Here is a 55,904-nt window from a genome sequence, read left to right on the forward strand (position 1 = left end):
GAATTCGGTTACGCCGAGGTGCGGGCCCATGGCCACACCGCGCTGCTCAAGGACATCGCCGACTTCACCACGGACCAGGGCCACGGCATGCTCAAGGTCTGGATGAGCCACGGCGACAAGGTCACGGCCTTCCCGCCCGGTTTCAAGCTCATGGCTTCCACGCCCAGCTGCCCCATCGCCGGTATGGCCGACGAGCAGCGCCGCTTCTATGCGGTGCAGTTTCATCCCGAGGTCACGCACACCGTGCAGGGCAGGGCGATCCTGGAGCGTTTCGTGCTTGAGATCTGCGGCACCCGGGCCGACTGGGTCATGCGCGACCACGTCAAGGAGGCCGTGGAGGCCATCCGCCGGCAGGTGGGCGACGAGGAGGTCATCCTGGGCCTGTCCGGCGGTGTCGATTCTTCCGTGGCGGCGGCGCTGATCCATCGCGCCATCGGCGACCAGTTGACCTGCGTCTTCGTCGACCACGGCCTGCTGCGCCTGAACGAGGGCGACATGGTCATGGACATGTTCGCCGGCAAGCTGCACGCCAAGGTCATCCGGGTGGACGCCAGCGAGCTGTTCCTGGGCAGGCTGGCGGGCGTCAGCGAACCCGAGCAGAAGCGCAAGATCATCGGCGGCCTCTTCGTCGATGTCTTCAAGGCCGAAGCGGCCAAGCTCAAGGGTGAGGGCGCCAAGGGCGCCAAGTGGCTGGCCCAGGGCACCATCTATCCCGACGTCATCGAGTCGGGCGGCGCCAAGAGCAAGAAGGCCGTCACCATCAAGAGCCATCACAACGTGGGCGGCCTGCCGGAACAGCTGGGCCTGAAGCTGCTGGAACCCCTGCGCGATCTGTTCAAGGACGAAGTGCGAGAACTCGGCGTGGCCCTGGGCCTGCCGCACGACATGGTCTACCGCCATCCCTTCCCCGGCCCGGGCCTGGGCGTGCGCATCCTGGGCGAGGTGAAGAAGGAATACGCCGACTTGCTGCGCCGCGCCGACGCCATCTTCATCGAGGAACTGCGCAACTTCAAGGACGAGGCCAGCGGCAAGACCTGGTACGACCTGACCAGCCAGGCCTTCACGGTCTTCCTGCCGGTCAAGAGCGTGGGCGTGATGGGCGACGGCCGCACCTACGACTACGTCGTGGCCCTGCGTGCCGTGCAGACCAGCGACTTCATGACAGCCGACTGGGCCGAGCTGCCCTATGCGCTGCTCAAGAGGGTTTCAAGCCGCATCATCAACGAGGTGCGCGGCATCAACCGCGTGACCTACGACGTGAGCTCCAAGCCGCCGGCCACCATCGAGTGGGAGTAAGCGACGAGGGCGGGCTTAGCCCGTCCAGTGCTCCTGCCGGTGGATGAGGTAGGTCGGGGGCGCATAGCTGCCGGCTTCCGGCCCTTCCTGCGGGGGCAGAAGATGGGCCCGCAACTGCGCCGCCTCTGAATAGGCCTGCGCCACCTGGTCGGCCGCATCGAGCATGGCCGGGTCCTGGATCACCGTGTTGGCCTTGCCCCGGATCTGGACCATGCGCCAGGAACCGTCGTGGTTGCGCTGCAGCTCGATCGTCGCCGTGCGCCTGCCGTTGCGGCGCAGGGAAAAGACACGCGTGGCGCCACTGGCGCAGGCATTGACGTAGGTGCCTATGCAGTGCCGCTGCTCCAGCCCCTCCTCAGCCAGCAGAGAGCCGGTGTCCAGCTCCACTGCGAGAAAGAGGCCGGCCGTGTAGCGGGGGAGCAGGGCGGCCCAGTGCACGTCCTTCTCGGGATCGACGGTGATCAGCAGCGCACGGTGCCAGGCGCCGGAGCGACGGCACAGGGAGCGCCAGGTCGCCCCCTTGAGCACGGCCGTGTGCGAATAGACAAAATCGGATACGTCCTGTGCATCGTGCGGCAGATTGGCTTCGTCCTCCGGCGACAGGCGGGCGCGCATGACGGCGCGCAGGAAGATGCGCGCGTTTTCCTCGCGCAGAGGGCCCGGACGGCCCCGTGTGCGGTCGAGGATGCGTTCCATGCCGCGCAGGGCCGGCTGGCAGCGTTCAAGCCGCAGGGCTTCGTTCTGCAGCGCGCTGGCCAGCAGATTGATGAAGTGGGCGAAAGCGCGCAGGATGCGGGCCGAAGGCGGGAAAAACTGCAGCAGCGCTCGCAGCACCGCATGGTCCTGCCTGATCAGGAAACGCCAGCCCTGTGCGCTCATGCCGGCGTCCAGAAAGCGCGCCCGCACCGCGTCGAAAAACCCCGGCCCCAGAGGCAGTTGCAGGCCGGAACCCGGGCTCAGGCCCAGGTCCAGCAGCGGCAAACCACCCTCTCCGGGGCTGAAAGGCAGTTGTGACCGCCGCAGTGCCACATGGGCCACCTGGCCGAGGTTGGCGCCCGGGCCATAGATGGCCAGCGACAGCGTCAACACGGGCGGATCGAGCGCCTCGCGCAGCAGGGCTCCGCAATGGGCATCGTCGAGTTTCAGTTCGCCCACCTGCCGGATCCGGGCCTTGATCGGCCCGCGCTCGAGCAGCAGGCGCACGCGGCCATGGGCCAGCTGGAGCCGCGCCCGCCAGTCGCCGGGACCAGGGAAGGGGGCGGAAACCCCGTCGCGCATGGGCAGGTGCGGGTCAATGCCATCGGAGTAGGAGTGCTGGTGCAACAGGCCGTGCAGAGCCGAGAGGTCCTGCGCCGTCAGCAGGCGCGCCTGTTCCAGGCGCAGGGCGCAGTAGGCGGACTGCGTGTCGGCCATGTCACGCCAGCGGAAGCGCGCATTGCGGTTGACGAAGATCTGGAGTTCGTTGGCGTCAAGCTCGATCAGAAAGCCCCAGCACACGTCGCCACAGTGGTCGATGCTGGCGGCCGGCAGATAGGGCAGGCCGGCATGCCAGCCTTCCAGCCCGGGGAAGGCCGCGAAGGTTTCGGTCCAACTGCCGTGCACACGGCAGGTTTCCCCGAAGTGATCCTCGAAGCAGGCCTGGATGGCGGCGCTGGCGGCTTCGGCGGGGAAGGGTCCCTGCGCCGGGGTGATCATCTGCAGCGCGCGTGCATAGCTGCGCAGACGGGCATCGCCGACCTTTTGCAGATAGCGCAGCAGTTCGTTCAGCACGCCTTCGCAGCTGCGTTCGCCATGCAGCCGCAGCAGCTTCTTCTTGCCGTCGATCCGGAATCCCACCAGCGCGCCGCTCATGCCTGTTCCCGTCGTGCCCTGAACTTGTCTCTGTTGCGGCTAAAGATAGCAGAAAGTGTGTTTCATGGGGCGGCCCCGGATCGGCGTGACTGGCAGACCGGAACATGCCATCATAGGCAGGTGAGCAAGTCGGCCCGCGCTGTAGAAGTGCTGCCCCTGATCGACGGGGCGCCGGAAGCCTTTCGCTCGGTGGCGCCCCGGCAGCTCTGGCGTCTGGCCCCGCGTCGCACCCGCACCTTGATCTTTGGCGGCTGGCTGCTGAGCATGGTCTGCAGCATCGGCCTCGGCCTGATGACCGTGATCCAGCGGTGGTCCGGCCTGCCCCTGTCCTTCGGTGGCGTCGACATCTACATCACCGTCTACCCTCCCTTGCTGATCTGTCTTTGGTGGACCCTGAATTTCGGCTGGTGGTGGGGCGCCATCCCGGCCTATCTGGCCACGTTGTCGCTGGCACTTTATGCGGGCATGCCCTGGGCCTGGGCACTGCTGTTCGCCTGCGCCAACCCCCTGGGTTTTGCCGTGCTGGTGCTGGGTTACCGGGGCATTGCGGTCTCGCGCAGCCTGCGCACCCTGGAATCCCTGCTGGTCTACGCCCAACTGGCTTTCGTGGCCAGTGTCTTCGGTTCTGCGGGGGCGCTGGTCTGGTGCTACACCAACCGCATCGACACCACGGCCGTGCTCGCGATCTGGCAGGGCTGGTGGCTGGGCTCTTTCCTCCAGAGTGTCTTGCTGGCGGGGCCCCTGCTGTATGCCAGTGGGCCGGCCATCATGCGCTGGCAACTGCGCCATCCGGCCTATCTGAGCCAGGATGCCACGCAGGCGCGTCGGCGGGTCTTGCGGCTGATTGCCGTCATGCTGCTGGGGGTGCTGGCTTATGGTTTCGTGACCATCGGTCTGGGGAGTGGCCGGGTGGGGCGGGCCATAGCGCTCGGCGACGGGGCCGCGATCTTCCAGGCCGCCGAAATCATGCGCGCGACCAGCTGGGTGTTTTTCTGGATCTTCGCGATCATCATCCTGTTCCTGGTCTTTTTCGGCTACCGTCTTTTCATGCGCTGGCAGAGCCTGTCCAGTGAACTCATCCGCAAGCTGGAACAGGCCAATGCCGAGCTGGCCGTCATGGCGCGCACCGATGCCCTGAGCGGCTTGAACAACCGGCGCGTCAGTGAACAGTACATGACTGAGCAGTGGAAGCGGGCCCTGCGCGGCGAACCCTCGGGCCTGCTGATGATCGACATCGACCATTTCAAATCCATCAACGACCAGTACGGGCACGATGCCGGCGATGCTGTCATACGGGCCCTGGCCGGACAATTGCGTGCGCAGTTGCGTGGCATCGACATCGCCGGCCGCTGGGGTGGTGAAGAGTTTGTCGTGGTCCTGCCCAATACCGACCTGGAGGGCTTGCGCACGCTGGCCGAACGCCTGCGGGAACAGGTGGGACGAACCCCGGTTCCTTACGGCAAGCTCGAAATAAGCTACAGCATCAGCGTCGGGGCCGGCCTCATCGCGGCCGATGACCACTCGGCGGAGGCCGCCCTGAAACGGGTGGATCAGGCTCTGTATGCCGCCAAGCAGCAGGGGCGCAACCGTGTCGTCGTGGCCGAAGGGCCCTGAAGCCAGGGTCGCGCGGCCGCGATAGACTTCGGACTAGGGCCTGTTCACACTCATTTCACAAGATGCGTTGCGGATCAAAAAAGTCATGCCCCGGAGGGAACATGGTTAAAACCGCGCCACTCGCTGTTGCATTCCTAGCCCAGGCGGCCAGCCTGGGCGTCGTCGCGCGCCTAGATTGGTGCGGTTTTAACCCTGTTCGCACTTGCGAAATGAGTGTGAACAGGCCCTAGCACCATGTACCTGCCTCCCCAATTCAAATCCGAAGAACGCGCGCACGCCCTGGCCCTGATGCACGGGTATCCCTTTGCCAGCCTCATCAGCCTGGATGACGACAGCCTGCCCTATGTCACCCACCTTCCCCTGCATGTGCAGGAGGCGGGCGAGCAACTGGTGCTGCTCGGGCATGTGGCCAAGCCCAACCCGCATTGGCGCCACCTGCAGGCCCGGCCCCAGGCCGTAGTGACCTTCATGGGGCCGCACGCCTATATGTCGCCCGGTGTCTACCCGGATCTGGCACGGGTCCCCACCTGGAACTATCTGGCCGTGCATTGCACCGTGTCGGCTGCACTGGTCGAGGATGCCCAAGCCAAGGATGGTTTGCTGAAGAAACTCATCGGCGACCACGAACCTGCTTACGCCGCGCAATGGCGCAGCCTGGGGGAGGACTATGCGCACAAGATGCTCGCCGGCATCGTGGCCTTCGAGCTGCGCATCACGGCCCTGCAGTGCAAACTCAAGATCAACCAGCACCGGCCGGAAGCCCATGCTGCCATGAAGACGGCCTATGCTGCCGGCAGCGAGAACGAACGCGAACTGGCCACCTGGATGGAGCGACTGGGCCTGCATGGCAACCACTGACGAGCATTTCATGCAGTCGGCCCTGGCACAGGCCCGCCTGGCTGGGACGACCGGCGAGGTGCCGGTGGGGGCCGTGCTGGTGCATCGCGGTGAGGTGCTTGCGGTCGGGCACAACACCCCCATAGGTGGCCGCGACCCCACGGCGCATGCAGAGATCTGCGCCCTGCGTGATGCCGCCGCCCGGCTGGGCAACTACCGGCTGGAGGATTGCGAGATTTTTGTCACACTGGAGCCCTGTCCCATGTGTGCCGGGGCCCTGCTGCATGCCCGCCTGAAACGGGTGGTGTTCGGGGCGCCTGACCCCAAGACCGGTGCGGCCGGCTCCGTGCTGAACCTGTTTTCCCATCCGCAGTTGAACCACCAGACGGTGGTGCAGGGTGGCGTGCTGGCGGGAGAGTGCGGGACACTGCTGCAGGATTTTTTCCAGGCAAAGCGCGAGAGCCAGCGCCGTCTGAGCCAGCCGGTGCGCGAGGATGCATTGCGCACGCCGGAGGATCGTTTCATGGATCTGCCCGGCTACCCGTGGACGCCGCACTACCTCAGTGACCTGCCCGCCCTGGCGGGCCTGCGCCTGCACTATCTGGACGAAGGGCCACGGGAGGCGCCGCTGACCTGGTTGTGCCTGCACGGCAACCCGAGCTGGAGCTATCTCTACCGCAAGATGATCCCCGTGTTTCTTGCGGCAGGACATCGCGTGGTGGCGCCGGACCTGATCGGTTTCGGCCGCAGCGACAAGCCCAAGAAGGAGGGCATGCACAGCTTCAGCTGGCACCGCCAGGTGCTGCTGGAGTTCGTCGAGCAACTCGATCTGAAAAATATCGCACTCGTGGTCCAGGACTGGGGTGGTTTGCTCGGCCTGACCCTGCCCATGGTTGCGCCGCAGCGCTACGAGGGCTTGTTGCTGATGAACACCCTGCTGGCCACTGGTGACCGCCCTCTCACGCCGGGTTTTCTGGCCTGGCGCGAGATGTGTGCCAAAAAACCGGACTTCGACGTGGGCCGCCTGCTGGCGCGCGGCAACCCGCAGATGAACGAGGCGGAATGCGCAGCCTACAACGCGCCTTTCCCTGATCGCGGCCACCGTGCGGCTTTGCGCGCCTTTCCACCCATGGCGCCCGGGACGCCAGAGGCCGATGGCGCCGCCATCTCGTGCCAGGCGCGCGCATTCTGGCAGAACGATTGGCGGGGCCGCAGCCTCATGGCCGTGGGCATGCAGGATCCGGTGCTGGGCTGGCCTGTGATGCAGCTGTTGCAGCAAACGATACGCGGTTGTCCCGAACCCATGCGTGTCGAGGAGGGCGGGCATTTCGTCCAGGAGCAGGGCGAGACCATCGCACAGGCGGCACTTCGTCATTTCGCGCCCCGATAATCAGCAGCTTCATGAAAAAGCACATTTACATCTATTCCCCCTCGGGTGCCGTGCGCGACAAGGCGGCCTTTCGTCGCGGGGTCAAGCGCCTGCAGGCCCTGGGCCACGAGGTCGAGGTCGACGAAGCGGCGCTGGCCAGCCACCAGCGTTTTGCCGGTGATGACGCCACCCGCCTGGCCGCCATCGACCGGGCGACCGCCAGTGGCGCCGACGTGGCCATGATTTCCCGGGGTGGGTATGGTTTGACCCGCATCCTCCCCGGCATTTCGTACAAACGCGTGGCCAAGGCCGTGGACAAGGGCACGCAGTTTGTCGGCCTCAGTGATTTCACGGCCTTCCAGCTGGCCGTGCTGGCCCAGGCTGGGGCGGTGACCTGGGCCGGGCCCTCCCTGTGCGAGGGCTTCGGTGTGAGTGACCGGTCCGACGTGGCCGATGGCCATGGGGCCGGCGGACAGGGCGGCCCGGACGAGATCATGGAAGCCTGTTTCGACGACCTGATCCAGGGGCAGGGGGAAGGTGCGGGCTGGCGTCAGCACAAGGAGCGCGAAGCCGATATCGCCGCGGCCGGCGCATTCCATGCCCGGCGCCTGGGCGATGCCGCCGACTTCAAGGTGGACGACGGTGTGCTATGGGGGGGCAATCTGGCCGTGCTGTGCGCCCTGCTCGGGACGCCGTATTTCCCGGCCGTGAAAGAAGGCATCCTGTTTCTGGAAGATGTGACCGAGCACCCCTACCGGATCGAGCGCATGCTGACGCAGTTGTTGCATGCAGGTGTATTGGCCCGGCAGAAGGCCATCGTGCTGGGGCAATTCACCGGCTACAAGCTGGTGCCGCACGACCAGGGCTTCAAACTGCAATCCGTGATCAACTGGCTGCGCAGCCAGCTCAAGGTGCCTGTCCTGACCAACCTGCCTTTTGGACATGTACCCACCAAAGTCTTGCTGCCGGTGGGGCAGGCTTGCGATCTGGTGGTGCAGGGGCGTGATGTACTGCTGTTGTGGGGCGAACACGCCCACATGCATTAAAACGCGATCCGTGGCCTGAGGCTGTGCTGAACCAGTCCGTTCGCGTTGAGCCCTTCGACCCGGTTCAGGACAGGCCAGGCTCAGTCCGGACGGAGGGACTTGGTCGGCATTCCCTTAGCGGCTGAGTGCGCCGGGACGCGTGATCATGCCCTTGGGCAGCAGGCCCTCGAACATGCGGGTGATCAGGCGGATCTTCTGATTGGCCACTCCCTCGCCTTGCAGAGAGGAGATGGCCACCATGATGTCGGCACGCAGATACCAAAGACCTTGCAGGTCCGGCGCAAAAAGCACGCGCCGTTCAATGTGCGGGTAGCTGGTGCAGCCCTCGTCACCGAGGGAGTCGAGCATGGCTTGGCGGATGTCCTCGATGCGGACCGTGGCGCGAGTGTCCTCCACCATGGGACGTCCCAACAGCCCCTGCATGCTGCTGATGAATTGGCCGGCCAGTTTATGCATAGATGTTCTTGTATGTAGGGATCAACAGACTCAACGACTTCCGCAGGGTAATTTCGCTGCGGATTTCCCACAACAGATTTTTGCTCTGAATGTCATCCGAAAACAACATATAAATCAATAATTTACCCAAGATACATCAGGCAACACCGCAGGGCTGTATGCTTGTCCAGCCAGACTGGACCTGGGGTGAACCTCGGTATCCAAGCGTACGGCGATGCCCTAAACTGTCCACAGAAGAAATCAATCAAGTCCGCGCATGGGTGTCAACACCACCGTCGTTTTCACTGATCTCACTGGCAGTACCTCCGTTTTCGAGTCACTAGGTAACACCAGGGCCACACGAGCCGTGACCCAGCTGACGCGCTGGATCTGCGAGATGCTGCAAGCCCGCGGAGGGCAGGTCATCAAGACCTTGGGCGATGGCGTCCTGACGGTTTTTTCGGATGCCACGGTGGCCGTGAACGCCGTCGTCGAACTGCAGCGCCAGCACCAGATGAACCTCTTGCAGCAGCCTCTGGCCGAGCACCTGCCGATACGCGTGGGTGTGGCCAGCGGTGAGGTGGAAATCGTCAACGGGGATTGCTATGGTGATGCCGTCAATATCGCCTCCCGACTCAGCGATCTGGCGGGCCCCCATGAAATATGGGCTGAAAGCCCCGATCTGGACTATTCCAGCCGCGCCAATGGCATCCGTTACCGGTCGTTGGGCCCCATCAGTGTGCGTGGCCGGGTCGAACCCTGCAATGTGTACCAGGTCGAGTGGCATGAAGACCAGTCCACCGACTTCATCACCATGCAGGGCGACCTGGATCCCGTAAGCAAGGCGGCCAAGGCCGATGCCTTGGGCCAGGAAGTCCATCTCAGCTGGGGTGACCAGAAACGCGTCTTCCGGTCCTTCGAGTTGCCCGTGCATCTGGGTCGTATCCGGCATTGCGAGTTCGTCGTGGCCGATCCTCGTGTGTCGCGCACGCATGCCCGTCTTGAATGGCGCCACGGCCGGATCATGCTGATCGACATGAGCAGCTACGGCACCTGGATTCGTTTTGTCGGAGCGCGTTCAGAGCTGTTGCTGCGTCGCGAGGAGTGTGTTCTTCATGGCAAGGGCTTGATTGCCCTGGGGGCGTCCTTCACGGATGCCAGTGCGCCGACCGTGAGTTTTGAGGTCAATTGAGATGATTTTTTTCTTGAATTTATTATTTAACATAATATACATCGTATGAAGTAAAGTCACAGTTCCCAACATCGCAGAACCTGCAAACAGCTTAAATAAAGCTTCGAATATTTCTGAAGTAATGTTTCGAACAAATCAAGAAATATTCTTATAAATCAATGTGCTACGTGAATCTTTTAATGCTCAAACTTTGAGTATTCAGGAGGTAAAAGTCACCGCTGTTGGGCTGCATGGCAGCGCCAAGAAGATTGCGGTTTCCATGTCCAACAGCCACTGCAAAGCCACCGCCCAGGATCATTCTGTGGCGTCGTAGGCTGGGCGGCACTGGCCTTGGCCTACGGCGGCCTCGCCGCCATCCCGGCCGGTGTCCTGTTTGGATGGATCTGGAAAATCGGCGGACCGGCGCTGGCTTTCGGTGTCGCCGCGATAATTGCAGCAGCCAGTGCGCTCATCCTGGCCGGGTATTTGCAACGGGAGGAACAGCAATGAGAATTCTGGTGGTCGAAGACGAGCCGAAGACCGCGGCTTTCGTCCAGCGGGGTTTCACCGAGGAAGGTTTCGTCGTCGATGTCGCCACCGACGGCATGGATGGCCTGCATCTGGCCACCACCGGCGACTACGATGCCATCGTGCTCGACGTGATGCTGCCCGGGCGCGACGGCTGGTGGGTGATGCAGGAAATCCGCAAACAGCGCCCGGACCAGCCGGTGCTCCTGCTCACGGCGCTCGATGCCGTCTCACACCGGGTGAGAGGGCTGACGTCGGGAGCCGACGACTATCTGGTCAAACCCTTCGCCTTTTCGGAGCTGCAGGCCCGGGTGCGCAACCTGTTGCGGCGGGGGCCGGTGCGGCGGACGGAAGTGCTGAGCTACGGCGACCTCGACATGGATCTGGTGCGGCACCGGGCGGCGCGGGCCGGACAGCCGCTCGACCTCGCGCCCCAGGAGTACCGGCTGCTGGAATATCTCCTGCGCCATCCGGGTCAGGTGCTGACCCGCACCCGGCTCGCCGAACAGGTGTGGGACATGAATTTCGATGGAGACAGCAACGTCGTCGATGTCGCGTTCCGCCGCTTGCGGCGAAAGGTGGACGATCCCTTCGAGCGGAAATTGATCCATACCCTCCGCGGCGTGGGCTATGTCCTCGAAGCCCGGGACTGAGGCCGTGGCAGCTCTCGCGGGTCCGGCCGGGAACCAATCGAGATCCATCGCAGCCCGCCTCACGCTCTGGTATGCGTTGCTGAGCATCACCCTGATCGCGACGTCCGGCGGCGCTCTGTATTGGGTGCTGGCCGAGCGCCTGCGCCAGGAAGATGACCAGATGCTCGCCGGCCGCATCGCCGAGCTGCGGGCGATCCTGCTGCTCCACCCGCCCGGCTCCGCCATGCTCCGAGAGGAGGTTCAACGCGAAGCGACCATGCTCCCAGGCATTCAGATCCGCGTCCTGGATACCCGTGGTGAGGTCGTCATCGAGGCGCCCGCTGGCCATACGACGGTCTTTCACGGCTGGCCGCCGCAGTCGCTGGAGTCGGAAGCAGCGCACGGCTCGGACTGGCAGTCGGCCGAGGGCGGCATCTACCGTCTCATGTCGGCCCGGGCTGCAGTAGGCGCTGGGTTTACCGTGCAGGCGGCAATGAGCCGCTCAAAGGAAGAGGAACTACTGGCCGCCTACCGGCGGATACTATGGCTGGTCATATCCGCCGCCTTGGGGGTGGCCGTGGCGGCGGGCTACCTCATTGCCCACCGCGGCATGCGGCCCGTCTCGAAACTCGCGGCGCTGGTCGCCGAATTAAGCGCCGCCGACCTGCACCGCCGTGTCGGCGATGGCGCTTGGCCAAGGGAGTTGCAACCGCTCGCCACCAATTTCGACCAACTCCTGGCCCGGCTCGAAGACTCCTTTGCCCGGATGTCGCAGTTCTCCGCCGACATCGCGCATGAGTTACGCACCCCGCTGCATATCCTGCAGGGCGAAGCGGAACTGGCGCTGACCAGAGGTGGCTCGGACAATGCCTACCGCGCCTGCATCGAGTCGGCGGCGGAGGAGTATCAGCGGCTGGCCGCCCTGGTCGATGCCTTGCTCTTTCTCGCCCGCGCCGAACAACCGGATGCCCAGTTGGACAAGAAACCGCTTCCGCTGGAGCACGAAATCACCACCGTGTGCGACTTCTACCAAGCGCTGGCCGACGAGCAGAGCGTGACCCTGGTCGCCCAGGGGGCGGGGCAGGTCATGGCGGACACTGGCCTGTTGCGGCGGGCGTTGGGCAATCTCGTGGCCAACGCCTTGCGCCACACACCCGGCGGCGGGCACATCGTCATTGCGGCCCGGGAAACGCCGGACCATGCCGCCGAGATCACCGTCAGCGATACCGGCGACGGGATCGCGGTCGAAGACCTGCCTCACGTCTTCGATCGCTTCTACCGCGCCGACAGCGCTCGATCGCGGGGAAGCGCCGGCACTGGGCTGGGCCTGGCCATCGTCCAGTTCATCATGCAGTTGCACGGCGGCACGGTGTCGATCCAGAGCAAACTGCACCGGGGTACGACCGTCATCCTGAAATTCCCGGCCACCCCTATCACCGCCTGACAGGCCGGGACGGCTCACCGGAAGAGGAAAGCCACGGCCAGCATGAAGGCTGTGACGCTGGCCACGAGAACCGCTGCGGCGGCCATGTCCTTGGGCCCGGATTTCCGGATGCCGTTCAGGGTGCAGGCGGTCGGCCAGGTCCTCCGCGACGCAACAGCGTCGAAGATGACCAAACAGTCAGGTTTCGGTCATTTTCCGGTTCCCTTGGTGCCCGTATTCTTCCGTCCGCCTCGCACCGTCACCCGATGGCCGTGGGCCATTCCAACAATCCATCCGTCAAGAATGAGGGAAGATGAAGCGCTTATCCATTCCGCTCCTGTTGCTGCTCTCCGGCTGCGCGAGCTATACGCCCAAACCGCTCGATCCGGCCGCCCAGCAGACGGCGTTCGAGTTCCGGCGCCTGGACGCCCCGGAGGTCCGGCAGTTCGTCGAGCGCAGCGTGGGCCATGAGATTGCACCCTGGCCGCCGAAATCCTGGGACATCACGACCCTTACCCTGGCGGCGTTGCGCTTCCATCCCGACCTCGGGACCGCCCAAGCCGCGACCCTGCTCGCGCAAGCCCGCATCGTCACCGCTGGCACCCGGCCGAATCCGACCCTTGGGGCATCGTTGCAGAACAACACGGATACGCCAGCCGGCCAGTCGCCGTGGACCTATGGACTAGGCCTGGGCATTCCCATCGAAACGGCGGGCAAGCGCGACTACCGGATCGAACAGGCGCGACATCTGGCGCAGGCTGCCCGGCTGCGCGAAGCCGAAGCTGTATGGCAGGTGCGCAGCCGCGTGCGTGCGAGCCTGCTGGCCACCTACCCGACCGAGGCGCAGGTCGCCCGGCAACGCAACCTCCAGCAGGAGATCGCCCACGTGCTGGATCGCCGGTTCGCGGCAGGCTATGCCTCCCAGCCCGATCTCACCCAGGCGCGGCTCACCCTCAACCAGGCCACTCTGGCCCTTGCCGAGAACCGCAAGCAGGGGGCCGAGAATCTGGCGCGCCTGGCAGCGGCCGTGGGGGTGCCGATGAGCGCCCTCGAAGGCCGGGAGATTGCCTTCGATGGCTTCGATGGCTTCGAGCACATCGTGCAGCCCACCGAATTGCCGCCCGCTGGATTGCGGCGCCAGGCGCTGCTCGCACGGCCCGACGTGCTGGCCGCCCTCGCCGAGTACGAGGCAAGCCAATCCGCGCTGCAACTGGAAGTCGCCAAGCAGTATCCGGATATCTCCCTGGGGCCGGGCTATAGCTGGGACCAAGGGGCGGTGAAGTGGTCGCTCGGACTCTCCCTCGTGCTGCCGCTGATGAACCGCAACGAAGGCCCCATCGCCGAGGCCGAAGCGCGGCGCAAGGAAGCGGCCGCCGTCTTCCTGTCCACTCAGGCGAAAGCGATTGCCGAAGTGGACCAGGCCTTGGCCGGCTACGGCCATGCCGTCCGGATGTTCGAAACCGCCGATGTCCTGCTGCGCGAGCAGCAGAAGAAGGAGCGAGCCGCCGCCGCGGCCTTCCGGGCCGGCGAGGCGGACCGGCTGACGTGGCTCTCCGCCCGCTATGAGACCGCGGCCGCCGAGCTGGCGCGCATCAACGCCCTGTCGCAGGCACAACAGACCTTGGGCCGCATGCAGGACGCGCTGCGCCGGCCCATCGGGGAAGCCGCCATTCCCGCCGTGGCCGCCGAAGCGGTCATGACCAAAACCATTCGCAACGGAGAGCAACCGTGAACAAGAAAGCATTCATCGGGCTGGGGGTCGGGATCGCGGTCGCGGTCCTGGCCGTTTGGGGATTCATCGAGGGGCGCAAGGAGTTCGCCCTGGAGCAGGAGCGCGAGCGGCCGGTGCAGGTGCCATCGCGCGTCGTCGCCCACGCCGACGGCACGGCGGTGGTTTTCGACGCCGACACCCAGAAGCGGGCCGACATCGCTGTCGAACCCGTGCAGAAGACGACCCGGCGCGGCGAGATCGAGGCGCTCGCCATGGTCCTGCCTGCGCAAGAACTGATCGACCTGCGCAATACCCATATCGCGGCCCAGACCCAGGCCGACAAGAGCCAGGCGGCGCTGCAGGCATCGCGGCGCGAATACGAGCGGGTCAAGGCGCTGCACGGCGAGGAGCAGAACCTCTCCCTCAAGACTCTGGAGACGGCGGAAGCTGCATGGCGTGCGGATGAGGCGGTGGCCCGCGGCGCTGAAGAAGCGCTCGATGCGGTTGGGCGCGGCGCGCGGCAGAAATGGGGCGGCGTGCTGGCGTCCGCCATTTCCGGCAACGCTCCCTTGTTCCGGCGCCTGGCGGAACAGCAGGAAGTCTTGCTGCGGGTGGCGACACCCTCGGGAACGGGCGTGACGAAAGCGCCCGCCACGGTACGGGTCGCCGCGAACGACGGCAGCTTCCGCACCGCCCGCCTCATTTCGCCCTCGCCCCAGGCGGACCCGCGCATTCAGGGCACCACCTTCTTCTATGCCGCGCCGGCCGATGGGCTGTTGCCGGGCACCACCCTCACGGCTTACCTGCCGACGGGCGCCGAACAATCTGGCGGCATCGTGCCCGCGGCGGCGGTGGTCTGGTGGCAAGGCAAGGCCTGGATCTACCAGCGCAGCGCGCCGGACCGCTTCGTGCGCAAGGAGCTGCCGGCCGCCACGCCGGTCGAGCAGGGCTGGTTCGCGCCGGGAATGCTCAAGGGGACGGAACTGGTGGTACGAGGCGCCCAGATGCTGCTGTCGGAAGAGCTGCGCGCCCAGATTCAGGTTGGCGAGGAAGGCAAATGAAGCCGGCGCCTATCTCCGGCCCGCTCGCCGGCATCATCGGTTTTTGCCTGCGTTACAAGGGGGTCGTGCTTGCACTCGCGGTCCTGTTTGCCGCCTACGGTTTCTATGCGTTTTCCGGAGCCAAGTACGACGTGTTCCCGGAGTTCGCCCCGCCCCAGGTGACGATCCAGACCGAGGCGCCGGGTCTAGCGCCCGAGCAGGTGGAAGTGCTGGTAACCCAGCCTGTCGAGAACGCCGTCAATGGCGTGGCCGGTGTGGATGCGCTGCGCTCGCAGTCCATCCAGGGCTTGTCGGTGATTACCGTGACTTTCGATCCCAAGAGCGACATCTACCGCGACCGTCAGAATCTGGGCGAACGCCTAACCGCGCTAGCCACCCAACTGCCCCGCGGTGTGCGGGCGCCGTCCATGTCTCCACTGACCTCTTCCACCAGCGTCGTGATGGCTGTTGGTCTCACATCGGAGAAACGCTCCCTGATGGAGTTGCGCACCCTCGCCGACTGGACGCTCAAGCCGCGCCTGCTGGCCGTCCCTGGCGTCGCCAAGGTGGCGGTGTTCGGCGGCGAGGTCAAGGAGTTCCAGGTTCAGGTTCAGCCCGAGCGGCTGCTCAAGTATGGCCTGAGCTTAAGCGACGTCCTCGACGTCGCCCGCCGCGCCACGGGTGTGCGCGGTGCCGGGTTTATCGACAACGCCAACCAGCGCATCACCCTGCAAACCCATGCGCAGTCGCTCAGCGTCGAGCAACTCGCTCGCACCGTGGTGCGCCAACTGGACGGGGCCAACCTGACACTGGCCGACGTGGCCGAGGTCCGCGCCGCTCCTGAGCCACCCATCGGCGCCGCCTTGGTGGCCGGCATGACTGGGGTACAAGAGGGTCGGCAGGGATTCATGTAAATCCCAGCAGAAATTAGCCTAAGTCTATGATTCCATTGGCATTATGGTGGCGTCGAAATTCAAAGGACCAATCTTGCGCCGGAAATCCAGCGTGTAGTCCCCAAACCGATTGATGTGCGCCGTGCGAAACGGTGCCAAGCCAGCCAGAATCTCCAGCGTGATCTCGGTCCCCTCATCGCGGAGCTCCTGCAGAACCCGCGTCATGCCCACCACGTTATGCAGAATGATCATGTTGGCCACCAGGTGGTTGTACTTGATCACCTTGCGCTGCTCGTGCCGGATGTTCTCCGCAATGATCCCCTCTCCCCCAAAAAATGACCACTGCGCAAAGCCGTTGAACTGCTCGCTCTTGTTGGTCTCGGCGTGGATCACCTTGCGCAACCCGACATCACCGATGTAGCTCAGCAGGAACATGGTCCGGATGACCTTGCCGAGCTCTACAAATGCGAAATACAACTTGTTTTTTCGGCTGTAGGTGCCGAGCCGACGCAGGATGGCCGACGGCGTGATCTTGCCGGTCTTGATGGAAACCGCCACCCGCAGCATCGCCGGCAAATGCAATTCAATGAGTCGCCAGTCGATCACATCGCTGAACAGCGCATTGATGTTCCTGTAGGCATTGCCCGGCTCCGGGCGGTGGAATTTGAGGTCCTGAATACCCCGGATGCGCGGCATGAGCTGGATGCCCAGGAGGTGCGCCAGCGCGAAGACGGGGTAACTCTGGGCCTGTGTGTCCCCGTGAATCGTGTCCGGACGGATGTCCGATTCGTTGGTCATCAGCCCATCCAGGATGTGGATGCCCTCATAGGTGCCGCAGGAAATGAAATGGCTGAACAGCGCGATGAACTTGTCGGACACATGGTAGTAGCCGATACCCCCGTAGCCGCCATAACGGATATGGTGTTCGGACAGCAAGTTTTGCTCATACAGGTTCCACTTGGTGCCGTCGGCTGACGCGTGCTTGCCTGTGCCCCAGTAGCTTGGCAGTTCAAACTTGTTGTATGCGTTGATCACCTTGACGATGGCCTTGTCCAGCAGGTCTTCGCTCACGTATTTCAGGTTGAGCCAGGAAATCTGCCGGCGGCTCAGGCCTTTGATCGATTTGGCGGTCTGCACCGGCCCCAGGTTGCAGCCGTAGCAAAACAGCGTGGTGATGACGCGCATGCGCAAGTCCTCCAGGCGGCTGTCCGTCCCGGCCAGCGGCCGGAACAGCTTGTGGAGGTCCAGCCAGCGCTCGGTATCGATCATGACGTCCACGATGCTGGCCGCCTCCATCCGTTCGGTAATCAGGGTATCGATCCTCGCTGCAGCTTCCACGACTTCTGACCGTGGCGGTTTCCGGAGGATCAGGCGGCCATCGACGATCTCGGCATGGGCGTTTTCCGGGAAAGTGGCGTCGATGTCCCGGGCCCGCTGGGACATGGCGGATTTGAGCATCGCCACAAAGGTGCCGGGATCTGTCTCGATGCCGGTGACCTGGCCATAGTCACCCACCTCTTTTTCAAAGGTTTCGTCATCGACCAGCTGCTCGCGGTAATCGTCATAGCGTTCCCCGTACTTGATGAAGAGATCGCCCGACTTCAGGTCGTCTTTGACGGCATGCATGACCGCCAGTTCAAAATACCGACGGTGGACAGCCTCCGCCCGGCCCTTGCCGGATGGCCGGACCAGCACCAACCGCTTCCACTGGCCTGACATCCAGCGGAAATCCTTGTCTTCACTCAGGCCCAGCATGTCCAGCGGCACGATGTCCGCACGGTTGTCGCGCAGCTTGTAAAGGGCCTCGATCAGCCGCTCCACTACCTGGTCCTCGCTGCTGGCCTTGGGCGAGGCGATGCCGATGCAGTTGAGCAACTGGGCCCGGACCATCTTGTAGGGCTGCAGCAGGAAAGGCAGGTGGTTGCGGCCGGCATAGGCCAAGTGCTGTTCGCATTCGTTCAGCAGCTCGTCCACGTCGGCTACCAGGGTCGTGCCGATGGCATCCACGCGCTGGGTGTCCGTCCCCTCCAACTGATAGGCGCCCAGGATGTCTTTGAGCTGGCCAACTAGCATGTCGGTTTTTTGGACCCGCTCCTGCTGGAAGGAGAGCAATTTCTGCCTGGCGTTGTTTTCCAGGTTCTGCATGAGGCGAATAAACAGGTCGGCGGCATCATCCAGCGACTGGGCATGCTGCGCCCGGATGAAGATTACCGCCAGGGCATAGCGCTTTTGCGGTTTGAGCTCGGCCATTTCGGCCGCATTGAGGGCGCGCGCCAGGTGGCGGAACTGTTTGAGCTTGGGCACCGGCACGTCGGGCTTGGGAAGCTGTTCCACCAGGTACTGCAAGCGCCGGATGTGCTGGATGTAGGTACGCGTTTCCTTGTTGGTCGGCCGCTTGGGTTCGCGCTTGAGCATTTGCCAGGCAGAAACCGACGCCCCCGCGGCGGTTTTAAGCAAACTATCGATCAGGGTCCGGGTATGGGCTGTCAGCTGGTTAGTGATTGCGGAGAAATACCGGTTGTTGCTCTTTTCCCGGGCTCGAAAGGCCATCCGGTCCAGCGTCGAGAAGGCGGGCAGCTCGTAGCGATGGTGGACCAGTTCCTCCAGCATCACGTTGATGATGTCTGCCACTGCGTGTTTGGTCTCGGCCGCCGTGTCGGCCACGACCTCCAGCCAGGCGTGGCCCGCCGGATCCAGCGGCTTCACATTCAGGTGCCGGCGCAAAGCCGCAAAAAGCGCCGTGCGCAAGCCCGAGGCCTCGAAGCGCTTGAGGTCCACCGCCGGGGGCGGCCGAACCACACCCACCTGCTGCGCGATGTACTCCCGGATCACTAGCGGCACTTCGGCCAGGGAGATGAAATACCCCAGACGCTGGAAGACCTTCAGGTGGATCAATGCCGCCATGCGCGGCAAGGCGCGCTTGCCGATGCCGGCAGCCAGGAGTTGTTCATCCTCGGTCGGCGTGTAAAGCTCCGCCAGCTCACGCGGTGTCGGATCGAGTTTTAGGCTGGGATAGGCCGTCTCATGGAGCGTGGTCATTCGCGGGGACTACCCCGCCTGGCGGCAATGCTTCCCATCGCCTCAATCCCAATAGGTGTCGGTGGCGGGTTCGTGAAACGAGGTTTCCAGCAGGCACTGGTTGTCCTCGGCGATGCGGTACATGTCATCGAGCAGAGTGGCGATCACCTCGTCCAGCAGGTCGCGAGACAGATAGGGAACTGCCAGCTCGTAGAGCGTGCCCTCGGTGTTCAGGCGTTGCATGGCGAAACGCTCGAAGCAGGTCTGCTCGATTAGCCGGTGGCCACGGGCCAGGCCGCGCGACTGCTTGCTGAAACGGGCCAGCACCAGCGTGACGCGCAGGACCGCTACGGTCGTCGTCCCTTCTGCCTGTTCGGTCAGCAACAACAAAGGCGGCGGTGGCTGCGGAACTGCCGGGGCCAAGGCCGTCAGGCCCTGCTCGAACCGGGCCTGCAGGCTGGAACCCGACGTATCGAGGTAACGCATGGCCGATTTAACGTCCTTCCAGCCAACGTATTCCATCAGTTCCTTAATGTCCCAGCCGCTGGCGCGGGCCCAGCCGGCAAAGCCGCGGCGCAAAGAGTGGCTGCTGTATTCCTCGGGCGATTCGACACCGGCTTCGGCGAACAGGCTGCGCAACAACGGAATCAGGCTGTCGGCATGCAAACTTTCGTCGGCCACATTTCCCCAGCGGTCGATCTTGCGGAACACCGGACCCTCGATCAACCCGGCTAAGTCGATCCAGGCGTTGAAGGCAGTCACGGGGCATAAGCGGGACAGGGCTGGGCATTTGAAAACCCGGCCCTGAAACTGCCGGTCGCCTTTGCTGCGGCCCAGGTAGCAGGCCATGCCCTGGCCCGGCGTGACCTCGGTGTTCTCAACGCGCAGGTTGACCAGCTCGTCGGAGCGAAAGCCGCGCCAGAACCCCAACAACATCAGGCTGCGGTTGCGGGTGTGGCGCAGCAAGGCCGGCAGGTCGCCGGACTGCCGGGCGTTGCTGATGGCGGCATCAAGCCACTGATCAATTTGCTGGAGCACCGCCAGTTCCAAGGGGCGCGCGCGCTTTTCTGGCACGGCGTGAATCGAACGAATGCCTTTGAGGACCTGTCGCACCAGGGGGGACTTGGTAGGGTCTGCAAAACCTTGGTCGGTATGCCATCGGGACAGCGCTGCCAGCCGTTGACGAAGAGTGTTGATGGCCAGGGTAGCCGCGTGGTCGGCCAAGTAGCGGGAAATAGCGTCAGCCGTCGAAGGCAGCAGGCCTTTCCACTCTATTTCAAAATGGCGTATGGCCGAAGCGTAGCTCCGGCGCGTGTTGTCACGCTCGGCAGCCTCAATATACTGGGCAAGACGGGTCATGTCGTTGTCGTTACGGCGGGCTTCTTTGATCGGTCTGAAGGCAGCGATGCAGGACGCCGCAGTAAGCGGCGTCCGGGGATTCTCAGCGAGAGTACACGATTTGGATATCTAGAAAGTCTGATTGGCTGCGCACCTAGTAACTGCATTTTGGAAAGTCGATATGAATACCCGAATGAATAAACGACGGATTTACAGGCTGTTTTATCACCGTTTGCATGGTGAATTCCTCTGGAGATCGAAAGAGGAACAGGCTTGGCTCGATGTGGCCCCTGTGGGGCGTGAGTTTGGCAGCCCGGACTATGAGCGCCTTCAGGTCCTGGATCTTTACGCTGCAAGGCAAATGGAATGGGAGGTGGCCATACGCAAGCTTGGAATCGGTAGCCTCGAAGAGCTTGAACAGCAGATGCAGGCCGCAGGCCTGACATCGCCCGAACGCATCGACTGACTACATTAATGAAATGCGCAAACCGTCAGGCGTTGCGGCGCTAAATGAGGAACATTGCCGCAGCAACGACCGTGGGAAGCGCTGCGCCGAGGAGCAGCCCGCCAGCGCCGATGGATTCGTCATTGAAGCCCTGCTTGAGCAAGGCGACGCCTGCGGGATTGGGTGCATTGGCGATCACCGTCAAGCCACCGCCTGCCACCGCACCGGCTACCAACATGTACTTGGCAGGGTCGCTCATTCCCTCGATCAGTGAACCCAGATAGGTGAGCGCCGCGTTGTCAGTGATGGCCGTCAAGCCCAGCGCACCAAAAAACAAGGCGGTCGGCTCCAGACTCGACACGATGGGTTGCAACCACCATTGCTGCATGCCCCCGAGTACCACCAGTCCGGCAAGGAAGAAGCCGACGAGCAATGCCTCCTTCAGGATGAGGGGCGTCTGGTAGCGCGCGTAGGCCTGTGTGAAGCCCAGGAAGAGCAGGAACAGGCCAAGGAAAATCACCGGGTGGTGGGCGAACGCAACAACGCCCGCGAGGAAAGCAAGATGAATCGTGCTGACGACAGTTGGAATACGCTGTCTATCCAGCTTCAGTGATGTGGACGACTCGTGGGGAAAATGTCGGCGCAGCAGAAAAGTAATGACTGTTGCATTAATCAGCACGGCAATTACCGCCTTCCAGCCGAAGTGAGCCACCATAAAGGCACTGTCCCAGTTCCAGGTGGCTGCCACCATAAGAACGGGCGGCGCAGCGAAGGAGGTCAAGGTGCCGCCGATAGAAATGTTAACGAACAGCACCCCGAGGGTGCCGTATTTCAACCACTCCGGTATGCCGGGGCGGAACACTAGGGAGCTAAGCATCAGTGCGGCCAGCGTCATGGCCGCCGGCTCGGTGATGAGGGAGCCAATCAACGGCACCAGCGCCAGACACAGCCAGATCTGGGCAACGACGAAGCGCACCGGTGCGAGTCTCGCAAGAAAAGCCACCAAGGCCTGGATGAGCTCAACGACCGGTCGCGACGCGGCCACCACCATGATGACGAACACAAACAAAGGCTCGGTGTATTGCCGCGACTCTGCATATTCGATGGCTTGTGCGCCGCCCGCCACGAATGCCATCGTGGTGATGAGAACGACCGCCCAGAAGCCGAAGACCACCTCCACCTCCCCGAGCAGGTGGAACAATCCCGCATGACGCGGATGATGATTGGCCAGCCGCTCAAAAAATTTGGTCGAGAAAGTATGCACAAGGGCGATACCAAAAATAACGGCGGCGACGGTTTCAATATCGGGCATGGCAGATTGGTTCCGGTGGAAATTAACAGGCCAGATCTGAAGTCTGGTGCTTCGGTTGGTGGATCAGCGAAGCACAAGAACCGGCACCGTGCTGGTCCGCAGCAAGGTTGTTGTCGTGCTGCCAACAATGAATTGCCGGATACGAGAGTGGCCATAAGCACCCATTACCAGCAGATCTGCCGAATACACCTTGATGTAGTTCGGCAAGGCCGTTTCCGGGTTCCCGGCTTCCAGTGACACCCGCACTTCGAAACCGGCCGCCAATAGTGTGGAACCAGCCCACTGCAGCTGGGTTCCAAGCTCCGCGCTGCCATCGCCGGTCATCACCACATCACAGCGCAGGCCTTTGAGTAGCGGACTTGCGGCAACTGTTTCTATCATTTTTCGGGCGGTTGGGCTGCCGTCAAAAGCAATCACAAATCGTTTCAGTTCCCTGAACTCAGCCGCGGCGACCAGTATGGGGCGATGCACAGAACGGATAGCGCGTTCCACGTTGTGATCGAGATGCAGCTTGCTGCCAGGTTCGGCCGTGTGATGCTGTCCGAGTACGAACAACCTGGCATCCGGTTCCAGATCGACTAGCGCTTCAACCAGGCTACCGTGGCGCTGGCGGCTGTCCACTGTGGCCAGCCCAGTTTCTTTGGCGCGGCGCACCACGCCATCCAGCAGCGCTCGTCCGTGCTGTTGCGCCAGCGTGCTGCGCTTTTCATCGAGCTCACCGAGTTCTTTCAGCAGCGACTCCTGGGTGCCCAGGCCAATGCTGCCGCTGAAGTCGGTGACCGCCGCCTGTTCCGGGTGGCGGTCCAGTACATGCAAAAACTCCAGCGGCGTGCCCAGACGCTGCGCAGCCCAGGTGGCGTGGTCGCAAACGCTGGCCGTGTAAGCCGCACCGTCGACGCAGGCAATGACTTTATTCATGATGTCTGTCTCCTTGTGTTTAATGGCCCATGAGGCGCTCAACTGCGTCGGGCTTGTCGTGTACCGCGAACTTGTCCACCAGTGTCGCGCTGGCTTCGTTCAGGCCCAGTACTTCGACGGCGGTGCCTTCGCGGCGGAACTTCATAACCACCTTGTCGAGCGCGTTCACGGCAGTGATGTCCCAGAAGTGGGTTCTGCTCACGTCAATGCGCACACGCTCGATGACCTCCTTGAAGTCAAAGCTTGCGGTGAAGCTGTCTGCCGATGCAAAAAACACCTGCCCGACCACGGTGTAGGCCCGGCCTTTGCCGTCATCGATGCTTTCGCTATCCACCCGCAGTACGCGGCCAACCTTGTGCGCAAAGAAGATGCCGCTGAGCAGCACGCCGACAAACACGCCCTTTGCCAGGTCATGGGTCGCCACCACGACAACCACGGTGGCAATCATGACGATGCTGGAGCTGGGCGGGTGCTTGCGGAGGTTCTTGAGCGACTCCCAACTGAAGGTACCGATGGACACCATGATCATGACGGCCACGAGCGCAGCCATCGGGATCTGTTTGACCCATTGGCCAAGGAACACCACCATGATGAGCAGGAACACGCCTGCGGCCAGGGCGGACAGGCGGCCGCGACCGCCCGATTTCACGTTGATAACCGACTGGCCGATCATGGCGCAACCCGCCATCCCACCCAGAAAGCCCGATGCGATGTTGGCAATGCCTTGTCCTGCGCATTCACGGTTCTTGTTGCTCGGTGTGTCGGTCAGGTCATCGACGATGGATGCCGTCATCATCGACTCCAGCAGTCCGACGACCGCCAGCGTCACCGAATACGGAAAGATGATGCGCAAGGTGTCAAACGTCAGAGGCACGTCCGGCAGCAGGAAGACCGGCAGGCTGTCCGGCAACTGCCCCATGTCACCCACGGTGCGGATGTTCAGGCCCATCACCATGGCAACGCCGGTCAGCACCACAATGCACACCAGTGGAGAAGGCACGGCCTTTGTCAGCAACGGGAACAGGTAGATGATGCCCAGTCCGGCGGCGACCATGGCGTAGACCATCCACGGCGCACCGATCAGCTCGGGCAGCTGCGCCATGAAGATCAGGATGGCCAGCGCATTGACGAAGCCGGTCACGACAGAGCGCGAGACAAAACGCATCAACACGCCCAGGCGCAACCAGCCAGCAAGAATCTGCAGCACACCTGTCAGCAAGGTCGCCGCCAGCAGGTATTGCAGTCCGTGGTCTTTGACCAGTGTCACCATCACCAGCGCCATGGCGCCCGTGGCGGCAGAAATCATGCCCGGCCGGCCACCCGTGAAGGCAATCACGACGGCTATGCAAAACGAGGCGTAAAGCCCGACCTTGGGATCTACTCCGGCAATGATTGAAAAGGCGATGGCTTCCGGAATGAGGGCCAGCGCGACGACGATGCCGGCCAGCAAATCGCCCCGGATATTGGATAGCCAATCCTGGCGTAAAGAATTCTTGAATTGCATAAATGAAATAGCTACAGCGCCTGCGCGAGGCAGGGCCTGGGATCAAAGAAGAGTGGCGCGCGCGGCGCCGCAAGGTGCTCGCAAGGAGCTGACAGGAAAGGCGATTAAGGCGGGGTGACCGAGCAGAAATAACCGCGCGGCAGCATACTCACCGGAGGGTCTTCCGGGTTGGCTTGGACATTGCGACCAGCTTGCTGCATTGCATCATTGTACTGCGCGTGGTTCAGCAGAACGCTGTCCAATGGGCGCCAGGCGCCCGGCCAGAGGCGCTCAGGCAAACTGAAGCTCGATCTTGCCGGCACGCCGGCGTACTGGGCCGACCACGATCTTCACATCGTGGCCCAGCCTCGCCACCAGTTCCAGCAACTTGGCTTCGCTGACACCGCGGAACTGGCCGCGCGTGATGCGCGAGACCTTGGACTGGTCAATCCCCAGCAACGTAGCCGCATCTTCCTGCGTCAGGCGTCGCGCCTTGATCGCACGGGCAATCTCGCCGGCCAGTTGGGACTTGCGCTGCATCTCGGCCGCGTCGGTGTAACCCAGGTCGGCGTAGACGTTGGTGCTGCCTTCTTCGATCGTGATGCTTGCGTGGACATTCATTTTTTAGCTCCTTGCTGTGCCTGCCAAACCTCGAAATCCTGCTTCGCGGCCTTCAAGCGTGTGTTGATCAAATCCAGGTCCGGTTTCGGCGTGGCGATACCACTCTTGGACTTCTTCTGGAAGCAGTGCAGGACATAAACCCAGCCGGCGAACTTGACGGTGTAGACGGCCCGATAGGTATCTCCCTGGTGGTCCTCGACCACCTCCAGCACGCCGGCCGAACCAAAACCCGTCATCACCTTGGCATCCTGGTGCTTGCCGCCGGCCTGGGCCAGGTCGATGGCGTGACCGAAAACGTCTTTGACATCGTCGGGCATCGCATCCAGATCGCGTTTGGCGGAACTGACCCATTTGACGGGTTTGCGGGCTGGCTTCGACATCGCCTCAATTATGCCTGTTTGGGCATAATCCCGTCAACTCACCGAGGAGACGTACTTTTGGCGGCAGGTGAATTTTTCCCCGCGGACTCATAAGCGCGCTTATGGCGCCAAATGGGGATTTGGCTCGCGCCATACTGGCACCACGGCTGAAACGGCCAGAAAACAGTCTCACATCGAATAATCCACCATTATCCAATGTTAGATTTTCTAAGATTTATGATTTCTTGACCTCGTATATAGTATGTACTATCATGGTACATACTATAGTACGAAATAAGGAGGTGAGCCATGGCCAGAGCTGGAATCTACAAGTCTGAAGTGCTGCGTGCGCGCGATAAATTGCTGGCCACCGGGCGCAATCCGTCCATCGATGCGGTGCGCGAAGAGCTGGGCAGCGGCTCCAAAACCACCATCCATCGCTACCTGAAGGAGATCGAGGAGGAAGAAGGCGGGGCCACCGGCAGCCGCGTAGCTGTTAGCGAGGCCATCCAGGACCTGGTTGGCCGCCTGGCAGCCCGCGTCAACGAGGAAGCGGAAGAGCGGGTCACTGCGGCGCAGGCCAGGCACGCTGAGCAGCTCGCCCAGCATCAGCACGCCGCCGCGGCCCTGAAAACCGAGGCGCAGTCCACGCGCCAACAGCTGGAGCAAACCCAGCGGGTGCTTTCCGACGAAAAAACCGCTCACGGTAAAACCAGCGAAGCGCTAAGCAGCAAGACCCTGGAATGCACTCAACTCACGCAGCAGGTGGCCGACCTGCAGGAACGCCTCGCGGCCGAGGAGCGCCATCGCCAGTCTCTGGAAGAAAAGCACCAGCATGCGCGCCAGGCGCTGGAGCATTTCCGGGAGTCCACCAAGGAGCAGCGCGACCAGGAACAGCGCAAGCAGGAGCAGCAGGTGCAATACCTGCAGGCCGAGCTTCGCACTGTGAACGAGACCTTGACCACCAAGCAGCAGGAAGCCATTCACACTCTCCAGGACAACGCGCGGTTGGTGGGCGATTTGTCGCGCGCCCAGGGCGATCTGTACCAGGTCCAGGAAGAGGTGCGGGGCCTGCGGCCGCTCAAGGATGAACTGGGGTTTGCCCAAAGGCGCGCCGAGGAACTGGGCCGGCGCTTGGTCGAGCAGGACGCCGCCGTCCAGCAGCTCAGCACCTCGAACATGGAGTTGCTGGCCAAGGTCGACGAGCTGCTCGCCGCGAAGCAGCAGTTGGAGGTGGCGCTGGCGACGGCTAGGTCATCCGTCATGGCGCAAGAGCAGGTGGTGGCCAGTATGCTGGAGCGCTTCAGTACGCCGGCGCCTGGCCCTAATGTGGTTGCGAACCCGGTTGAAGAGGCCGGTCGTCCAGAAAAGAGAGAGTCGAAAAAGTCAATGGGGACAGGGACTTAAGTCTGTTTCTGCTGGGTTTTACATGAATCCCTGCCGACCCTCTACAACTGGTCATTTCCGAGCAGTACGGCGCCAACACCGTGGCTGTCACCGAGGCGGTGGAACGCGCCCTGGCTGAATTGCGCCCCAGCCTGAAAGAGCAGCAGGTGGTGATGCACGACGACCTCTTCCGGCCCGCCAATTTCATCGCCATCGCGACCCATAACGTGCAGTCTTCGCTGCTCTTCGGCGCTGCCCTGGTCGTGGTCGTAGTGGCCCTGTTCCTGTTCAATTGGCGAACCTCGGCCATCGCCCTCACGGCGATTCCGCTGTCGCTCCTGGCAGCCGTCACGGTCATGGAGCAGCGCGGGCTCAGTCTCAACACCATGACCCTGGGCGGACTGGCCATCTCCATCGGGCTTCTGGTGGACGACGCCATTATCGTGGTCGAGAACATCTATCGGCGGTTGAGGGAAAATCGGCACCGGGCAAACCCAGTACCGTCGATCCAGGTCGTGCTCGATGCCACGCTGGAAGTGCGCAGCGCCGTGGTCTACGCCACCTTCGCAATTGCCCTGGTTTTCCTGCCGGTGCTTACCATGCCGGGCGTAGCCGGACGGCTGTTCTCGCCGCTGGCCATCGCTTATCTGCTGGCGACGCTGGCCTCGCTGCTCGTAGCCATCACGGTCACGCCAGCCCTGTGCCTCGTACTGCTGCCCCAAAGCGCGTTGCCGGAACATGACGCACCCCTGGCCCGTCGGCTGAAGGAAAAATACCGCACGCTGATCACCGGGGTGGAGCGCCACTACCGCCTGGTCGTGGCGACAGTCACGCTGCTCACCCTGGCGGGATTGGCGGCCCTGCCATTTTTTGGCGGTGGCTTCCTGCCGGAGCTCAAGGAAGGACACTACATCCTCCACATGTCGGCGGTGCCCGGAACCTCCATCGCCGAATCGCTGCGCATCGGCCGTCAGGTGTCGGCGGAACTGCTGAAACTGCCCTTCGTGCGCAGCGTCGGCCAACTGGTCGGCCGCGCCGAAAAAGCCGACGATACCTGGGGCACCCACTACAGCGAATTCAACGTCGATCTCAAACCACTCTCGGGGAAAGAGGGCGAATTCGCCCAGGCCGATATCCGCAAGGCCCTCGCGCGCATTCCCGGCGTCAGCTTCGCGGTCAAGACTTTCCTCACCGAGCGGGTCGAGGAAACCCTCTCTGGCTACACGGCGGCGGTGGTGCTCAACATCTACGGCAGTGATCTCGACAGCCTGGACGCGGATGCGCAGCGGGTTGCCCAGGCGCTGGGCCAGGTTCCCGGCGCAACAGAAGTCCAGATTCAGTCCCCGCCCGGCTCGCCCGAACTGGGCATCCGGGTGCGCCCCGATGCGCTGGCGCGCTGGGGCTTCGATGCGGTCGACGTGCTCGATGCCGTCGAGACCGCCTTCCAGGGATCGGTGGTCGGGCAGGTCTATGACGGCAACCGGGTCTTCAACGTGAGCGTCATCCTGCCGCCGGCGAAACGCAGCAGCATCGCCGACGTGCGGGCACTGCCACTGCGCAATGCGGCTGGCACGTTCGTGCGCCTCGACCAACTGGCCGACGTTTATGCGACTTCCGGCCGTTATGTGGTACTCCACAACGGCGCCCGGCGGGTGCAAACCATCACCTGCAACGTCGCCGGCCGTGACGTGGCTTCCTTCGTGGCCGAGGCCAGGCAGCGGCTGGCGGCGGCGCGCCTTGCGCCGGGCAGCTATCTGGAGTTCGGCGGCGCCGCCGAAGCCCAGGCGGCGTCGGTGCGCGACTTGATCGTCCATTCGGCGATCGCGGCGGTCGCCATCGGCCTGCTGCTCTGGATCGTGCTGCGGCGGTTCCGCAACCTGGCGCTGGTCTTGCTCAACTTGCCGTTCGCTCTGGTGGGCGGAGTGCTTGCGGTCTTCGCGTCCGGCGGCGGCATCTCGCTGGGCTCCATGGTCGGCTTCGTCACCCTGTTCGGCATCACCCTGCGCAATTCCGTGATGCTGCTGTCGCACTACGACCACCTGGTCGAGGCGGAAGGCATGGCGTGGGGGCCGGAGGCTGCCCTGCGCGGCGCGGTGGAGCGCCTGACGCCGATCCTGATGACCGCGCTCGCCACGGCCCTTGGCCTCTTGCCACTGGCCCTCGGCAGCGGCGATCCGGGACGGGAGATCGAAGGGCCGATGGCATTGGTGATTCTGGGCGGGCTCTTCACCTCCACGGCGCTCAATCTCCTGGTGATGCCGAGCCTGGCGTTGCGCTATGGCCGATTCGAGCGTCAGCCAAAGGAGTCATGAAGTACCTGACCACGCACTAAAAAGAAGGGGATGGCCGAATGGCCTCGATTGAACGCACCGCCTATCCGCGCTTCAAACGCAGCCCGTCGGTGCGTGAACTCGAAGCGCTCTACACGCCAACCGATGACGAGTTGAACTTCGCTCGCATCATCGCGCGCAATCCCCAGCCGCGGTTCGGACTGCTATTGCTGCTCAAGGCGTTCCAGCGCTTGGGCTACTTCCCGGCGGTGAACGACATTCCGGCGGCCATCGTTCAGCACGTGCGCGTGGCGTCCGCCATCGATGCGGAGACTTCACACCTCTATACGGAGTTGCGCACGCTGTATCGGCATCACCGGGCGATCCGCGAGCGTCTTGGCGAAATCGGACGCGATCCCCTGAGTTCGGTTCCACGTGTCGGCTTACACGTCCGGTCACAAGATCCGGGCGCGTTGCGCCCGGAGGCCCAAAAAAAGGCCCACGCATTGCGTGGGCCTTTGCATTTTGGCGGAGGAGGCGGGATTCGAACCCGCGGTGGGTTTTACCCCACGCACGCTTTCCAGGCGTGTGACTTAAACCGCTCATCCACCCCTCCGAAGCCGGCTATTGTAACCGAGCCTGGGTTCGACACGGCTGCATTCGAGCCGCAACAGGCAAAGAAAAAGCGCCCGCAGGCGCTTTTTCGGAGGAGCGATGCAGCGATCCCCCGATCAGCGGACCACGGCCAGCTGCTCCCGCTTGTCGCCACGGTAGGTGAAGAGGGTCAGCGCGCCATTCTTGATGTCGCCCTTCTCGTCGAAGCTGATCGGACCGGTCACGCCCTTGTAGTCGGTTGTGGCCGCCAGCACCGGCAGGTACTTGGCCGGATCGGAGGAGTTGGCCTTGACCATGGCGGCGACCAGCACCTTGGTGGCGTCGTAGACATAGGGTGAATAGAGCTGCACGTCGACATTGAACTTGGTCTTGAAGTCGGCGCGGAACTTGTCCATGCCGGCCTTGGCCTCGCCCTCGACACCACCGGCCTCGGCGCAGAAGACCTGCTCATTGCCGATCGCATCACCCGCGAGCTTGCTCAGCTCGGCCGTGCAGATGCCGTCACCGCCCATGAACTTGGCCGTGATGCCCAGGGACTTCATCTGCTTGAGCATGGGGCCGCCCACGGCGTCCATGCCGCCGAAGAAGACCACGTCGGGCTTCTTGCCCTTGATGCTGGTCAGGATGGCGTTGAAGTCGGTGGCCTTGTCGGTGGTGAACTCCTTGGCCACGATCTTGGCGCCGGCGGCCTCGGCGGCCTTGGTGAATTCCTCGGCCACGCCCTGGCCGTAGGCGGTGCGGTCGTCGATCACAGCGACGTTCTTGGCCTTGAGGGCGCCCACGGCGTACTTGCCCAGCGTGCTGCCCAGGTGCACGTCGTCAGCCACCACACGGAAGGTGGTCTTGTAGCCCTGGCGGGTGTACTTGGGGTTGGTGGCGGAGGGGGAAATCTGCGGGATGCCGGCGTCGCTGTAGATCTTGGAGGCCGGGATGGTGGTGCCCGAGTTCAGATGGCCGATCACGCCGGCCACCTTGGCATCGGCCAGCTTCTGCGCCACGGCCGTGCCCTGCTTGGGATCGGCGCCGTCATCCTCGGCCATCAGCTCGAGCTTGACCTGCTTGCCGTCGATGGTGACGCCGGCGGCATTGAGCTCGTCGATGGCCATGCGCGCACCGTATTCATTGTCCTTGCCCAGGTGGGCGATGGCGCCGCTGACCGGACCCACGTGGCCGATCTTCACCACAGGCATGGCAGGGGCGCCAGAAGCCGCCTCCTCCTTCTTGCCGCAGGCGACCAGCAGGGCCGCGGCGGCAATGACGAGCAGTACACGATTCACTTGATTCACGGGCATGACGATCTCCAGTATAGAAACGGGCGGGTGAAAAAAACTGACGAACGCAAGACTACCTCAAATTCAGCGCTGCGGCCGTATTTCCCCGGACAAGCGAGGGCAGCTTCACAACACTCGGCCGACCGGGTCTGTCGGCGGCTTGGTTTCGGTGCCCAGGGCCTGGGTCACGGCCTTGCGCACGACGTTGTCCACACGCTGGCGGATGCGCGGGGCCAGATCCTTCATCTGCTCCTGCAAGGCATCGGCCACCACCTTCTGGACCTGGGCGTCCAGCGTCGGCTCCAGGCGCTGCAGCACGCGCTGGACCAGAGCCTCCTCCAGATCGCCAGAAGCGCCCGGTACAGCGGCGGCCAGCGGGGGCACGTCCACCACCTCGGTCAGGGTGGGCAGGGTGCGCAGCAGTTTCTTGGTGAGCGTGGGCATCAGCTGGATCCCTTCAGATTCAAATCGTGGCGGACGATGGTGTAACCGAGTTCGGTGTAGTGCTTCCAGCGACCACGGGCCTGCTGGCGGTCTTCGTCGTCCACGCTGACGACTTCGATGACCCGCTGGTACTGCTCGAACCCGGCCGGCAGCTGGGTGCCCAGGTTGAGCAGCACCTGCCGGTGCGGCAGGGCCTGCGCCGGCGTCTCCGTCAGCACCACGGGCGAAGCCGCCAGCAGGCCGGGCTCGGCCGGCTGGCGCACATGGGCGACAAAATCGGTCTGGGAAAACGTCCACAACAGGATGTCGAGCCGGGCCAGGGCATCGGCCGGAGCCGTGACCACCACGCGCGAGCCGGCCGCTACCGCCTTGCGCAGCAGGCGGCAGGCGTAGGCCAGCTTGTCCGGCGCGTTGAAATGAAAGGCCACCTCGGTCATGCTGCCGTGATCTCTTGGACTCAGGCCTTGCGACGGCCGGATCTGGCGGGCGCCTGCTGGGCCAGCAGGAACTCCAGCAGCAGGCCCACGGGCCGGCCGGTCGAACCCTTGGCCGCGCCGCTCTTCCAGGCGGTGCCGGCGATGTCCAGGTGCGCCCAGGGGAACTTGGCCGTGAAGCGCTGCAGGAACTTGGCCGCCGTGATGGCGCCGCCCGCGCGGCCGGCCACATTGGCCACGTCGGCGAAGTTGCTCTTGAGCCCCTCGGCATAGTCATCGTCCAGGGGCATGCGCCAGCACAGGTCCTGCGCGGTCTCGCCGGCTGCCAGCAGGCGCTGGGCCAGCGCGTCATCGGCACTGAACAGGCCGCTGCGCACCGCCCCCAGCGCGATCACGCAGGCACCCGTCAGCGTGGCGATGTCCACCACGGCCGCGGGCTTGAAGCGCTCTGCGTAGCTCAGTGCATCGCAGAGGATCAGGCGGCCTTCGGCGTCGGTGTTGAGGATTTCGATGGTTTGCCCGCTCATGCTGGTCACCACGTCGCCGGGCTTGACGGCACGGCCATCGGGCATGTTCTCGCAACTCGGGATCAGCCCCACCACATTGATGGCCGGCTTGAACTCGCCCAGGGCGCGGAACACCCCCAACACGCTGGCCGCACCGCCCATGTCGAACTTCATCTCGTCCATTTCGCCCGCGGGCTTGATGGAAATGCCACCGGTGTCGAAGGTGATGCCCTTGCCCACCAGCACGGTGGGCGCCTGGGCGGCCGGCGCGCCCTTGTACTGCAGCACGATGAAACGCAGCGGCTGCTCCGAGCCCTGGGCCACGGCCATGAAAGAGCCCATCTTGAGCCTGGCCACCTCGCGCGGCCCCAGCACCTGGCAGCTGATCTTCGGAAACTTGGCCAGGGCGCGCGCCGCCTGGGCCAGGTCGGTGGGCGTGGCATGGTTGGCCGGGCGGTTGGCCCATTCCTTGGCCAGTTCGATGCCGGCCACGGCCGCGGCGGCCTGGGCGAATTCGGCCTTGAACTCAGCGGCCTTGGGCACGCCCAGGGTCACGCGCGCCAGGCTGCGGCCCTCGACCTTGGACTTGGTGGTGGTGTAGACGTAGCTGACATCGGCCACGGCAGCCACGGCCGCGCGCAGCGCACCGCGCTGGGGGGCGCCGGCAAAACAAAGCAGCAGCCTTTTGACCGCCGGCGTGCCGCCGCGCAGCGCGCCCAGGGCCGCCGCCACGGCCAGCCTGACCTGGCGCGGCGTGCCGTCGCCGACGCCCACCAGCAGCATCCGGGCCGCCTTGGCCTGGGCCGGGCGGTACAGGGCCAGCAGCTTGCCGGGCTGGCTGTCCAGGTCGCCGGCCTTGAGGGCCTGGCCCACGAGGGCTGCCAAAGGGTCGCGGCCCGGCTTGAAACCGGCCGGGACCAGGAGGATGAAGGCATCAGCAGACTGCGCGGAGGCGCCGGCGAGATCCAGGGACTTGAGTTCGAAGTTCATAATGGCGTTTTCCTGACGAGCAATGTTATTCGATTCCTCCATCCGCAAGGAGCTGGCGCGCAGCTTTGGCGCCACGCTGATCATCTTGGTCACGGTGGTCATGACCATGACCCTGATCCGCACCCTGGGCATGGCCTCGCGCGGCAGCTTCAACCCCTCGGACGTGATGCTGGTCATGGGCTACACGCTGCTGACCTTCCTGCCCAACATCATGACCATGGGCCTGTTCGTGGCCATCGTCATGACGCTCTCGCGCCTGTACACCGACAGCGAGATGGTGATCTGGTTCTCCAGCGGCATGGGCCTGTTCAGCCTGCTGCGCCCCTTGCTGCGCTTTGCCTGGCCCATCCTGCTGGCCATCGCCTCGCTGGCCGTGTTCGTGCTGCCCTGGTCCAACCAGCAGGTCGAAACCATGCGCGCCCAGTACGAAAGCCGCGGCGACCTGGAACGCGTGCAGCCCGGTCAGTTCCAGGAAGCGGGTGGCGGCACCCGTGTCTTTTTCGTCGAGAAAAGCCTGCTCAATGAATTCAGCGCCAAGAACGTCTTCGTCGCCACCACCGAAAACGGCAAGGAGACCGTGACCTCGGCGCGCAGCGGCCACACCGAACTCATAGGCAACGACCGCTTCCTGGTCCTGGAAAACGGTCAGCGCCTGGAGAGCACCATCGGCAAGACCGACGTGAAGATCGGCGAGTTCGAACGCTACAAGATCCGCGTGGCGCAGGACCCGCTGGGTCAAAAGATCGACGTGCCGCTGGGCAACATTTCCACGCTGGAGCTGATCCGCAACCCCTCCTCCCTGGCCTACCTGGGCGAGATCTCCATGCGCCTGGGTTTCGTGCTGGCCGCGCTCAACCTCGCCGTGCTGGCCCTGGCGGCCACGCGCGTCAACCCGCGGGTGGGGCGCTCGGGCAATCTGATGTTCTCGCTCCTGCTGTTCCAGGTCTATCTGAACCTGCTGAGCCTGGGCCAGACCTGGATCGCCAGCGGCAAGATCGGCTTTCTCGCCTACAACCTGCTGCTGCACGGCGGCATGCTGGCCGCCGGCCTGCTGTGGCTGGCCAAGCGCCAGTACAACTGGGGCTGGCGCCTGCGCCTGCCCGCCAGGGCGACAGTGCAGAAGGGGGCGGCTTCGTGAGGACCATACGTCGCCTGATCCATGCCGAGATGTTTCTGGCCGTGGTCTTCGTCACCCTGGGTTTTCTGGCCCTCTTCGCCTTCTTCGACTTCGTCGACCAGTTGCCCGCCATCGGCCGCCCCGGCCTGGGCGCGGCCTACCAGGTGCCCCAGGCCACCAGTTACGTGGCCCTGATGATCCCCAACCACCTCTATGAGCTGCTGCCCATCACCGTGCTGATCGGCACCATCTACGTCATGACGCGTCTGGCTCAAAGCTCGGAGTTCACCATCCTGCGCACCAGCGGGCTGGGGCCGTGGCGCGCGCTGCGCATGCTGCTCACGGCCGGTTTCACCTTCGCCCTGCTGACCTTCGTGGTCGGCGACTATCTGGCCCCCTGGGCCGACCGCACGGCCCAGCTGCTCAAGGCGCGTTACGAGGGCAAGCTCAGCGTGGGCCAGACCGGCGCCTGGCTGCGCGAACGCGAGCCCTACGCCCAGTTCGCCGTCAACGTGGGCTCGCTCAACTCCGACGGCAATATGCGCGATGTGCGCATCTTCGAATTCGACAACCAGAACGCCCTGGTCTCCATGACACACGCGCCGCTGGCGCGTTTTGCCGAAGACGAGGCCTGGCTCCTGGAGCAGGCCGAGCGCACCGAGTTCAACGCGCCCGGCCTGGCCCTCAGCCGGGTCGAACGCACACGCGTGCCGGTCTTCCGCTGGCCCACGGGCATCTCGGCCGAAATGGTTTCGGCGGCGGTGCTGCGGCCCGAGCGCATGAGCACCATCGACCTCTTCCAGTACATCCGCCACCTCAAGGAAAACGCCCAGACCGCCGAGCGCTACGAGATCGAGTTCTGGAAAAAAGTCTTCTACCCGCTGAGTTGCCTGGTGATGGTCATGCTGGCCCTGCCTTTCGCCTACCTGCACTTCCGCAGCGAGGGTATCTCCATCTACGTCTTCGGCGGCGTGATGGCCGGCATCAGCTTCTTCTTCCTCAACAATGTGTTCGGCTACATCGGCGAGCTGCAGCACTGGATTCCCTGGCTCACGGCCGCCGCCCCCGGCATGATCTACATGCTGATCTCGCTCACCGCCTTCGGCTGGCTGGTGCTCAGAAGGTGATACCCATGCAAGACCCGGCGCCCCTACGCGGCCTCATCCTCTTCGCCCACGGCTCACGCGACCCCCAGTGGCGCGCGCCCATGGAGGCCGTGGCCGCGCGCGCTGCCGCGCTGGCGCCGCAGGCCCGGGTGGCCTGCGCCTATCTGGAGCTCATGGCGCCCGACCTGCCCAGCTGCGCCGCCGTCCTGGTGGCACAGGGCAGCACGTCCATCACCATCGTGCCCATGTTCCTCGGCGTGGGCCGTCATGCGCGCGAAGACCTGCCCCTGCTGGTGGCGGAGCTCAAGCGCCAGCACCCGCAGGTCAGCTTCGAACTGCGTCCGGCCATCGGCGAGGACGCGCGCGTGGTCGACATGCTGGCGCGCATTGCGCTGGCCACAAGCTGAGCCGCGCGCCCGGCGCTACGTACAATCGCCGGGACTTACCGCGCTGCTCATGACCCGCCCCGCCCTTCGCAACCGCACTGTCTTCCTGCTCGTGCTGGGCGCCTCGCTCGCCGTAGCCCTGCTGCCCGTGTTCTGGCCGCAGCTGGACATCGCCGTCGCCGCCTATTTCCTGCAGCCCGCGCCGCCGATCAATCCGGCCCAGTGGAAATGGGTCGAACTGGTCAACGAATACATCCCCGATCTCTTTCGCGGTCTGGCCCTGCTCTGCCTTGCGGCCTGGATCGTGCTGAGCCTGCTGCGGCGCTCGCGCCGCGCCAGCATCGCCCTGGCTTTCGTGGGCATATCCCTGCTGCTGGGCCCGGGCTTTTCCACCTGGGCCGTCAAGGAACATACCTTGCGTGCGCGCCCTTTCGACGTGGTCGAGTTCGGCGGCAAACGCCAGTTCACCCCGGCCCTGGTGCAGGCCGACCAGTGCAAGGACAACTGCGCCTTCACCAGCGGCCATGTGGCCTGCGGTTTCTTCTTTGTCTCGCTCATGCTGCTGGATCCGCGCCGCCGCTGGCGCTGGATCGCCACCGGCCTGCTGGCCGGCAGTCTGGTCAGCGTGGCCCGCATGTCGGTCGGGGCACACTGGCTCAGCGACGCGCTCTGGGCCCTGCCCATCACCCTGGCCGCCAGCGGCCTGGTCTGGACGATCCTGAGTTATTTCTACAAACCCGGGCCAGCCTCCGGGCGGAGCTGAAGCATGTCCAAGACGAGCAGGCTGATTCGCCTGATGCGGCCCCACCAGTGGCTCAAGAACGCCTTTGTCTTCGCCGGCCTGCTGTTCAGCCAGTCCTGGCACAACGGCCCCCTGGTCGAACGTGTGCTTTACGCCTTCCTGGCCTTCTGCTGCTTTTCCAGCCTGGTCTACATCCTCAATGACTGGCGCGACCGCGCCGTCGATGCCCAGCACCCGATCAAGCGCCTGCGCCCGCTGGCCAGCGGCGCGGTGGGCCCGCGCGAAGCGCTGGCCCTGGCCGCAGCACTGCTGGTAGCGGGCCTGGCCCTGGCCTGGGGCAGCCGCGTACTGCTGCTCATCCTGGCCCTGTACGTCGCACTCAACATGGCCTACAGCTGGCGCCTCAAGCACGTGCCGGTGGTGGACGTGTCCATCATTGCCAGCGGCTTCATGCTGCGCCTGCTGGCCGGCACCATGGCCGTGGGCATTCCGCCCTCGCGCTGGCTGCTGCTGACCGGCCTGTTCATCGCCCTCTTCCTGGGTTTTTCCAAGCGCAAGGCCGAGACCTTCCACCAGCCCGGGCAGCAGCGTGCCGTGCTCGAGCACTATCCCCCGGCCCTGCTCGACACCTACATGGCCGTCACCATGACCGCCACCGTCATCACCTACGGCCTTTACGCCACCAGCATCGAAGCCATGCAACAGCACGGCGAGCGCCTGGTCTACACCGTGCCCGTGGTGGTCTTCGGCCTGCTGCGTTACGCCTACCAGGTGCACCGCGGCCGCGGCGAGGATGTCTCACGCGACCTGCTGCGCGACCCCTGGATCCTGGCCGCAGGCATCGCCTGGGTGCTGCTCTTTGTTGCCACGCGGTTCTGGCGTTGAAGCTGCCGCTCAAGACCCTGCTGATCGTCATCGGTGGCGCCGCCACCGTCTATGCCCTGGTCTTGCTGCTCGGCAGCGACAGCGCCAGCGCAGCCCGGCTCTCCGTGCTGTGGTCTCCGGCCGGCGCATCGGCTGCCGCTCTGTGCCTGCTCAACTACCTCCTGCGCGGCCAGCGCTGGCGTCTGTGGATGGCGCATTACGGCCGGCCGCTGCCGCTGGCCCAGGGCCTGCGCCTCTATCTGGCCGGCTACACCTTCACGCCCACGCCCGGCAACGTCGGCGAGGCCGCACGCGGTCTGCTGCTGCGCCAGCCGCTGGGCGCGGCCGACAGCCTGGCGATCTTCGGGGCCGAGCGCCTGGCCGACCTGCTGGCCCTGCTGCTGCTCGCGCTGCCCGGCCTGTGGTGGCTGTCACAGCTCCCCGGCGCTGCGGCCTGGCAATGGCAACTCATTGCAGCGGCCGCAGCCGCGGGTCTGCTGGCGCTGGTCCTGCTCTTCAAGTTCAGGCGGGCCCTGTTCACCCGCCTGCCCTGGCTGCACGCGGCCTGGCGCTGCCTGGCCGCGCGCCCCTGGGCCTGGCTGGGCCTCACGCTCGTGGCCTGGGCCGCACAAGGTCTGGCCGCCTGGCTGGTCTGCCGCGAACTCGGTCTTGCCATCGGCCCGTTGCTGGCCACCGGTTTTTATGCCCTGGCCATGGTGGGTGGCGCGCTTTCCATGCTGCCTGCGGGCCTGGGCGGCACCGAAGCTCTGCTGACCGGCCTGCTGGTGCTGCAGGGTGCGGCCCTGGCCACGGCCCTGGCCATCACCGTGCTGGTGCGCCTGCTGACGCTTTGGCTGGCCGTCGCGATCGGCGCCCTGGCCCTGCTATATAGTGCGGCCGTCTCCCGCGATATTTCCCTGCACTAGCCTGTTCATGTCCTCCACGCACGACGCATCCTCCCTCAACCTGCAGCGCTGGCTGCTCGTGACCGCGCTGGTGTCGCTGACCCTGCGCCTGTGGATCGCCCATGCCCTGCCCATCACCGGCGACGAGGCTTTTTTCTATTGGTGGGGCGTCTATCCCGACTGGGGTTATTACGACCACCCGCCCATGGTGGGCTGGCTGATCTGGCTCATGCGCACGCTCTTCGGCGAAGCCACCTGGGCCATCCGCCTGCCTGTGGTGCTGCTGCCACTGGCCCTGGGCGCCATGCTCTGGTGGGCCTTCAAGCCCCTGAACCGCGAGCGCGCGGCTTGGGGCCTGCTGTTGTTCTGGCTGGCCCCGATCAACTGGCTCAACGCCCTGATCACCACGGACACGCCGCTGATCTTCTGGTCGGTGCTCTCGGTGGCCATGCTGCTGCGCGCCGAGCGGCGCGCGCAGATGGACGGCCGCGCCTGGGGGCTGTACGCGCTCTCGGGCCTGTTCATCGGTTGCGCCTTCCTCTCCAAGTATTTCTCGGTGGTGCTGGGTCTGGCCTATCTGGTCTATTTCGCGGCCTACCGGCGTGAACGCTGGCAAGGTCTGGCGCTGCTGGTGCTCTGTGCCCTGCCCGGACCCATCATCAATCTCCTGTGGAACATGGACCACGGCTGGTCCAACATCATGTTCAACGCCATCAACCGCAACGAAAATGCGGCCTTCGAGTTGCGCAAGCCCCTCATCTATCTGGGCATGCTGGCCTACCTGCTCACGCCGGCCCTGCTCTGGCTGGGCTTCAGGCACCGCAGCGCCCTGGCGGCCACGGCGCGCCAGCTGCGCCTGCTCAGCATGCTCGTTGTGGTGCCCCTGCTGTTCTTCGGCCTGCTGTCCTTCAAGAAGGTGGTCGGCCTGCACTGGGTGCTGGCCTTCTACCCCTTCGTCTTCATGCTGCTGGCCTTCGCGCTGCCGCAGGCCGCGCTGCGCCGCTGCGCCCTCGGCCTGGCCGCCTTCACGGCTCTGCACGTGCTGCCCCTGGGCGGCATCGCCCTGACGCACGTGGAGCAATGGGAGGGCAAACCGCGTTACTTCGCCATCGTACGCGCCTTCAAGACCCCCGAACTGCTGGCCCAGGTGCGCACACCCGACTCGGTGCTCATGGCCGACGCTTATTCGCCCGCTGCGGTCTATGGCTACGTGATCGGTCAGTACGTACCCGTCTTCGGCCCCGGCAAATTCCACGCGCGCCAGGACGACCTGCTGGTGGACTATTCCATCTACCAGGGCAAGACCATCCGCGTGCTGCTGTCCGACCCGCCGGTGATGAGCGACTTCACACCCTATTTCGACAGCGTGCAGGCCTACACGGCGGTGCAAAGCGGCGTCACCTTCCACTACGTCGAAGGCCGCAATTTCAACTACGAAGCCTACCGCCAGGGCGTGCTGGCCGCCGTCTTCAAGCATTACTACAACATCCCTGCCTGGCTGCCCATGACGGGCTGTCCCTACTGCGTGCGCTATTGCGGGCAGGTCTCATGTCCGAAACCCTGAGCGCAGCGCAGCGCCCGGTGGTCGCGGCTTTCGACTTCGACGGCACGCTAACGCAAGGCGACACCCTGCTGCCCTTCCTGCGCCGCCTGCTGGGCTGGCCCCGCTTGCTCTGGGTGCTGCTCGGATGCAGTCCGTGGCTGATCGCCTACGCCTTGCGCCTCACCAGCAACCACCGCGCCAAGGCCCGGCTGCTGCAAGCCAGCCTGGCCGGCTGCACGCAAGCCGGGGTGGAACAGGCCGCCCGCGCCTTCGTGCAGCATGAATTGCCGCAGCAGTGGCGCCCCTGGGCCCTGCAACAGCTGGTGCAGCACCAGCAGCAGGGCCACCGCTGCATCATCGTCAGCGCGTCCACCAGCCTCTACATGCATCTGGTCGGCGCCAGCCTGGGCGTGGATGCCGTGCTGTGCACGGAGATGGAAGTGGCCCACGGCCGTTACACCGGCCGCATGCTCACGGCCAACTGCCACGGAGAAGAAAAGGTGCGCCGGCTGCAAGCCTGGTTGTCCGTGAAGTACGACGCGGATGCCATGCCCCTGCTGCATGCCTATGGCGACACCTCGGGAGACAAGCCCATGCTGCGTCTGGCGCAGTATGCCTGGTACCGCCAAAAACCCTGGTTGCCTTGAAGTCATAAAACTGAAGGCCCCGGGTATCGAGGGTGTTTCAACCAGCGCCACGGCAGCACCTGGGCGACTCTGACCATCCTTTCGCGCGGCAACCGCTTCGTTCAGTAGACCTGCTGCCATCCGGCTGGAGCAGGCTTGGACCGCATCAGACCTGCTTCAGTCTCTTCTTCTATAATCGACATGTGCAAGCATTGATGAATTTCCAGACGCTCACCCGGGGTGTGATGGCCGTCCTGATCGGACTGCTGGCCTTGGGTCCGTTCCTGCACGGTCATTTGGGAGCGTCCCACATCTCCGGCTTTCACGTCGACGGGCTGCATGCCGTCAGCCATCCCGCTGAGACCGACTTCTCGCACAGCCTGAGCGCCGCAAATGACGAATCACCCGCGCTCGGTGTAGCCACCTCCCTGCCCAAATCCGACGACGACGGTGGCCTGCTTCTGCACGCCGCCCTGCTGTCGGCCGTGCTGCTGTGCCTGCTCTCACGCCTGTGCCTCCTGCGGATCCGGCCTTCGGCCGCCGGTCCGCAAACCGTCCACGCCTACCGTGACGGCTGGCCGCCTCCGGCCCTCGCTCCTCCCCTCCTGAGCGCCTGATCCCAGGCAGGCTGCGCCCTGCCCAGCCCACCGCCATGCTGCGGTGGTCTTCCATTTTTTGATCCCAGGAGGCGGTCATGCCCCGACTGCTCATTGCTTTGTTCATCACGGCCGGCGCCAGCCTTGCGGCCGCCCAGGCCCAACCCGCGTTCAAGGAACTGCCGCTCGACGCCCGCCAGCAGGCCGCGCTCGGCATCCGCACCGTCGCGGTCCGGCCCGCCGCCACCGGGCTGCTGCTGGCTTCGGCCACCGTCACCGTGCCACCGGGGCAGGACATCACCGTAACGGCCCCGTTTGCCGGCGTGATCACGCGCATCGATGTCGGCCTGGGCGACACCGTGCGCACGGGCGCGGTTCTCATCACCATCAGCAGCCCCATGCTCGCCGACGCCCGGCGCCAGGCCAGGGAGGCCCAGCTCGAGGCCCTGAACGCACAAGCGGCCTTGCAGCGCGACCAGGCCATGTACGACGAAGGCCTGATCCCTGCGGCCCGGCTGCAGCTCAGCCAGAACCGCTACCGCGCCGCCGACGCGGCCCGGCAGGCCCAGGAGGCCATGCTGCGTTCCACCGGCCAGCCCGGCGAGGCCGGTAACGGCGACTACGCCAGCGGCACGGTGCGCGCGCCACGCCAGGGCAGCGTGATCGAGGCCCTCGCCGGCGTGGGACAGCGCGTGGAAGCGGGCGCGGTGCTGTTCAGGATTGCCGACCTGCGGCAGCTGCAGCTTGACATCGTGCTCTCCGGCGACAAGGCGGGCCTGCTGCGCATGGGCGACAGCGTCACCGTGCCTGCGCGTGAAGCCCGCGCCACCCTCATCGGCGTCAGCCGCGCCCTGGACGCCTCGCACCAGGCCCGTGCGCGGGCCCGCGTGACCACGCCTGGGCGCCTGCAGGTTGCCGAAGTCCTGCCCGTCCAGATCCACCCCACCCGTGACAAGACCACCCCCCCCGCCTGGCTGCTGCCCGCGCGCGCCGTCGTGTTCTACCGCGGACAGTCCTGGGTGCTGCTGGCCTCGCCCCAGGGTTTCATGCCGACCCGGGTCCAGGTGCTCTCGGGCAACGACGAACTGGCGGTCGTGGAAGGCGCGCTGGGCCCGGACCGGCAGGTCGCTCACACCGGCATCGCCTCGCTGCGGGCGCTGATGGACAAGGGTGAATGACATGATCGATGCCCTCATACGACTGAGCCTGCGGCACCGCCTGCTGGTGCTGCTGCTGGCCGCCGTCCTCATGGCCGTGGGGCTGCGCGCCTGGATGCAGCTGCCCATCGACGCCTTTCCGGACATCTCCCCCACGCAGGCCAAGATCATCCTCAAGATCCCGGGCATGACGCCCGAGGAAGTGGAGCTGCGGGTGGTCAAGCCCGTCGAGCAGGAGCTGCTGAGCATCCCGCGCAAGCGCATGGTGCGCTCGGTCTCCAAATACGGCATTGCCGACATCACGCTGGACTTCGACGAGGGCGTGGACATCTACTGGGCGCGCCAGCAGGTCAATGAACGCCTCACCGGCGTGATGGCCGAGCTGCCGCCCGGCGTCAGCGGCGGCCTGGCCCCCATCACAACCCCGTTGAGCGAGCTGTACATGTTCACCGTGGAAGGCGAAGGCTACAGCCTGGCCGAGCGCCGCCGCGTGTTGGACTGGGTGCTGCGACCGGAGTTGCGCACCATTGCCGGCGTGGCCGAGGTCAACTCGCTGGGCGGCGAAGTCCAGACCTACGAAGTGGTGCCCGACACGGCCCGCATCGCGGCGCTGGGCCTGTCGATGGCCGATCTCAGAGGAGCGCTGGGCAGCAACAACAGCAACGACGGTGCGGGCCGTCTGAAAACCGGCGAAGAATCCCTCGTCGTGCGCGTCGAAGGCGCGATCCGCAGCCTGGACGACCTGCGTGCCATCAGGCTGCCGCTGCCCCGGGGCGCACAGCCGGTGCTGCTGGAAGACGTGGCCACCGTGCGCCTGGGCGCGCTCACGCGCTACGGCGCCGTCACGCAGGACGGGCGTGGCGAAGCCGTGCAGGGCCTGGTGCTGGGCTTGCGCGGTGCGGATGCACGCAAGCTGGTCGATGCCATCGCCCTGAAACTGGACGAGATGAAAACGCGGCTGCCAGACGGCATGCGCATCCGTACTTTCTACAACCGTGGTGAACTGGTCACGCGGGCGGCCGACACCGTGATCAAGGCCCTGGCCGAAGCGGCGGTGCTGGTCTGCGTCGTGCTCTACCTCTTCCTGGGCGGGCTGCGCGCGGCGCTGGTCGTCGCCCTGTCCCTGCCGCTGACCCTGCTGACCACCTTCCAGCTCATGCAATTCGCCGGGCTCACGGCCAACCTCATGAGCCTGGGCGGCCTGGCCATCGCCCTGGGCATGCTGGTCGACGCCTCCGTCGTGGTGGTCGAGAACATCGAGAGTTCGCCCGGCGCGCCCGGTGAAGACAGCCGCGAGCGCGTGCTGCACGCAGTGCAGCAGGTCGTCAAGCCGGTGGTGGCGGGTGTGCTCATCATCGGCGTGGTCTTCCTGCCCCTGCTGACCCTCGAGGAGCTGGAAGGCAAGCTGTTCAGCCCGGTCGCGCTGACCATCGTGATGGCCCTGGCCGCTTCGCTGCTCATGGCCCTCACCGTCATCCCGGCGCTGGCCTCTCTCGTGCTGCGCCCCGAGGCGGCGCACGAGTCTGCCCTCATGCGGCGCCTGTCCGCGGGCTATGTGCGCCTGCGCGACAGCGCCTGGCGGCACCCGCGCTGGCTGGCCGGCATGGCGCTGGGCTCCCTGCTTCTGGCTGCGGTGCTCTATGGCCTGGTCGGCAAGACCTTCATGCCCACGCTGGACGAAGGGGATGTCCTGGTCCAGCTGCAAAAGGTACCAACCATCTCTTTGGAAGCTTCGATCGAACTCGACATCCGCGTGCAGCAGGCCATCCTGGAACGCGTGCCCGAGGTGAAGTCCATCGTGGCCCGCACGGGCGCGGACGAACTGGGCCTGGACCCCATGGGCCTGAACGAGACCGACACCTTCCTCGTACTGCGGCCCAAGAGCGAATGGCGCGGCGGCAAGGAAGACATCATCCAAGCCCTGCGCGAAGTGCTCGACGGTTTCCCTGGCCTGGTCTACGGTTTCACCCAGCCCATCGAGATGCGGGTTTCCGAGATGCTGACCGGCACCCGCGGCGACGTGGCCATCAAGCTCTTCGGCAACAACCTGGACGAACTGGCGGCCAACGCGCAGAAGGTCGCACAGGCTGTGCGCCTGGTCAACGGCGCGGCCGAAGTCATCGCCCCGCGCGGCGAAGGCATGCAGTACCTGACCGTGGCGCTGGACCGCCATGCCATCGGCCAGGCGGGCCTGAGCGTGGAGAGCGTGCAGCAGGCGCTCAAGCAGCAGATCGAGGGCGAGACCACCGGCCTGGTCAACGAAAACGGCGTGCGCGTGCCGCTGGTGCTGCGCGGCGGCGAGGCCGTGCGCAACAGCCCCGAGGCCCTGCGCAACCAGCCGCTGCTCGGCGCCGACGGCCGCGGCTGGCGGCTGGGCGCGCTGGCCGACATCCGGCAGGTTGACGGCCCCATCCGGGTCGACCATGAGCTGGGCCGGCGCCTGGCCACCATCCAGGTCTCGGTCGAGGGGCGCGACCTCACCGGCTTCGTGCAGGCTGCGCAGCAGGCCGTGGCCAGGCTGGACCTGCCGCGCGACATCCAGGTCGTCTGGGGCGGGCAGTTCGAGAACCAGCAACGCGCTGCCGCGCGCCTGGGCCTGGTCATCCCCGCGGCCATGGGCATCATTTTCCTGATCCTCACCCTCACCTTCGGCTCGGCGATGCAGGCGACCATCATCTTCCTGAACATCCCCTTCGCGCTGGTGGGCGGCGTGGTGGCGCTGGCCATCTCCGGCGAATACCTGTCCGTGCCCGCCTCGGTCGGTTTCATCGCGCTGCTGGGCATCGCGGTGCTCAACGGCGTGGTCATGGTCACGCACTTCAACGAAAGACGCCAGGGCGGCGAAGCCATGCACGAGGTCGTTCGCCTGGGGGCCGAACGGCGGCTGCGGCCCGTGCTGATGACCGCCATCATCACCGCCCTGGGCATGATCCCGCTGCTCTTCGCCACCGGCCCCGGTTCGGAAATCCAGAAACCGCTGGCCATCGTGGTCACCGGCGGGCTGGTCAGCTCCACACTGCTCACCCTGCTGCTGCTGCCCAAGATCTACGAACACCTGGGCGCACCGGACAGCCTCGCGACACTCACCGCCCGGCTACGCCGCCAGTTGTCCAGGCGCCAGGCCTGAAGGAGGAACCCAGATGAAAAAGCTATCGATATTCCTCACCCTGCAAGGCCTGTGCCTCCTCACCATGGCACAGCCGCAGCCCGGCGACCCGCTGCAGGCGCTGCTGCCACCGGCCCAGCAAGTGCGCACCGTGGTACTGGGCAGCCCGGCCACGCGGGCCGCACTGGCCCAGCGCGACGGCCAACTGCGCCGGGCCGACATCACCGAAAGCGGCCCCGCCGAATTCACCGCGCGCCTGAGCCAGCAGAACCGCCAGGTGTCCGATCCGGCGGAGCGTTACTCGGAAACCCTGCTCAGCCTGGAGCGCCCCGTGCGCTGGTGGGGCAAGGCCGGGCTGGATGCCGACCAGGCCGGCGCGAGCCGCACTTCGGCGCGGCTGGCCTATTCCGACGCCATCCACGAGACCAGCCGCGATCTGCTGCAACTGTGGATCGAAACCCTGCGAACGGACATGCGCCTGGACAACGCCCAGACCAATCTGGCGCTCGCCCAGGAGCTGGACCGTCTGGCGGCCGCACGCCTGCGGCAGGGCGAAATCTCGCAGCTCGATGCCAGCCTGGCGCAGGCCGAGCTGCAGCGCGCCCAGGCGGCGCAGGATCAGGCGCGCGCAGCCCGGTCCGCTGCCGTGGCGCGGCTCACGCGCACCTACCCGGGCATCACGCTGGCGCAGGCCCCGCTGCCCGATCCGGTCTGGCTGCAGGCCCGGCTGGAGGCGTTACCCGCTCTGCAGGAGCTGCGGCAGCAGTACCTGGAGCGCAACCACCAGCTCAATCTAGGGCGCAGCGAAGCGGCGCGCCTGCGCCTGCTGGCGCAACGCGCGGACCGCGACCAGTGGCCGGACCCGACCCTGGGCATCTACACCGCCAACGAACGCGCCGGGGCCGAGCGCATCATCGGCGTGTCCATCAGCGTGCCCCTCTCGGGCAGGCTGCGCCAGAACCACGCCATGGCCGCCGCGGCCGACGCCCAGAATGCAGAAGACCGGGTGCACCAGCTGGAGCTCAGCCTGGGGGCCGACATCGAGGCGCGTTACAGCAGCCTGCAGCACCTGGCGCGCGCGGCCATCAGCATCGACACCGCCGCGTTGACCCAGCAACAGGCCGCCGACAAATCACGCAAGGCCTACGCCCTGGGTGAGCACAGCATGACCGAACTCATCCAGAACCGCCGCCTCGCGGCGGAGCAGCTCATCAGCGCCCGGCTGGCGCAGCTTGAAGTCCTGGAAGGCCTGGCCCTGATCGAGCTGGACCTGCACATGATCTGGGATTTCGATGAATAGGCTGAAGGAGCGCCAAGACCCAAGGCCGCATCGACTGCCCGCGATGCAGCCGGGCGCCATGGCAGCGGCCATGTCAGAGATGCGCGAAGAAGGCCGGGGCGCTTTGCCACCGGTCCTCGCGGCCATCGACATAGGTGATGGCCAGGCGTGAAAGTTCTTCGTCACCCACGTCATCCAGGCAACCCAGGTTGACGCCGTACATCCTGCCGATGGGCGTCTCAGTCCCAATGCCGAAGGCGCGCACACCGCAATGCCTGCAGAAATAGTGTTGGTTCTTGCGTGTGTTGAAAAGGTACTGCGTCAATTCGTTCTCGCCGGCCAGCAGGCGAAAGCCGCCCTCCCGGGCTACCGCCGGCCAAAAACGCGTGCGCCGACAGATCGAGCAGTTGCAACGGTAGGTACTTTGCGTCAGATCCAGCTCGGCTTCGAACTGGACGGCGCCGCAGTGGCAGCTGCCACGGTAGGTCTTGAGCATGCGTGGCTCCGGCAAAAGCTTGGGGCAGGCCCGGGTGCTGGAAGCAGACAACCCCGCCGCAGCGGGGTTGGTGTCTTGGATCGCCAGGTCCTCAGCCCATGTGCAGGCCGCCATTGACCGAGAAATCCGCCCCCGTGGAATAACCGCTCTCGTCCGAGGCGATCCAGGCAATGATGGAGGCGATCTCGCCGGGCTCGCCCAGGCGCTTGACGGGGATGGTGCCCACGATCTTTTCCAGCACATCCTGGCGGATGGCCTTGACCATGTCGGTGCCGATGTAACCCGGGCTCACGGTGTTGACCGTCACGCCCTTGCTGGCCATTTCCTGCGCCAGCGCCATGGTGAAGCCGTGCATGCCGGCCTTGGCGGCCGAATAGTTGGTCTGCCCGGCCTGGCCCTTCTCGCCATTGACCGAGCTGATGTTGATGATGCGGCCCCAGCCTCGTTCCACCATGTCGCCCACCACCTGCTTGGTGACGTTGAACATGGAGTTGAGGTTGGTCTCGATGACGGCGTCCCAGTCTTCGCGTGTCATCTTCAGGAACATGCGGTCGCGCGTGATGCCGGCGTTGTTGACCAGCACATCGATGGGGCCGTGCTCGGCCTTGGCCTTGCTGAAGGCCTCCACCGTGGAATCCCACAGACCCACGTTGCCGACCGAGGCGTAGAAGGTGTAGCCCAGGGCCTTCTGCTCCGCGATCCATTTGTTGAAGTCACGTGTGGGACCGCAGCCCGCGATGACCTTGAAACCTTCCTTGTGCAGGCGCTGGCAGATGGCGGTGCCGATGCCACCCATGCCGCCGGTGACGTAGGCTACTTTCTGACTCATGGTGCTCTCCTCGTTGAACTCGTTCTCAATCTAATGTCTGGGCTCTGCCGGCGGCCCTAGGCAAAACCCGTGTGTTGCGCAATCGCTCAAGGCCTATCGTTCGATGGTCAGGGCCACGCCCATGCCGCCGCCGATGCACAGGCTGGCGATGCCGCGCTTGCTGTCGCGCCGCTGCATCTCGTGCAGCAGGGTGACCAGGATGCGGCAGCCCGATGCACCAATCGGGTGACCGATGGCGATGGCGCCGCCGTTCACGTTGACCTTGCTGGTGTCCCAGCCCATCTCCTTGTTCACGGCACAGGCCTGTGCCGCGAAGGCTTCGTTGATCTCCAGCAGGTCCAGGTCAGCCGCCTTCCAGCCGGCGCGCTGCAGGGCCTTGGTGGAGGCCGGCACCGGGCCCATGCCCATGGTGGCCGGGTCCAGGCCGCTGGTGGCGTAGCTGGCGATGCGGCCCAGGGGTTTGAGCCCCAGCGCGGCCGCCTTCTTCGCCGTCATGACCATCACGGCGGCCGCGCCGTCGTTGATGCCCGAGGCATTGCCGGCCGTCACGCCACCGGCCTTGTCGAAGGCGGGGCGCAGGCCGGCCAGGGCCTCGGCATTGGTCTTGCGGTTGATGAATTCGTCGGCATCGAAGGCCAGCGGGTCGCCTTTTTTCTGCGGGATCAGCACCGGCACGATCTCGTCCTTGAAGCGGCCGGCGTCCTGCGCGGCGGCGGCCTTCTGCTGGCTGGCCAGGGCCAGCGCGTCCTGCATCTCGCGTGTGATGCCGTACTGCCTGGCCACGTTCTCGGCGGTGATGCCCATGTGGTACTGGTTGTAGACGTCCCACAGGCCGTCGACGATCATGGTGTCGATCAGTTTCCACTCGCCCATGCGCTGGCCGTCGCGCGAGCCCGGCAGCACGTGGGGCGCGGCGCTCATGTTCTCCTGACCGCCGGCGATGACGATCTCGCTGTCGCCCGTGGCCACGGCCTGCGCGGCCAGCATCACGGCCTTGAGGCCGGAGCCGCAGACGGCATTGATGGTCAGCGCCGGAATCTCCTTGGGCAGGCCGCTTTTCATCAGGGCCTGGCGCGCCGGGTTCTGGCCGGCGCCGGCCGCGAGCACCTGGCCCATGATGACTTCGCCGATCAAACCGGCGTCGACCCTGCTGCGCGCCAGCAGGGCCTTGATGACGATGGCGCCCAGCTCGGTGGCCGGCGTTTTGGCCAGGCCGCCGCCGAACTTGCCGACTGCGGTGCGCGCCGCGGCCACGATGACGATGTCTTCCATGATGTCTCTCCTCTACTCCGTTCGCCCTGAGCCTGTCGAAGGGCGTTCAACTGTTGGCATGGGCTTCGACAGGCTCAGCCCGAACGGCTTATCCAGCTTTTTGCTTCACATAACGGCCCGGGGCCGCTTCGATCACCTTGTATTTGCTGCCCCTGCCGTATTTCTTGGGTGCAGCATTTTTCTTGCCAGCCTGTCTGGCCAGCCAGGCCGCCCAGTCGGTCCACCAGCTGCCGGCGTGTTCGTCAGCGCCCTCCAGCCAGGTATCGAAGCCCAGCGGCAGCTTGCCATCGGCGCGGATCCAGTGGCTGCGCTTCTTTTTCTCGGGCGGGTTGATCACACCGGCGATGTGGCCCGAGGCCCCCATGACAAAACGCTTCTGGCCCGGCAGCACCTGGGTGCTGGCATAGGCGCCGGTGATGGGCACGATATGGTCTTCGCGCGATCCGTAGATGTAGACGGGCAGGTCCACCTTGCGCAGGTCCACCTTCTCGCCGCAGACCGTGAGCCGGCCGGGCCGGACGAGGTTGTTTTCGAGGTAGGTGTTGCGCAGGTACCAGGCGTAGAAGGGGCCGGGCAGGTTGGTGCTGTCGCTGTTCCAGTAGAGCAGGTCGAAGGGCGGCGGCGTCTCGCCCTTGAGGTAGTTGCCCACCACGTAATTCCAGACCAGGTCGTTGGGGCGCAGGAAGCTGAAGGTGGAGGACAGGTCGCGCCCGGCCATCAGGCCGCCCTGCCCCATCTGCTGCTCGCGCAGGCGCACCGAGTTCTCGTCGATGAAGACATCGAGGATGCCGGTGTCGCTGAAGTCGAGGAAGGTGGTGAGCAGGGTCAGGCTGTGCACGGGCTCCTCACCCCTTGCGGCCAGCACGGCCAGCGCCGTGCCCAGCAAGGTGCCCCCCACGCAGAAGCCCAGCGCGTTGATCTGCCCGGCCCCGCTGATGTCCTGCGCCACGTGGATAGCCTGGATGACGGCATCCTCGATGTAGTCGTCCCAGCTCTTGTGGCCCAGGGAATCGTCGGGGTTGCGCCAGCTCACCACGAAGGTGCGGTGCCCCTGCGCCGCGGCGTAGCGGATCAGCGAGTTCTCGGGCTGCAGGTCCAGGATGTAGTACTTGTTGATGCAGGGCGGCACCAGCAGCAGCGGACGCTCGTAGACCTGCTCGGTCAGCGGCTTGTATTCGATCAGCTGGAAAAGCTCGTTCTCATAGACCACGGCCCCCTCGCTGGTGGCCACGTTGCGGCCCACCTCGAACTGGCTCTCGTCGGTCATGCTCACATGGCCCTGGCCCAGGTCGTGCAGCATGTTCTGCAGGCCCCTGGCGATGCTTTCGCCCTTGCTGTCGATGGCCTTTTTCTGCGCCTCGGCGTTGAAGGCCAGGTAGTTGCTGGGCGCGCTGGCCGCCACCCATTGCTCGATGGCGAAACGGATGCGCGCGCGCGTCTTGGCGTCGGCCTGCACGGCCTCGGCCATGCTCATCAGGAAGCGCGCGTTGAGCAGGTAGGCGGAGGCGCTCATGGCCGCCAGCGGGTTCTCGCTCCAGGCCGGGCCGGCAAAGCGCCGGTCGCCGCTGACCGGGGCGCTGGCCCCCTGCTGCAAAAGTTGGCCCAGGTCCTGCAGGTATTGCTGCTGCAAGGCCTGCAGCTTGTCGGGGGGGATGGACACCGGATGCTCGGCCAGCGGCAGCGCCGCCTGGCCCGGGCTCGTGGTCGCGCCCTGGAGGGACTGGAAGAGCTTCAACCAGCTGTCACCATAGGCCTGCTGGAGCTGCTGCGCCGCTTGCGTCCAAAATTCGGGGTTATCCTGTGTCACGCTGGGTCCTCGTGCTGGAAATACGCTTCTGCGTCCAGTATGTCAGGCTTGGGCCTACAAATCCCTGACACCAAGCAATTTACTCATGTTCTTGATCCTGATCGCCATCGGCTGGCTCTATGTGGCCCTGCTCATGGCCGTGGCCGAGGCCACCAGCCCCATCGGCACCGCGCTGGGTGCGATCATCACCTTTCTGCTGTATGGCGTGGGGCCGGTGGCCCTGCTGCTCTACATCCTGGGCACTCCGGCGCGCAAAAAGATGCGCCAACAGCGTGAGGCCGAGGAAGTGGCGGCGCTCTCCGTTCGGGCTGAGCTTGTCGAAGCCGGCTCCGACTCCGGTCTCCACACTCCTTCGACTGGCTCAGGAAGAACGGGTCTGGGCTCAGCCCAGCCAGATGCAGGCAGCCAGGCGGCCGCTGACGCGGTCGCGCCGGTGCGAAAAGAACCGTGATGGATTCGTGACAGTGCACCAGGAGGGGGAGCCGTCGTTGCCATAAACCTGGCGGATGCCCAGGGCAGTCAGGCGCAATCTGGCCAGGGCCGGCAGGTCGGCCAGCCACTTGCCGGCTACGGCCGCCGGATGAAAGCAGTTGGCGGCTAGCGGGCTCCAGACCTCGAACGCCGATCTGACTTCGTCCCCCACTTCAAACGCTTGCGGGCCGATACAGGGGCCCAGCCAGACCATGAGCTCGCGCGCGTTGACCTGCAAGGCGGTGTACAGGGTTTCGATCACCCCCATCCCGCCCTCGCCCGCCAGGCCACGCCAGCCGGCGTGGGCGGCGGCCACGACACTGCCGCGGGCATCGGTGAGCAGCAGGGGCAGACAGTCGGCCACCATGATGGTGCAGGCCAGGCCGCGCGCGCGCGTGAGGCAGGCATCGGCCCGGGTGCCCTGGGGCGTGTGCGCATCCAGCGTCACCACACCACGGCCGTGCACCTGCTGCAGGAAAACCGGCCGCGTGCCCAGGGCCTGGGCCAGCACGGCGCGGTTGCTGCCCACGGCCAGCGCGTCGTCGCCGACGTGGTCACCGAGGTTCAGGCTGTCATAGGGCGGCAGGGAGCGGCCGCCGGCACGCGTGGTGCAGACCGCACGCACCCCTGGCGCTGCGGGCCATCTGGGAACGAGCCAGTCGGGATGCACTGCGCTGCGCCTCAGGGCTCGTTGTCGGGGCAGCTGGAGGGCTGCGCCTGCTGGAAGGCCGGCAGCTGCATGCAGGCCTTGAAGGCGGCCATGGTCAGCGGCAGGCCGTCCAGATTCACCTCGAAACGCTGGCCGTTGAAGATCTGCGGCACCAGGCAGCAGTCGGCCAGGGTGGGCGTGTCGCCCCAGCAGCAGGCCGAGGGCGGCAGGCCGGCCTGCTGGCGCATCGCGGCCAGGGTGGCCAGCTGGCGCTCGAAGCTCTCCAGCCCCTCACGCACCCAGTGGCGGTACCAGGTGTTCTTGGCTTCTTCGCTGACCTTGAGCTCGCGCACCAGGTACTTGAGCACGCGCAGGTTGTTGAGGGGATGGATCTCGCAGGCGATGGACTGGGCCAGGGCGCGCACCCTGGCGCGGCCGGCCGCGTCGGCGGGCAGCAGCGGCGGCTGGGGATGGGTTTCGTCCAGGTATTCGATGATGGCCATGGACTGCGAGAAGCGCTCGCCCTCGTCTTCGAGCAGCGGCACCAGGCGGTCAGGCGAGACCTCGGCATAGCCCGGCAGCTTGTGGTCACCCCGCGCCAGGTGCACGGGAATGTAGTCGTAGGGCAGGCCCTTGAGCGCCAGCGCGATGCGCACGCGGAAGGAGGCCGAGGAGCGGAAGTAATTGTGCAGCTTCATGCCGTTGAGGATAAACCGGAAACGGGACCTGAGAGACAATGCGACCCTACCGAACCGGAGGAACCACCCCATGATTCTCGAGATTGCCGACATCCGCATCCACGCCGACCAGCAGACCGCCTTTGACGAAGCCATCCAGCGCGGGCTGGCCACCGTCATCAGCAAGGCCCGGGGCTACCGCGGCTTCAAGGTGAACAAGGGCGTCGAGCACCCGGACCGCTATGTGCTGATGATCTTCTGGGACACGCTGGAGGACCACACCGTGCATTTCCGCCAGTCGCCGGCCTTTGCCGACTGGCGCGCCATCGTCGGCCCCTTCTTCGCCTCGCCGCCGCAGGTGGAGCATTTCACGCTGCTGGCGAAATCGGACTGAAACCCCGGCCGCAACAGGCGCAGATCTACTCAACCCTGTTGATCGTGGCCGGCCACGAGCTTGGTCAGCAGACGCATGATCTGCTCGCGTTCGGTGGCGTTGAGCGGCCCCAGGATCCGGGTCTGCACCCGCGCCACGGCGCGTTTCATCTGCTGCACGGTCGCCTCGCCTTCGGGCGTGATCCAGAGCAGCTTGCGGCGGCGGTCGTTCTGGTCGGCCTCGCGCCGCACCCAGCCCTTGGCCTCCAGACGACCGATGACCGAACCCGAGGTGGCGGGATCGAAAGCCACACGTGCGGCCAGCGTGACCTGATCCGCCCCCGGGGTGTCCATGAGCGCATTGAGCAGGGCGAACTGCACGGGCGTGACGTCGTAGCTGGCCGTCTCTTCCATGAAGGCGGCCACCGAAACCTGGTGGGCCCGGCGAATCAGGTGGCCCGGGGCGTGGGGAAAGTCGTAACTCTTGCTCATTGGGTTCGTCATCCTGGTCGGCAAGTGTATTCGGCTGGCGTGGCGCGCCCACCTCCCCCCGGGTAAACCCCGGCGGCACCCCGGCCAACTGGTATGTATGCTTATTAAACAGAAGTTTCCTGGGAGCCCCCTGATGGCCAGCCCTGTCCTCAAGCCAATCCGACTCCGGCGCCATGCGCGCCCGGCATTACCATCGGCAGTCATCGCAAGGAACAGGCCATGAACGCCCCCCACCCTTCTGCCACCGCCCGCCAGTCGCTCTACCGCGACATGTCGCCGCTGAACCTGACCCCACTGTGGGAGGTGCTGCACGCACTCGTGCCGCCGCAGCCCCAGTCCCCCTGTGTGCCAGCCCTCTGGACATACGAGGAGCTGCGGCCCTGTCTGAAACGTGCCGGGGAGCTCATCACGGCCGAAGAAGCCGTGCGCCGCGTGCTGATCCTGGAAAACCCGGCGCTTCGCGGCCAGTCGGCCATCACACAGTCGCTTTACGCCGGCCTGCAGCTGATCCTGCCGGGTGAGGTGGCACCGAGTCATCGCCACACACAAAGCGCGCTGCGCTTCATCGTCGAGGGCAGCGGCGCCTACACCGCCGTGGACGGCGAGCGCACCACCATGCACCCGGGCGACTTCATCATCACGCCGAGCTGGACCTGGCACGACCATGGCAACGAGGTGGACGAGCCCGTGGTCTGGCTCGACGGGCTGGACATTCCCATGGTCCGTTTCTTCGACGCGGGTTTTGCCGAGAACGGCGCCGCCAGATCACAGGCCGTGTCGCGCCCCGAAGGCGCCAGCTTCGCGCGTTACGGCCACAACATGGCGCCCGTGCGCGGGGACGCGCCCTTCGGCGCCGCCTCGCCGATCTTCAGCTATCCCTACGAGCGCAGCCGCGAAGCCCTGCACCAGCTCGAGCGCAGCGCCCCGCTGGACGCCTGGGACGGCTGGAAGCTGCGCTACATCAATCCGCTCACCGGCGGCACGCCCATGCCGACGATCCAGCCCTTCCTGCAGCGCCTGCCCGTGGGCTTCGAGGGCCAGCCGTCGCGCCAGACCGACGGCGCGGTCTACAGCGTGGTCGAGGGTGCGGGCACTGCGTACATCACCAGCCCGCAGGGGACAGTACGATTCGATTTCCAAGCCCGCGACCATTTTGTCGTGCCTTCCTGGCAGATGCTGCGCCTGCAGTCCGACGCCGGTTGCGTGCTCTTCAGTTTCACAGACCGCCCGGTGCAGCAGGCCCTGGGCATCCACAAGGAAGAAAGGCTCGCATGAGTTTTGTCATCGCCGCACCGGCCCCCGTCTCCGTGCCCGTGGTCGGCAGCAAGGATCGTTTCCCCGTCAACCGCATCTACTGCGTCGGCCGCAACTACGTGGCCCACGCGCAGGAGATGGGCTTCACCGGCCGCGAGCCGCCCTTCTTTTTCATCAAGCCGGCCGACACCTGCCTGGTCATCGAACCCGGCCAGACCGGCGCCCTGCACTACCCCAGCCTGACCAAGGACTTCCACCACGAGATGGAACTGGTGGCCTGCATCGGCATCGGTGGCAAGAACATCAAGGCCGCCGACGCCAGGAAGCACATCTGGGGTTATGCCGCAGGCCTGGACATGACCCGCCGCGACCTGCAGGGCGAACAGAAGAAGCTGGGCCGCCCCTGGTGCATCGGCAAGACCTTCGACGAAGCCTGCCCCATCGGCGCCATCACACCCGCAGCCCAGGCCGGCGACGTGGAGAAAGCCGATATCTGGTTGCAGGTCAACGGCAAGGACCGCCAGCGCAGCGACGTCGCCAAACTGATCTGGAATATCGGCGAAATCATCGAGCACCTGAGCACCGCCTGGGAGCTCAAGCCCGGCGACCTGATCTACACCGGCACGCCCGAGGGCGTGGCGGCCGTGCTGCCGGGGGATGTGGTGGAAGGCGGCGTGGCAGGGTTGACACCTATCGCGCTGAAGGTGGTCTGAGAGCGTTGCGCCCCTACAATCCCGGCCCATGACTTACAAACTATTGGGCAAGCTGGCCGGGTTTTGCGCCATCCTGGCCGGTCTCTTGTTGACCGTCATCACCCTGATGACCTGCCTGAGCGTGCTGGGGCGCAACACCACCGGCGACACGCTGGTCGGTGATTTCGAACTCACAGGGGTGGCCGCCGG

The 55,904-nt window shown here is 65.1% G+C and carries 52 protein-coding genes, 1 tRNA gene and 1 pseudogene (2 of these 54 cut by a window edge); 33 read left to right on the plus strand and 21 right to left on the minus strand.

Features of this window, described 5'->3' with window-relative positions:
• Positions 1 to 1,296, plus strand: the 3' portion of a protein-coding gene (gene guaA, locus ACYVH8_RS15920) for a glutamine-hydrolyzing GMP synthase (protein ID WP_460489790.1). The gene continues 318 nt to the left of window position 1, outside the view; only the last 1,296 of its 1,614 coding nucleotides appear in the window; its start codon lies off the left edge, out of view; it ends in the stop codon at positions 1,294 to 1,296.
• Positions 1,297 to 1,311: 15 nt separating this feature from the next.
• Here guaA and ACYVH8_RS15925 read toward each other — a convergent pair whose 3' ends face one another.
• On the minus strand, positions 1,312 to 3,147 hold the full coding sequence (locus ACYVH8_RS15925; RefSeq protein ID WP_460489791.1) for a PcfJ domain-containing protein: 1,836 nt from the start codon (positions 3,145 to 3,147) through the stop codon (positions 1,312 to 1,314).
• Positions 3,148 to 3,267: 120 nt separating this feature from the next.
• Here ACYVH8_RS15925 and ACYVH8_RS15930 point away from each other — a divergent pair, with 120 nt between their 5' ends.
• The 4 genes from ACYVH8_RS15930 (at position 3,268) to ACYVH8_RS15945 (ending at position 8,013) form a co-directional block, all read left to right on the plus strand.
• Positions 3,268 to 4,761 (plus strand): sensor domain-containing diguanylate cyclase, encoded by a 1,494-nt coding sequence (locus tag ACYVH8_RS15930; RefSeq protein ID WP_460489792.1) that lies wholly within the window; start codon positions 3,268 to 3,270, stop codon positions 4,759 to 4,761.
• A gap of 234 nt (positions 4,762 to 4,995) precedes the next feature.
• Positions 4,996 to 5,619: an FMN-binding negative transcriptional regulator gene (locus tag ACYVH8_RS15935; protein ID WP_460489793.1), complete on the plus strand. Its 624-nt coding sequence runs from the start codon at positions 4,996 to 4,998 to the stop codon at positions 5,617 to 5,619.
• On the plus strand, positions 5,606 to 6,988 hold the full coding sequence (gene tadA / locus ACYVH8_RS15940) for a tRNA adenosine(34) deaminase TadA (protein ID WP_460489794.1): 1,383 nt from the start codon (positions 5,606 to 5,608) through the stop codon (positions 6,986 to 6,988). The genes ACYVH8_RS15935 and tadA overlap by 14 nt, the downstream gene beginning before the upstream one ends.
• Positions 6,989 to 6,999: 11 nt before the next feature.
• The gene (locus ACYVH8_RS15945; protein WP_460489795.1) at positions 7,000 to 8,013 is read left to right on the plus strand and encodes an LD-carboxypeptidase; all 1,014 of its coding nucleotides are present in this window, start codon (positions 7,000 to 7,002) and stop codon (positions 8,011 to 8,013) included.
• A gap of 114 nt (positions 8,014 to 8,127) precedes the next feature.
• On the opposite strand, the gene ACYVH8_RS15950 is transcribed toward ACYVH8_RS15945, so the two are convergent.
• Positions 8,128 to 8,469 (minus strand): hypothetical protein, encoded by a 342-nt coding sequence (locus ACYVH8_RS15950; protein ID WP_460489796.1) that lies wholly within the window; start codon positions 8,467 to 8,469, stop codon positions 8,128 to 8,130.
• A gap of 256 nt (positions 8,470 to 8,725) precedes the next feature.
• Between ACYVH8_RS15950 and ACYVH8_RS15955 the strand changes: the two genes are divergently transcribed.
• The 7 genes from ACYVH8_RS15955 (at position 8,726) to ACYVH8_RS15985 (ending at position 15,867) form a co-directional block, all read left to right on the plus strand.
• Entirely contained in the window at positions 8,726 to 9,640 is a 915-nt protein-coding gene (locus tag ACYVH8_RS15955; protein ID WP_460489797.1) for an adenylate/guanylate cyclase domain-containing protein, read from the plus strand.
• Between the two features lie 330 nt (positions 9,641 to 9,970).
• Positions 9,971 to 10,129 carry a hypothetical protein gene (locus ACYVH8_RS15960; RefSeq protein ID WP_460489798.1) on the plus strand — a complete coding sequence of 53 codons (159 nt, stop codon included), beginning with the start codon at positions 9,971 to 9,973 and terminating at the stop codon, positions 10,127 to 10,129.
• Positions 10,126 to 10,800, plus strand: coding sequence for a heavy metal response regulator transcription factor (locus ACYVH8_RS15965; protein ID WP_460489799.1), 675 nt, complete (start codon positions 10,126 to 10,128; stop codon positions 10,798 to 10,800). Before ACYVH8_RS15960 ends, ACYVH8_RS15965 begins: the two co-directional genes overlap by 4 nt.
• Positions 10,778 to 12,223, plus strand: a complete 1,446-nt coding sequence (locus ACYVH8_RS15970) for a heavy metal sensor histidine kinase (protein WP_460489800.1) — start codon at positions 10,778 to 10,780, stop codon at positions 12,221 to 12,223. The genes ACYVH8_RS15965 and ACYVH8_RS15970 overlap by 23 nt, the downstream gene beginning before the upstream one ends.
• Positions 12,224 to 12,515: 292 nt before the next feature.
• Entirely contained in the window at positions 12,516 to 13,934 is a 1,419-nt protein-coding gene (locus ACYVH8_RS15975; RefSeq protein ID WP_460489801.1) for a TolC family protein, read from the plus strand.
• The gene (locus ACYVH8_RS15980; protein WP_460489802.1) at positions 13,931 to 14,974 is read left to right on the plus strand and encodes an efflux RND transporter periplasmic adaptor subunit; all 1,044 of its coding nucleotides are present in this window, start codon (positions 13,931 to 13,933) and stop codon (positions 14,972 to 14,974) included. Before ACYVH8_RS15975 ends, ACYVH8_RS15980 begins: the two co-directional genes overlap by 4 nt.
• On the plus strand, positions 14,971 to 15,867 hold the full coding sequence (locus tag ACYVH8_RS15985) for an efflux RND transporter permease subunit (RefSeq protein ID WP_460489803.1): 897 nt from the start codon (positions 14,971 to 14,973) through the stop codon (positions 15,865 to 15,867). Before ACYVH8_RS15980 ends, ACYVH8_RS15985 begins: the two co-directional genes overlap by 4 nt.
• Positions 15,868 to 15,891: 24 nt before the next feature.
• On the opposite strand, the gene ACYVH8_RS15990 is transcribed toward ACYVH8_RS15985, so the two are convergent.
• Both ACYVH8_RS15990 and ACYVH8_RS15995 read right to left on the minus strand, forming a co-directional pair.
• Positions 15,892 to 18,885, minus strand: coding sequence for a Tn3 family transposase (locus tag ACYVH8_RS15990; protein WP_460489804.1), 2,994 nt, complete (start codon positions 18,883 to 18,885; stop codon positions 15,892 to 15,894).
• Positions 18,886 to 18,927: 42 nt separating this feature from the next.
• Positions 18,928 to 20,223, minus strand: coding sequence for a site-specific integrase (locus ACYVH8_RS15995; RefSeq protein WP_460489805.1), 1,296 nt, complete (start codon positions 20,221 to 20,223; stop codon positions 18,928 to 18,930).
• Between the two features lie 160 nt (positions 20,224 to 20,383).
• On the opposite strand from ACYVH8_RS15995, the gene ACYVH8_RS16000 reads away from it, so the two are divergent.
• On the plus strand, positions 20,384 to 20,668 hold the full coding sequence (locus ACYVH8_RS16000; protein WP_460489806.1) for a hypothetical protein: 285 nt from the start codon (positions 20,384 to 20,386) through the stop codon (positions 20,666 to 20,668).
• A 40-nt stretch (positions 20,669 to 20,708) separates the two neighbouring features.
• Here the strand turns inward: ACYVH8_RS16000 and ACYVH8_RS16005 are convergent, their stop codons facing one another.
• From ACYVH8_RS16005 to ACYVH8_RS16025, 5 genes are all read right to left on the minus strand, one after another.
• Positions 20,709 to 21,959, minus strand: a complete 1,251-nt coding sequence (locus ACYVH8_RS16005; RefSeq protein WP_460489807.1) for a putative Na+/H+ antiporter — start codon at positions 21,957 to 21,959, stop codon at positions 20,709 to 20,711.
• Positions 21,960 to 22,022: 63 nt separating this feature from the next.
• A complete protein-coding gene (locus ACYVH8_RS16010) occupies positions 22,023 to 22,877 on the minus strand; it encodes a universal stress protein (protein ID WP_460489808.1) in 855 nt (284 codons plus the stop codon).
• A 19-nt stretch (positions 22,878 to 22,896) separates the two neighbouring features.
• A complete protein-coding gene (locus tag ACYVH8_RS16015; protein ID WP_460489809.1) occupies positions 22,897 to 24,381 on the minus strand; it encodes a SulP family inorganic anion transporter in 1,485 nt (494 codons plus the stop codon).
• Positions 24,382 to 24,651: 270 nt separating this feature from the next.
• Complete coding sequence (locus tag ACYVH8_RS16020) at positions 24,652 to 24,981, minus strand: helix-turn-helix domain-containing protein (RefSeq protein ID WP_460489810.1); 330 nt, start codon at positions 24,979 to 24,981, stop codon at positions 24,652 to 24,654.
• Positions 24,978 to 25,361 carry a type II toxin-antitoxin system RelE/ParE family toxin gene (locus ACYVH8_RS16025; RefSeq protein ID WP_460489811.1) on the minus strand — a complete coding sequence of 128 codons (384 nt, stop codon included), beginning with the start codon at positions 25,359 to 25,361 and terminating at the stop codon, positions 24,978 to 24,980. Before ACYVH8_RS16025 ends, ACYVH8_RS16020 begins: the two co-directional genes overlap by 4 nt.
• Before the next feature lie 288 nt (positions 25,362 to 25,649).
• Between ACYVH8_RS16025 and ACYVH8_RS16030 the strand changes: the two genes are divergently transcribed.
• The 3 genes and pseudogenes from ACYVH8_RS16030 to ACYVH8_RS16040 form a co-directional block, all read left to right on the plus strand.
• Complete coding sequence (locus tag ACYVH8_RS16030) at positions 25,650 to 26,747, plus strand: DNA-binding protein (RefSeq protein WP_460489812.1); 1,098 nt, start codon at positions 25,650 to 25,652, stop codon at positions 26,745 to 26,747.
• Positions 26,748 to 26,800: 53 nt separating this feature from the next.
• A complete protein-coding gene (locus ACYVH8_RS16035; RefSeq protein WP_460489845.1) occupies positions 26,801 to 29,038 on the plus strand; it encodes an efflux RND transporter permease subunit in 2,238 nt (745 codons plus the stop codon).
• Positions 29,039 to 29,076: 38 nt separating this feature from the next.
• Positions 29,077 to 29,385, plus strand: a pseudogene (locus tag ACYVH8_RS16040) (DUF4158 domain-containing protein); the annotation flags it as partial.
• 137 nt (positions 29,386 to 29,522) lie between these two features.
• On the opposite strand, the gene ACYVH8_RS16045 reads toward ACYVH8_RS16040, so the two are convergent.
• From ACYVH8_RS16045 to ACYVH8_RS16065, 5 genes are all read right to left on the minus strand, one after another.
• Positions 29,523 to 29,612 (minus strand) — tRNA-Ser (locus tag ACYVH8_RS16045).
• Positions 29,613 to 29,727: 115 nt separating this feature from the next.
• Complete coding sequence (locus ACYVH8_RS16050) at positions 29,728 to 30,903, minus strand: branched-chain amino acid ABC transporter substrate-binding protein (RefSeq protein ID WP_460489813.1); 1,176 nt, start codon at positions 30,901 to 30,903, stop codon at positions 29,728 to 29,730.
• A gap of 105 nt (positions 30,904 to 31,008) precedes the next feature.
• A complete protein-coding gene (locus tag ACYVH8_RS16055) occupies positions 31,009 to 31,326 on the minus strand; it encodes a hypothetical protein (protein ID WP_460489814.1) in 318 nt (105 codons plus the stop codon).
• Positions 31,326 to 31,763 (minus strand): DNA polymerase III subunit chi, encoded by a 438-nt coding sequence (locus ACYVH8_RS16060; protein WP_460489815.1) that lies wholly within the window; start codon positions 31,761 to 31,763, stop codon positions 31,326 to 31,328. The genes ACYVH8_RS16055 and ACYVH8_RS16060 overlap by 1 nt, the downstream gene beginning before the upstream one ends.
• 20 nt (positions 31,764 to 31,783) lie before the next feature.
• On the minus strand, positions 31,784 to 33,256 hold the full coding sequence (locus ACYVH8_RS16065) for a leucyl aminopeptidase (protein ID WP_460489816.1): 1,473 nt from the start codon (positions 33,254 to 33,256) through the stop codon (positions 31,784 to 31,786).
• A gap of 22 nt (positions 33,257 to 33,278) precedes the next feature.
• Here ACYVH8_RS16065 and lptF point away from each other — a divergent pair, with 22 nt between their 5' ends.
• The 12 genes from lptF to ACYVH8_RS16125 all read left to right on the plus strand — a co-directional run bounded on the left by lptF (position 33,279) and on the right by ACYVH8_RS16125 (position 46,704).
• Entirely contained in the window at positions 33,279 to 34,394 is a 1,116-nt protein-coding gene (lptF, locus tag ACYVH8_RS16070) for an LPS export ABC transporter permease LptF (RefSeq protein WP_460489817.1), read from the plus strand.
• Positions 34,391 to 35,500 carry an LPS export ABC transporter permease LptG gene (gene lptG, locus ACYVH8_RS16075; protein ID WP_460489818.1) on the plus strand — a complete coding sequence of 370 codons (1,110 nt, stop codon included), beginning with the start codon at positions 34,391 to 34,393 and terminating at the stop codon, positions 35,498 to 35,500. Before lptF ends, lptG begins: the two co-directional genes overlap by 4 nt.
• Positions 35,501 to 35,505: 5 nt before the next feature.
• On the plus strand, positions 35,506 to 35,886 hold the full coding sequence (locus ACYVH8_RS16080; RefSeq protein WP_460489819.1) for a sirohydrochlorin chelatase: 381 nt from the start codon (positions 35,506 to 35,508) through the stop codon (positions 35,884 to 35,886).
• Between the two features lie 49 nt (positions 35,887 to 35,935).
• A complete protein-coding gene (locus ACYVH8_RS16085; RefSeq protein WP_460489820.1) occupies positions 35,936 to 36,628 on the plus strand; it encodes a phosphatase PAP2 family protein in 693 nt (230 codons plus the stop codon).
• Between the two features lie 3 nt (positions 36,629 to 36,631).
• The gene (locus ACYVH8_RS16090; RefSeq protein ID WP_460489821.1) at positions 36,632 to 37,492 is read left to right on the plus strand and encodes a decaprenyl-phosphate phosphoribosyltransferase; all 861 of its coding nucleotides are present in this window, start codon (positions 36,632 to 36,634) and stop codon (positions 37,490 to 37,492) included.
• Positions 37,489 to 38,397, plus strand: coding sequence for a lysylphosphatidylglycerol synthase transmembrane domain-containing protein (locus tag ACYVH8_RS16095; protein WP_460489822.1), 909 nt, complete (start codon positions 37,489 to 37,491; stop codon positions 38,395 to 38,397). Before ACYVH8_RS16090 ends, ACYVH8_RS16095 begins: the two co-directional genes overlap by 4 nt.
• A 7-nt stretch (positions 38,398 to 38,404) precedes the next feature.
• Complete coding sequence (locus ACYVH8_RS16100; RefSeq protein WP_460489823.1) at positions 38,405 to 39,940, plus strand: ArnT family glycosyltransferase; 1,536 nt, start codon at positions 38,405 to 38,407, stop codon at positions 39,938 to 39,940.
• Positions 39,925 to 40,566, plus strand: coding sequence for an HAD family hydrolase (locus ACYVH8_RS16105; RefSeq protein ID WP_460489824.1), 642 nt, complete (start codon positions 39,925 to 39,927; stop codon positions 40,564 to 40,566). Before ACYVH8_RS16100 ends, ACYVH8_RS16105 begins: the two co-directional genes overlap by 16 nt.
• 194 nt (positions 40,567 to 40,760) lie before the next feature.
• Positions 40,761 to 41,162: a hypothetical protein gene (locus ACYVH8_RS16110; RefSeq protein ID WP_460489825.1), complete on the plus strand. Its 402-nt coding sequence runs from the start codon at positions 40,761 to 40,763 to the stop codon at positions 41,160 to 41,162.
• 77 nt (positions 41,163 to 41,239) lie between these two features.
• A complete protein-coding gene (locus ACYVH8_RS16115; RefSeq protein WP_460489826.1) occupies positions 41,240 to 42,319 on the plus strand; it encodes an efflux RND transporter periplasmic adaptor subunit in 1,080 nt (359 codons plus the stop codon).
• Position 42,320: 1 nt separating this feature from the next.
• Positions 42,321 to 45,425, plus strand: a complete 3,105-nt coding sequence (locus tag ACYVH8_RS16120) for an efflux RND transporter permease subunit (RefSeq protein WP_460489827.1) — start codon at positions 42,321 to 42,323, stop codon at positions 45,423 to 45,425.
• Positions 45,426 to 45,438: 13 nt separating this feature from the next.
• Positions 45,439 to 46,704 (plus strand): TolC family protein, encoded by a 1,266-nt coding sequence (locus tag ACYVH8_RS16125; protein WP_460489828.1) that lies wholly within the window; start codon positions 45,439 to 45,441, stop codon positions 46,702 to 46,704.
• A 73-nt stretch (positions 46,705 to 46,777) separates the two neighbouring features.
• Here the strand turns inward: ACYVH8_RS16125 and ACYVH8_RS16130 are convergent, their stop codons facing one another.
• From ACYVH8_RS16130 to ACYVH8_RS16145, 4 genes are all read right to left on the minus strand, one after another.
• Positions 46,778 to 47,179, minus strand: coding sequence for a GFA family protein (locus tag ACYVH8_RS16130; protein WP_460489829.1), 402 nt, complete (start codon positions 47,177 to 47,179; stop codon positions 46,778 to 46,780).
• A gap of 91 nt (positions 47,180 to 47,270) precedes the next feature.
• Positions 47,271 to 48,008: an acetoacetyl-CoA reductase gene (gene phbB / locus ACYVH8_RS16135; protein ID WP_460489830.1), complete on the minus strand. Its 738-nt coding sequence runs from the start codon at positions 48,006 to 48,008 to the stop codon at positions 47,271 to 47,273.
• Between the two features lie 93 nt (positions 48,009 to 48,101).
• Entirely contained in the window at positions 48,102 to 49,280 is a 1,179-nt protein-coding gene (locus ACYVH8_RS16140) for an acetyl-CoA C-acetyltransferase (protein WP_460489831.1), read from the minus strand.
• An 88-nt stretch (positions 49,281 to 49,368) separates the two neighbouring features.
• Complete coding sequence (locus ACYVH8_RS16145) at positions 49,369 to 51,087, minus strand: PHA/PHB synthase family protein (RefSeq protein ID WP_460489832.1); 1,719 nt, start codon at positions 51,085 to 51,087, stop codon at positions 49,369 to 49,371.
• An 85-nt stretch (positions 51,088 to 51,172) separates the two neighbouring features.
• On the opposite strand from ACYVH8_RS16145, the gene ACYVH8_RS16150 reads away from it, so the two are divergent.
• Positions 51,173 to 51,538, plus strand: coding sequence for a hypothetical protein (locus tag ACYVH8_RS16150; protein WP_460489833.1), 366 nt, complete (start codon positions 51,173 to 51,175; stop codon positions 51,536 to 51,538).
• Here the strand turns inward: ACYVH8_RS16150 and pgeF are convergent.
• Both pgeF and maiA read right to left on the minus strand, forming a co-directional pair.
• Positions 51,470 to 52,228, minus strand: coding sequence for a peptidoglycan editing factor PgeF (pgeF, locus tag ACYVH8_RS16155; RefSeq protein ID WP_460489834.1), 759 nt, complete (start codon positions 52,226 to 52,228; stop codon positions 51,470 to 51,472). The genes ACYVH8_RS16150 and pgeF overlap by 69 nt on opposite strands.
• A gap of 11 nt (positions 52,229 to 52,239) precedes the next feature.
• On the minus strand, positions 52,240 to 52,905 hold the full coding sequence (gene maiA / locus ACYVH8_RS16160; protein WP_460489835.1) for a maleylacetoacetate isomerase: 666 nt from the start codon (positions 52,903 to 52,905) through the stop codon (positions 52,240 to 52,242).
• A gap of 70 nt (positions 52,906 to 52,975) precedes the next feature.
• Here maiA and ACYVH8_RS16165 point away from each other — a divergent pair, with 70 nt between their 5' ends.
• Positions 52,976 to 53,278: an antibiotic biosynthesis monooxygenase family protein gene (locus ACYVH8_RS16165; protein WP_460489836.1), complete on the plus strand. Its 303-nt coding sequence runs from the start codon at positions 52,976 to 52,978 to the stop codon at positions 53,276 to 53,278.
• A gap of 29 nt (positions 53,279 to 53,307) precedes the next feature.
• Here the strand turns inward: ACYVH8_RS16165 and ACYVH8_RS16170 are convergent, their stop codons facing one another.
• On the minus strand, positions 53,308 to 53,748 hold the full coding sequence (locus ACYVH8_RS16170) for a MarR family winged helix-turn-helix transcriptional regulator (RefSeq protein ID WP_460489837.1): 441 nt from the start codon (positions 53,746 to 53,748) through the stop codon (positions 53,308 to 53,310).
• A 219-nt stretch (positions 53,749 to 53,967) separates the two neighbouring features.
• Here ACYVH8_RS16170 and gtdA point away from each other — a divergent pair, with 219 nt between their 5' ends.
• The 3 genes in view from gtdA to ACYVH8_RS16185 are tightly spaced (at most 28 nt apart) and all read left to right on the plus strand, a layout consistent with a single transcriptional unit that may run on beyond the window.
• Entirely contained in the window at positions 53,968 to 55,023 is a 1,056-nt protein-coding gene (gtdA, locus tag ACYVH8_RS16175) for a gentisate 1,2-dioxygenase (RefSeq protein WP_460489838.1), read from the plus strand.
• Positions 55,020 to 55,715: a fumarylacetoacetate hydrolase family protein gene (locus ACYVH8_RS16180; RefSeq protein WP_460489839.1), complete on the plus strand. Its 696-nt coding sequence runs from the start codon at positions 55,020 to 55,022 to the stop codon at positions 55,713 to 55,715. Before gtdA ends, ACYVH8_RS16180 begins: the two co-directional genes overlap by 4 nt.
• A 28-nt stretch (positions 55,716 to 55,743) precedes the next feature.
• Positions 55,744 to 55,904: the beginning of a TRAP transporter small permease gene (locus ACYVH8_RS16185; RefSeq protein WP_460489840.1), read on the plus strand. The gene runs 322 nt beyond the window's last position; 161 of the gene's 483 nt are visible here — the first part of the coding sequence; its start codon is at positions 55,744 to 55,746; the stop codon falls past the right edge of the window.

This window comes from Curvibacter fontanus (genome assembly GCF_054780335.1).

Bases quoted from the DNA above. Each gene is read 5' to 3' on its own strand.
- ACYVH8_RS15925 (WP_460489791.1), bottom strand. From the start codon at position 3,147: ATGAGCGGCGCGCTGGTGGGATTCCGGATCGACGGCAAGAAGAAGCTG.
- ACYVH8_RS15935 (WP_460489793.1), top strand. From the start codon at position 4,996: ATGTACCTGCCTCCCCAATTCAAATCCGAAGAACGCGCGCACGCCCTG.
- tadA (WP_460489794.1), top strand. From the start codon at position 5,606: ATGGCAACCACTGACGAGCATTTCATGCAGTCGGCCCTGGCACAGGCC.
- ACYVH8_RS15945 (WP_460489795.1), top strand. From the start codon at position 7,000: ATGAAAAAGCACATTTACATCTATTCCCCCTCGGGTGCCGTGCGCGAC.
- ACYVH8_RS15950 (WP_460489796.1), bottom strand. From the start codon at position 8,469: ATGCATAAACTGGCCGGCCAATTCATCAGCAGCATGCAGGGGCTGTTG.
- ACYVH8_RS15955 (WP_460489797.1), top strand. From the start codon at position 8,726: ATGGGTGTCAACACCACCGTCGTTTTCACTGATCTCACTGGCAGTACC.
- ACYVH8_RS15965 (WP_460489799.1), top strand. From the start codon at position 10,126: ATGAGAATTCTGGTGGTCGAAGACGAGCCGAAGACCGCGGCTTTCGTC.
- ACYVH8_RS15970 (WP_460489800.1), top strand. From the start codon at position 10,778: ATGTCCTCGAAGCCCGGGACTGAGGCCGTGGCAGCTCTCGCGGGTCCG.
- ACYVH8_RS15975 (WP_460489801.1), top strand. From the start codon at position 12,516: ATGAAGCGCTTATCCATTCCGCTCCTGTTGCTGCTCTCCGGCTGCGCG.
- ACYVH8_RS15985 (WP_460489803.1), top strand. From the start codon at position 14,971: ATGAAGCCGGCGCCTATCTCCGGCCCGCTCGCCGGCATCATCGGTTTT.
- ACYVH8_RS15990 (WP_460489804.1), bottom strand. From the start codon at position 18,885: ATGACCACGCTCCATGAGACGGCCTATCCCAGCCTAAAACTCGATCCG.
- ACYVH8_RS15995 (WP_460489805.1), bottom strand. From the start codon at position 20,223: ATGACCCGTCTTGCCCAGTATATTGAGGCTGCCGAGCGTGACAACACG.
- ACYVH8_RS16000 (WP_460489806.1), top strand. From the start codon at position 20,384: ATGAATACCCGAATGAATAAACGACGGATTTACAGGCTGTTTTATCAC.
- ACYVH8_RS16005 (WP_460489807.1), bottom strand. From the start codon at position 21,959: ATGCCCGATATTGAAACCGTCGCCGCCGTTATTTTTGGTATCGCCCTT.
- ACYVH8_RS16010 (WP_460489808.1), bottom strand. From the start codon at position 22,877: ATGAATAAAGTCATTGCCTGCGTCGACGGTGCGGCTTACACGGCCAGC.
- ACYVH8_RS16015 (WP_460489809.1), bottom strand. From the start codon at position 24,381: ATGCAATTCAAGAATTCTTTACGCCAGGATTGGCTATCCAATATCCGG.
- ACYVH8_RS16020 (WP_460489810.1), bottom strand. From the start codon at position 24,981: ATGAATGTCCACGCAAGCATCACGATCGAAGAAGGCAGCACCAACGTC.
- ACYVH8_RS16025 (WP_460489811.1), bottom strand. From the start codon at position 25,361: ATGTCGAAGCCAGCCCGCAAACCCGTCAAATGGGTCAGTTCCGCCAAA.
- ACYVH8_RS16030 (WP_460489812.1), top strand. From the start codon at position 25,650: ATGGCCAGAGCTGGAATCTACAAGTCTGAAGTGCTGCGTGCGCGCGAT.
- ACYVH8_RS16050 (WP_460489813.1), bottom strand. From the start codon at position 30,903: ATGCCCGTGAATCAAGTGAATCGTGTACTGCTCGTCATTGCCGCCGCG.
- ACYVH8_RS16055 (WP_460489814.1), bottom strand. From the start codon at position 31,326: ATGCCCACGCTCACCAAGAAACTGCTGCGCACCCTGCCCACCCTGACC.
- ACYVH8_RS16060 (WP_460489815.1), bottom strand. From the start codon at position 31,763: ATGACCGAGGTGGCCTTTCATTTCAACGCGCCGGACAAGCTGGCCTAC.
- ACYVH8_RS16065 (WP_460489816.1), bottom strand. From the start codon at position 33,256: ATGAACTTCGAACTCAAGTCCCTGGATCTCGCCGGCGCCTCCGCGCAG.
- lptF (WP_460489817.1), top strand. From the start codon at position 33,279: ATGTTATTCGATTCCTCCATCCGCAAGGAGCTGGCGCGCAGCTTTGGC.
- ACYVH8_RS16080 (WP_460489819.1), top strand. From the start codon at position 35,506: ATGCAAGACCCGGCGCCCCTACGCGGCCTCATCCTCTTCGCCCACGGC.
- ACYVH8_RS16085 (WP_460489820.1), top strand. From the start codon at position 35,936: ATGACCCGCCCCGCCCTTCGCAACCGCACTGTCTTCCTGCTCGTGCTG.
- ACYVH8_RS16090 (WP_460489821.1), top strand. From the start codon at position 36,632: ATGTCCAAGACGAGCAGGCTGATTCGCCTGATGCGGCCCCACCAGTGG.
- ACYVH8_RS16100 (WP_460489823.1), top strand. From the start codon at position 38,405: ATGTCCTCCACGCACGACGCATCCTCCCTCAACCTGCAGCGCTGGCTG.
- ACYVH8_RS16105 (WP_460489824.1), top strand. From the start codon at position 39,925: ATGTCCGAAACCCTGAGCGCAGCGCAGCGCCCGGTGGTCGCGGCTTTC.
- ACYVH8_RS16110 (WP_460489825.1), top strand. From the start codon at position 40,761: ATGAATTTCCAGACGCTCACCCGGGGTGTGATGGCCGTCCTGATCGGA.
- ACYVH8_RS16115 (WP_460489826.1), top strand. From the start codon at position 41,240: ATGCCCCGACTGCTCATTGCTTTGTTCATCACGGCCGGCGCCAGCCTT.
- ACYVH8_RS16120 (WP_460489827.1), top strand. From the start codon at position 42,321: ATGATCGATGCCCTCATACGACTGAGCCTGCGGCACCGCCTGCTGGTG.
- ACYVH8_RS16125 (WP_460489828.1), top strand. From the start codon at position 45,439: ATGAAAAAGCTATCGATATTCCTCACCCTGCAAGGCCTGTGCCTCCTC.
- ACYVH8_RS16130 (WP_460489829.1), bottom strand. From the start codon at position 47,179: ATGCTCAAGACCTACCGTGGCAGCTGCCACTGCGGCGCCGTCCAGTTC.
- phbB (WP_460489830.1), bottom strand. From the start codon at position 48,008: ATGAGTCAGAAAGTAGCCTACGTCACCGGCGGCATGGGTGGCATCGGC.
- ACYVH8_RS16140 (WP_460489831.1), bottom strand. From the start codon at position 49,280: ATGGAAGACATCGTCATCGTGGCCGCGGCGCGCACCGCAGTCGGCAAG.
- ACYVH8_RS16150 (WP_460489833.1), top strand. From the start codon at position 51,173: ATGTTCTTGATCCTGATCGCCATCGGCTGGCTCTATGTGGCCCTGCTC.
- maiA (WP_460489835.1), bottom strand. From the start codon at position 52,905: ATGAAGCTGCACAATTACTTCCGCTCCTCGGCCTCCTTCCGCGTGCGC.
- ACYVH8_RS16165 (WP_460489836.1), top strand. From the start codon at position 52,976: ATGATTCTCGAGATTGCCGACATCCGCATCCACGCCGACCAGCAGACC.
- ACYVH8_RS16170 (WP_460489837.1), bottom strand. From the start codon at position 53,748: ATGAGCAAGAGTTACGACTTTCCCCACGCCCCGGGCCACCTGATTCGC.
- gtdA (WP_460489838.1), top strand. From the start codon at position 53,968: ATGAACGCCCCCCACCCTTCTGCCACCGCCCGCCAGTCGCTCTACCGC.
- ACYVH8_RS16180 (WP_460489839.1), top strand. From the start codon at position 55,020: ATGAGTTTTGTCATCGCCGCACCGGCCCCCGTCTCCGTGCCCGTGGTC.